The organism is Vagococcus sp. WN80Y, assembly GCF_059621045.1.
In genome coordinates this window covers 57,672-110,544 of sequence record NZ_JCAQHY010000169.1, presented here as the reverse complement: position 1 = coordinate 110,544, position 52,873 = coordinate 57,672, and the positions used below count along the sequence as shown (strand labels likewise).

At 35.1% G+C, this 52,873-nt stretch carries 48 protein-coding genes (1 of these 48 running past the window's edge); 40 read left to right on the top strand and 8 right to left on the bottom strand.

All coding sequences use genetic code 11. The annotated features are described in order from the left end of the window. Together AC5KOD_RS17725 and AC5KOD_RS17720 are read right to left on the bottom strand one after the other, a co-directional pair. On the bottom strand, positions 1-893 hold an 893-nt coding region (locus AC5KOD_RS17725; protein ID WP_496915916.1), incomplete at its 3' end, for a transposase. A 139-nt stretch (positions 894-1,032) separates the two neighbouring features. Then, on the bottom strand, positions 1,033-1,977 hold the full coding sequence (locus tag AC5KOD_RS17720; RefSeq protein WP_496915915.1) for an NAD-dependent epimerase/dehydratase family protein: 945 nt from the start codon (positions 1,975-1,977) through the stop codon (positions 1,033-1,035). 221 nt (positions 1,978-2,198) lie between these two features. Between AC5KOD_RS17720 and AC5KOD_RS17715 the strand changes: the two genes are divergently transcribed. The 22 genes from AC5KOD_RS17715 to AC5KOD_RS17610 all read left to right on the top strand — a co-directional run bounded on the left by AC5KOD_RS17715 (position 2,199) and on the right by AC5KOD_RS17610 (position 26,215). Beyond that, positions 2,199-2,915, top strand: a complete 717-nt coding sequence (locus AC5KOD_RS17715) for an IspD/TarI family cytidylyltransferase (RefSeq protein ID WP_496915914.1) — start codon at positions 2,199-2,201, stop codon at positions 2,913-2,915. 12 nt (positions 2,916-2,927) lie between these two features. Continuing rightward, complete coding sequence (locus tag AC5KOD_RS17710) at positions 2,928-4,001, top strand: NAD-dependent epimerase/dehydratase family protein (protein ID WP_496915913.1); 1,074 nt, start codon at positions 2,928-2,930, stop codon at positions 3,999-4,001. Between the two features lie 292 nt (positions 4,002-4,293). Further along, positions 4,294-5,163 (top strand): glucose-1-phosphate thymidylyltransferase RfbA, encoded by an 870-nt coding sequence (gene rfbA, locus AC5KOD_RS17705; protein WP_496915912.1) that lies wholly within the window; start codon positions 4,294-4,296, stop codon positions 5,161-5,163. 17 nt (positions 5,164-5,180) lie between these two features. Beyond that, positions 5,181-5,741, top strand: a complete 561-nt coding sequence (rfbC, locus tag AC5KOD_RS17700; protein ID WP_496915911.1) for a dTDP-4-dehydrorhamnose 3,5-epimerase — start codon at positions 5,181-5,183, stop codon at positions 5,739-5,741. After that, the gene (rfbB, locus tag AC5KOD_RS17695) at positions 5,742-6,728 is read left to right on the top strand and encodes a dTDP-glucose 4,6-dehydratase (RefSeq protein WP_496915910.1); all 987 of its coding nucleotides are present in this window, start codon (positions 5,742-5,744) and stop codon (positions 6,726-6,728) included. It abuts the gene before it with no gap. Between the two features lie 21 nt (positions 6,729-6,749). Continuing rightward, positions 6,750-8,030 (top strand): flippase, encoded by a 1,281-nt coding sequence (locus tag AC5KOD_RS17690; protein WP_496915909.1) that lies wholly within the window; start codon positions 6,750-6,752, stop codon positions 8,028-8,030. Further along, complete coding sequence (gene rfbD, locus AC5KOD_RS17685; RefSeq protein ID WP_496915908.1) at positions 8,027-8,869, top strand: dTDP-4-dehydrorhamnose reductase; 843 nt, start codon at positions 8,027-8,029, stop codon at positions 8,867-8,869. Before AC5KOD_RS17690 ends, rfbD begins: the two co-directional genes overlap by 4 nt. 402 nt (positions 8,870-9,271) lie before the next feature. Then, positions 9,272-10,708: an LTA synthase family protein gene (locus tag AC5KOD_RS17680; RefSeq protein WP_496915907.1), complete on the top strand. Its 1,437-nt coding sequence runs from the start codon at positions 9,272-9,274 to the stop codon at positions 10,706-10,708. 178 nt (positions 10,709-10,886) lie between these two features. Next, on the top strand, positions 10,887-12,002 hold the full coding sequence (gene wecB / locus AC5KOD_RS17675) for a non-hydrolyzing UDP-N-acetylglucosamine 2-epimerase (RefSeq protein WP_496915906.1): 1,116 nt from the start codon (positions 10,887-10,889) through the stop codon (positions 12,000-12,002). A 100-nt stretch (positions 12,003-12,102) separates the two neighbouring features. Further along, positions 12,103-12,915 (top strand): YveK family protein, encoded by an 813-nt coding sequence (locus AC5KOD_RS17670; protein ID WP_496915905.1) that lies wholly within the window; start codon positions 12,103-12,105, stop codon positions 12,913-12,915. A gap of 14 nt (positions 12,916-12,929) precedes the next feature. Beyond that, positions 12,930-13,628, top strand: coding sequence for a CpsD/CapB family tyrosine-protein kinase (locus AC5KOD_RS17665; RefSeq protein ID WP_496915904.1), 699 nt, complete (start codon positions 12,930-12,932; stop codon positions 13,626-13,628). A gap of 27 nt (positions 13,629-13,655) precedes the next feature. Next, positions 13,656-14,420 (top strand): tyrosine-protein phosphatase, encoded by a 765-nt coding sequence (locus tag AC5KOD_RS17660; RefSeq protein ID WP_496915920.1) that lies wholly within the window; start codon positions 13,656-13,658, stop codon positions 14,418-14,420. Between the two features lie 35 nt (positions 14,421-14,455). Beyond that, a complete protein-coding gene (locus AC5KOD_RS17655) occupies positions 14,456-16,273 on the top strand; it encodes a polysaccharide biosynthesis protein (RefSeq protein WP_496915903.1) in 1,818 nt (605 codons plus the stop codon). 17 nt (positions 16,274-16,290) lie between these two features. Further along, a complete protein-coding gene (locus AC5KOD_RS17650) occupies positions 16,291-17,409 on the top strand; it encodes a DegT/DnrJ/EryC1/StrS family aminotransferase (protein ID WP_496915902.1) in 1,119 nt (372 codons plus the stop codon). Next, positions 17,399-18,034, top strand: coding sequence for a sugar transferase (locus tag AC5KOD_RS17645; protein WP_496915901.1), 636 nt, complete (start codon positions 17,399-17,401; stop codon positions 18,032-18,034). The genes AC5KOD_RS17650 and AC5KOD_RS17645 overlap by 11 nt, the downstream gene beginning before the upstream one ends. A 68-nt stretch (positions 18,035-18,102) precedes the next feature. Then, positions 18,103-19,371 carry a glycosyltransferase family 4 protein gene (locus AC5KOD_RS17640; protein ID WP_496915900.1) on the top strand — a complete coding sequence of 423 codons (1,269 nt, stop codon included), beginning with the start codon at positions 18,103-18,105 and terminating at the stop codon, positions 19,369-19,371. Next, entirely contained in the window at positions 19,358-20,497 is a 1,140-nt protein-coding gene (locus AC5KOD_RS17635; protein ID WP_496915899.1) for an O-antigen polymerase, read from the top strand. The genes AC5KOD_RS17640 and AC5KOD_RS17635 overlap by 14 nt, the downstream gene beginning before the upstream one ends. Positions 20,498-20,500: 3 nt before the next feature. Beyond that, positions 20,501-21,592 (top strand): glycosyltransferase family protein, encoded by a 1,092-nt coding sequence (locus AC5KOD_RS17630; RefSeq protein WP_496915898.1) that lies wholly within the window; start codon positions 20,501-20,503, stop codon positions 21,590-21,592. Between the two features lie 3 nt (positions 21,593-21,595). After that, positions 21,596-22,711 (top strand): glycosyltransferase family protein, encoded by a 1,116-nt coding sequence (locus AC5KOD_RS17625; RefSeq protein WP_496915897.1) that lies wholly within the window; start codon positions 21,596-21,598, stop codon positions 22,709-22,711. 1 nt (position 22,712) lies between these two features. Further along, a complete protein-coding gene (locus AC5KOD_RS17620; protein WP_496915896.1) occupies positions 22,713-23,963 on the top strand; it encodes a lipopolysaccharide biosynthesis protein in 1,251 nt (416 codons plus the stop codon). After that, positions 23,956-25,170 (top strand): nucleotide sugar dehydrogenase, encoded by a 1,215-nt coding sequence (locus AC5KOD_RS17615; RefSeq protein WP_496915895.1) that lies wholly within the window; start codon positions 23,956-23,958, stop codon positions 25,168-25,170. The genes AC5KOD_RS17620 and AC5KOD_RS17615 overlap by 8 nt, the downstream gene beginning before the upstream one ends. Positions 25,171-25,579: 409 nt before the next feature. Further along, a complete protein-coding gene (locus AC5KOD_RS17610; RefSeq protein ID WP_496915894.1) occupies positions 25,580-26,215 on the top strand; it encodes an acetyltransferase in 636 nt (211 codons plus the stop codon). Positions 26,216-26,338: 123 nt separating this feature from the next. On the opposite strand, the gene AC5KOD_RS17605 is transcribed toward AC5KOD_RS17610, so the two are convergent. Then, positions 26,339-27,283, bottom strand: a complete 945-nt coding sequence (locus tag AC5KOD_RS17605; RefSeq protein WP_496915893.1) for a glycosyltransferase family 2 protein — start codon at positions 27,281-27,283, stop codon at positions 26,339-26,341. 480 nt (positions 27,284-27,763) lie between these two features. On the opposite strand from AC5KOD_RS17605, the gene AC5KOD_RS17600 reads away from it, so the two are divergent. Together AC5KOD_RS17600 and AC5KOD_RS17595 are read left to right on the top strand one after the other, a co-directional pair. Further along, on the top strand, positions 27,764-28,195 hold the full coding sequence (locus AC5KOD_RS17600; RefSeq protein ID WP_496915892.1) for a GtrA family protein: 432 nt from the start codon (positions 27,764-27,766) through the stop codon (positions 28,193-28,195). Positions 28,196-28,481: 286 nt separating this feature from the next. Further along, a complete protein-coding gene (locus AC5KOD_RS17595) occupies positions 28,482-30,425 on the top strand; it encodes a glycoside hydrolase family protein (RefSeq protein ID WP_496915891.1) in 1,944 nt (647 codons plus the stop codon). Positions 30,426-30,592: 167 nt separating this feature from the next. Here the strand turns inward: AC5KOD_RS17595 and AC5KOD_RS17590 are convergent, their stop codons facing one another. Beyond that, positions 30,593-31,549: an LPXTG cell wall anchor domain-containing protein gene (locus AC5KOD_RS17590; protein WP_496915890.1), complete on the bottom strand. Its 957-nt coding sequence runs from the start codon at positions 31,547-31,549 to the stop codon at positions 30,593-30,595. Positions 31,550-31,959: 410 nt separating this feature from the next. On the opposite strand from AC5KOD_RS17590, the gene AC5KOD_RS17585 reads away from it, so the two are divergent. The 4 genes from AC5KOD_RS17585 (at position 31,960) to AC5KOD_RS17570 (ending at position 36,630) form a co-directional block, all read left to right on the top strand. Next, positions 31,960-32,082 carry a hypothetical protein gene (locus AC5KOD_RS17585; protein WP_496915889.1) on the top strand — a complete coding sequence of 41 codons (123 nt, stop codon included), beginning with the start codon at positions 31,960-31,962 and terminating at the stop codon, positions 32,080-32,082. 1,578 nt (positions 32,083-33,660) lie between these two features. Continuing rightward, positions 33,661-35,145 (top strand): UDP-N-acetylmuramoyl-L-alanyl-D-glutamate--2,6-diaminopimelate ligase, encoded by a 1,485-nt coding sequence (locus AC5KOD_RS17580; protein WP_496915919.1) that lies wholly within the window; start codon positions 33,661-33,663, stop codon positions 35,143-35,145. A gap of 85 nt (positions 35,146-35,230) precedes the next feature. Continuing rightward, positions 35,231-35,836 (top strand): DUF5052 family protein, encoded by a 606-nt coding sequence (locus AC5KOD_RS17575; protein WP_496915888.1) that lies wholly within the window; start codon positions 35,231-35,233, stop codon positions 35,834-35,836. A gap of 11 nt (positions 35,837-35,847) precedes the next feature. Further along, on the top strand, positions 35,848-36,630 hold the full coding sequence (locus AC5KOD_RS17570) for a sulfite exporter TauE/SafE family protein (protein WP_496915887.1): 783 nt from the start codon (positions 35,848-35,850) through the stop codon (positions 36,628-36,630). Positions 36,631-36,677: 47 nt separating this feature from the next. Here AC5KOD_RS17570 and AC5KOD_RS17565 read toward each other — a convergent pair whose 3' ends face one another. Together AC5KOD_RS17565 and queG are read right to left on the bottom strand one after the other, a co-directional pair. Beyond that, positions 36,678-37,238, bottom strand: coding sequence for an NADPH-dependent FMN reductase (locus AC5KOD_RS17565; RefSeq protein ID WP_496915886.1), 561 nt, complete (start codon positions 37,236-37,238; stop codon positions 36,678-36,680). A 128-nt stretch (positions 37,239-37,366) separates the two neighbouring features. Continuing rightward, positions 37,367-38,509 carry a tRNA epoxyqueuosine(34) reductase QueG gene (gene queG / locus AC5KOD_RS17560; protein ID WP_496915885.1) on the bottom strand — a complete coding sequence of 381 codons (1,143 nt, stop codon included), beginning with the start codon at positions 38,507-38,509 and terminating at the stop codon, positions 37,367-37,369. Positions 38,510-38,635: 126 nt separating this feature from the next. On the opposite strand from queG, the gene pbp4 reads away from it, so the two are divergent. From pbp4 to AC5KOD_RS17520, 8 genes are all read left to right on the top strand, one after another. Next, positions 38,636-40,660, top strand: coding sequence for a penicillin-binding protein PBP4(5) (gene pbp4, locus AC5KOD_RS17555; protein ID WP_496915884.1), 2,025 nt, complete (start codon positions 38,636-38,638; stop codon positions 40,658-40,660). Positions 40,661-40,826: 166 nt separating this feature from the next. Beyond that, positions 40,827-41,303, top strand: a complete 477-nt coding sequence (locus AC5KOD_RS17550) for a hypothetical protein (protein WP_496915883.1) — start codon at positions 40,827-40,829, stop codon at positions 41,301-41,303. Positions 41,304-41,430: 127 nt separating this feature from the next. Then, entirely contained in the window at positions 41,431-42,090 is a 660-nt protein-coding gene (locus AC5KOD_RS17545) for a CatB-related O-acetyltransferase (protein ID WP_496915882.1), read from the top strand. Positions 42,091-43,289: 1,199 nt separating this feature from the next. Continuing rightward, complete coding sequence (locus tag AC5KOD_RS17540) at positions 43,290-45,500, top strand: HTH domain-containing protein (RefSeq protein ID WP_496915881.1); 2,211 nt, start codon at positions 43,290-43,292, stop codon at positions 45,498-45,500. A 26-nt stretch (positions 45,501-45,526) separates the two neighbouring features. After that, on the top strand, positions 45,527-45,883 hold the full coding sequence (locus AC5KOD_RS17535; RefSeq protein WP_496915880.1) for a glycine-rich SFCGS family protein: 357 nt from the start codon (positions 45,527-45,529) through the stop codon (positions 45,881-45,883). A gap of 19 nt (positions 45,884-45,902) precedes the next feature. Further along, complete coding sequence (locus AC5KOD_RS17530) at positions 45,903-46,274, top strand: DUF4312 family protein (protein WP_496915879.1); 372 nt, start codon at positions 45,903-45,905, stop codon at positions 46,272-46,274. Further along, entirely contained in the window at positions 46,271-47,053 is a 783-nt protein-coding gene (locus tag AC5KOD_RS17525) for a DUF4311 domain-containing protein (RefSeq protein WP_496915878.1), read from the top strand. The genes AC5KOD_RS17530 and AC5KOD_RS17525 overlap by 4 nt, the downstream gene beginning before the upstream one ends. 25 nt (positions 47,054-47,078) lie before the next feature. Beyond that, the gene (locus tag AC5KOD_RS17520; RefSeq protein ID WP_496915877.1) at positions 47,079-47,735 is read left to right on the top strand and encodes a DUF4310 family protein; all 657 of its coding nucleotides are present in this window, start codon (positions 47,079-47,081) and stop codon (positions 47,733-47,735) included. 81 nt (positions 47,736-47,816) lie between these two features. Here AC5KOD_RS17520 and AC5KOD_RS17515 read toward each other — a convergent pair whose 3' ends face one another. Together AC5KOD_RS17515 and AC5KOD_RS17510 are read right to left on the bottom strand one after the other, a co-directional pair. Next, entirely contained in the window at positions 47,817-49,286 is a 1,470-nt protein-coding gene (locus tag AC5KOD_RS17515; RefSeq protein WP_496915876.1) for a UDP-N-acetylmuramoyl-L-alanyl-D-glutamate--2,6-diaminopimelate ligase, read from the bottom strand. Between the two features lie 210 nt (positions 49,287-49,496). Beyond that, positions 49,497-50,141, bottom strand: coding sequence for a YczE/YyaS/YitT family protein (locus AC5KOD_RS17510; protein ID WP_496915875.1), 645 nt, complete (start codon positions 50,139-50,141; stop codon positions 49,497-49,499). A gap of 84 nt (positions 50,142-50,225) precedes the next feature. Here AC5KOD_RS17510 and yeiL point away from each other — a divergent pair, with 84 nt between their 5' ends. The 4 genes from yeiL to AC5KOD_RS17490 form a co-directional block, all read left to right on the top strand. After that, a complete protein-coding gene (gene yeiL / locus AC5KOD_RS17505) occupies positions 50,226-50,897 on the top strand; it encodes a transcriptional regulator YeiL (protein ID WP_496915874.1) in 672 nt (223 codons plus the stop codon). Between the two features lie 161 nt (positions 50,898-51,058). After that, the gene (locus AC5KOD_RS17500; protein WP_496915873.1) at positions 51,059-51,631 is read left to right on the top strand and encodes a TetR/AcrR family transcriptional regulator; all 573 of its coding nucleotides are present in this window, start codon (positions 51,059-51,061) and stop codon (positions 51,629-51,631) included. 121 nt (positions 51,632-51,752) lie between these two features. Continuing rightward, a complete protein-coding gene (locus AC5KOD_RS17495; protein ID WP_496915872.1) occupies positions 51,753-52,397 on the top strand; it encodes a TetR/AcrR family transcriptional regulator in 645 nt (214 codons plus the stop codon). 102 nt (positions 52,398-52,499) lie between these two features. Next, positions 52,500-52,873: the 5' portion of an ABC transporter ATP-binding protein gene (locus AC5KOD_RS17490; protein WP_496915871.1), read on the top strand. It continues 346 nt past the right edge of the window; the window shows 374 of its 720 coding nt (coding positions 1-374); its start codon is at positions 52,500-52,502; the stop codon falls past the right edge of the window.

Genomic DNA, 52,873 nt, shown 5'->3' with positions numbered 1-52,873 from the left:
GTAGCAATTTGTAAATTATAACCAGGTTTTAGCTGACCGTTTTTCATGTAGTCATCTTTCATTCGCATAAACGTCGCATCTGTATCTGTTTTTGAAAAACTATTACGAGCACCAAAGGTTGCCATATAATCATCATATGTTTTTCGTCGAGGTAGAAAATCTTCGTTAATTTTTCTTAAGTATTTTTTATCTGCTTGACGCTTTCTTTTTAGCTTTGAAGTTGTAACTTTGTCGGTTGACTGCTCAATCTTATCAGTCGCCTCAGTAATTTCATTAGCTAAATAATCACGTGCTTCTGATAATTGTTCAGTGCTTAACCCAATTTCATCGCTTTCCTCTTTCAAGCAGGGAAGAATTTCTTCTCGATACAACTCTTCATAAAACTGTTGAGATTTTTCTTTTAATGATTGATTATATTTTTCTGTTGATTTTTTCCAAACAAATGAAAATTTATTGGCATCAGCTTCTAGTTTAGTACCATCGATAAAAATAGCTTCGTTATCGATAAGCTGTGAATGGACTAGTTGTGACCGAAATCGAATAAAACATTCTTCAAGAAGAGCAGCCGTAGTTGGCTCAACACGAAAACGATTGATTGTACGATAGCTAACCACTTCGTGGTTAGTCAGCCACATCATTCGAATACTATCTGACATGAGCCTTTCAATTTTTCTACCAGAAAATACAGATTGAGTATAGGCATACAAGAGAACCTTCATCATCATTTTTGGATGATAGGCTGGTCGTCCTGTTTTCTTTTCAACTAAATAAAAAAGGTCTTCAGGTATGGATTCAACTAATCCATTGACCGCTTTTACAAGGTCAGTTTCTGGAATTTTAACCTCTAAGTCTAGTGGTAAAACAACTTGATCCATGTTATAATTTTGATACATAAATAGCGCTCCTTTCTGATTGGGTTTTGTCACTTTAATCATATCAAGGAACGCTATTTTTGTGTACCCTAAAACGCAAAAAAGGGGGGATAAAAGCAGATTAATTATCTACTTATGTCCCAACCTCTTTTATTTAATTTTAAAACTCTTTAGAAACATAGTCGCTTAATCCGTTAAGAATATCATATTGACTTTTGTAGCCTAGTTCCTTAAGTTTATTGATATCTGCGTAAGAATAAGGAATATCACCAGTACGAGAAGACTCATAACTGATAGGCAACTCTATATGAGTTAGAGTTTGCAACATGTTTAGTAATTCTTCAAGAGAGGTTTCTTTCCCATTACCGACATTAAAGACTTTTCCTCGGGATAAATCAGAAGTTGCAACTAGCAGAACCGCTTGTATGGCGTCTTTGACGTAAATGAAATCTCGGGACTGACTACCATCACCAAAGATTGTAAAAGAACCAGATTGATTATTGTGTTGCTTTTTTAGTTGGTTCATTATAATGGAGATTACGCCAGAATAGGGTGATTCAGGATTCTGGTTAGGTCCATAGACATTAAAAAAGCGAACCGCACTGGTAGGTATATCATATAAATTATTATAAGCAAGAACATATTTTTCAGCTGAAAATTTATCAATAGCATAGGGTGTCAATGGTCGAATGACTGACTCTTCATTTTTCGGTAATGTAGGCTCGTCACCATATACTGCGGCAGAAGAGATAAAGAGAAAACGTTTCAGAGAGCTTGCATGAATCCTTGCTAATTCTAGTAAGTTTAACAAACTTTCAAAATTAGTCTGATGGGTTTCAAGAGGTCGTTCGACAGAATCTGCAACACTTGCGATAGCTGCAAGGTGATAAATGTAGTGAAAATCAGTTTCAGTTAGTAATCGTTTCATTAGTAATTTATCGGTCACATCACCATTAATGAAGGTAATATTATTATTGAAAATGATATTTTCTTTTTTTCCCATTGATAAATTATCAACAATAGTAATGTTATTATTTTTAGATAGATGATTGGTTAAGGTCGAACCGATAAAACCAGCTCCACCTGTAATAAGGATGTTATCCATAAATTATTTCTCCTTTAATGTAAATACTTAATCTTACTCATTTTAACATAAATTAGTCAATAATGGCATTGCCTGATAGTCCTTTATAAATTTTTAATGAAGCTGATAATCTTAAAGAAGAATTAAAGATGGCTAAGGATTCCAGTAAAGCTAGACTTTTTTTCTACATTATGTAACAATCTAATTGAATGCAATTGAGAGCGCAAAAGGAGAAATGGAAAATGAATATAGGATTAATTATCGCAGGTGGCTCAGGAACTAGAATGGGGCAGGATATTCCAAAGCAATTTATTAATGTATATGATAAACCCGTGTTAATTTATACCTTGGAAGGATTTCAAAATCATCCAGAGATAGATGCCATTGAAGTAGTGTGCATAGACGGATGGCAAGATATTTTATGGGCGTATGCAAAACAGTTTAATATTGATAAATTGAAGTGGGTTATTTCAGGTGGTGAGACAGGCCAAGAATCAATTAGAAATGGTGTCTATCATTTAGCGGAAGAATGTAGCAAAGATGATATTATAATCATACATGACGGAATTCGTCCGTTGGTAGACGCATCTGTTTTATCTGATGTTATTGTAAAATGTAAGAAGTACGGCAATGCAGTGACCTCTTTGCCTTATAATGAACAAATATTTAAAATAAAAGATGATATTTCAACGGAGGAATATATTCCTCGCGAAAGTCTTCGACGAGTTTCCACCCCACAAGCATACACTTACGGTAAATTAGATTGGGCTTATCACGAGGCCTTTGAAAGAGAAATCGGTATTTATGGCTCATCTTACACAAATACCATGATGGTAGATTTAGGTGAAAGACTTTATTTTGCTGCGGGATCTGATAAAAATATTAAACTGACAACAAAAGATGATTTAGAAATGTTTAAGGCATACCTCAAGGCAGATAAAGATACATGGCTAAAATAAAGGAGAAAATCGATGAGTATATTAACCCATCATTTATATCGAGATGATATAAAAACAGTGGCAAATTTTCCATATAATTGGGAAAATTTGAAAAATAAAACAATCATTGTCTCTGGAGCTACGGGCATGATTGGTAGCTTTCTAATTGATGTGCTAATGTATAGAAATAAAACGTTCCAAGATAATTGCAAAATAATAGCCTTAGGGCGAAATCAAAAAAAAGCAGAGGAGCGTTTTCAACAGCATTGGAAAATCCCTGAATTTACATTTGTTGCTCAGGACATTAATCATCCATTGTCTGAAATCAATGTAAGTCAATTGGATTATATTTTTCATGCTGCAAGTAATACTCACCCAGTTGCCTACGCAACTGATCCAGTTGGAACAGTTTTGACTAATATTATAGGAACAAAAAATTTATTAGAATTTGCAGTTGAAAACCAGGCAACTCGCTTTATTTTTGCTTCATCTGTTGAAATTTATGGTGAGAATCGTGGAGACATTGAGCGATTCGATGAAAGGTATATGGGGTATATCGATTGTAACACGCTTAGAGCCGGCTATCCAGAAGGTAAGCGAGCTGGGGAAAGCTTGTGTCAGGCTTATCGAAAACAATATGGGATAGAAGTGGTCATACCTCGATTGGCCAGAACCTATGGTGCAACAATGCTTGATTCTGATACCAAGGCGATCTCTCAGTTTATTAAAAATGGAATAAGTAGTGAGAATATTATTTTGAAAAGTGAAGGTAATCAATTGTATTCTTATACGCATGTAACAGATGCTGTCTCAGGGGCCCTCTTTACCTTACTAAATGGTGAGGACGGAGAGGCGTATAATATTGGAGATGACACTTCTGATGTCACGTTGAAGGAACTTGCAGAGTTAGTTGCAAAAATTTCTGGTACGAAAGTAATCTTTGATTTACCCGATGAAACAGAAACTGCTGGTTTTTCTAAAGCGACAAAAGCACTATTAGATCCAACAAAGATTCGTCAGTTGGGATGGCGTCCTCTTTATTCGATAGAAGAGGGATTACAAAATACTCTAGCAATATTAAAAGATAAATCTACTGTAAATAATTAGATATCATTTCACGTTATAATGAAATTAGTTGAGTACTTAGTGAACGTACACGATGTTGTCTTTGAATTAAAGCAAGGAGAATTAATTGTTTCTTCTTGTTTTTTAGTCTTAATTTAAAAGTAGCAGTTAGTTAAAGTTGATTGAGAGCAACAAATGCACGAGAAAATCATAAGATGAGTAGGTTAATTCAATATACCGTATAGAAATCTCCCTTTGTGCTTACAATTTATAGTATAATGTTTAAACGGATAAGCCAAAGGAGAAAATTGTATTTAAAAAGGAGACGTTAGAAATGAAAGGAATTATTTTAGCTGGTGGCAGTGGTACACGCTTGTATCCACTAACAAAAGCGACCTCTAAGCAACTTATGCCTATTTATGATAAGCCGATGATCTATTATCCTTTATCGACATTAATGTTAGCGGGAATCAGGGAAGTGTTAATCATTTCTACGCCAGAAGATACGCACCGGTTTGAGCAATTATTTGGTGATGGTCATGAATTGGGAATGGATATTCAGTATAAAATTCAAGAAAAACCTGAAGGGTTGGCTCAAGCCTTTTTAATTGGGGAAGAGTTTATTGGCAAGGAGTCAGTCTGTCTAATTTTAGGAGATAACATTTATTATGGTGGTGGCTTATCAAAAATTTTACAACGAGCAGCCAGTCAACCAAAAGGAGCGACTGTATTTGGTTATCACGTCAATGATCCAGAACGTTTTGGTGTTGTTGAGTTTGATCAAGACAAAAAAGCAGTGTCAATTGAAGAAAAACCTGAAATGCCAAAAAGTAATTATGCTGTGACAGGCCTTTACTTTTATGATAATAGCGTTGTTGAGATAGCGAAAAAAGTGACGCCATCACATCGTGGTGAATTAGAAATTACCGATGTTAATAAAGCTTATTTGGAGCAAGGAGAGCTTAATGTTGAGTTGTTAGGGAGAGGATTTGCCTGGTTAGATACAGGAACTCATGAATCGCTTCTCGATGCTTCCGTATTTATTGAAACAATCGAAAAACGCCAAAACTTAAAAGTGGCTTGTTTGGAAGAAATTGCTTATCGAATGGGCTATATTAGCCGAGAACAGTTAGTACAGCTAGCACAGCCACTAAAGAAAAATCAGTACGGACAGTATCTGTTAAGGATTGCTGAAACTGACTAAATGAAAGAGGGAATAAGTTGAAACTGTTAGAAACAAATTTGCAAGATGTTAAAATAATTGAAACAGCTGTATTTGGAGATCATCGTGGTTTTTTTACAGAATCGTATACTAAGGATAAATTTATTGAGGCAGGAATTACCCAAGAGTTTATTCAAGATAATCACTCTCTTTCAGTCGAACCAGGTGTGATTAGAGGACTTCATTACCAATTAGCACCAAAAGCTCAAACAAAAATATTGCGAGTCACTACTGGGGTTATTTATGATGTTTTAGTTGATATGCGTAAAGGCTCGCCAACCTATGGCAAGTGGGAAGGGTATATTTTAAGTGAATTCAATCACCGTCAGCTATTAGTACCTAAAGGGTTTGCTCATGGTTTTTGTACACTAACTGGTAATGTAAATGTTCAATATAAAGTGGATGAATTATATTCACCAGAACATGATCGAGGAATTGCGTATGATGATCCAGCAATTGGTATCATGTGGCCCATGAATAATCCTATTATGTCTGATAAAGACTTAAAACATCCAACTTTAGTAGATGCTGAAAATAACTTTATTTGGGAGGCTAATTAAATGAATATTCTTGTAACAGGTGGGGCTGGATTTATTGGTAGCAATTTTGTTCATTATATGCTAAAACAACATCCTACATATAAGATAATTAATTTAGATTTATTAACATATGCGGGAAATATTGAGAATTTAGCGAGTATCTCAGATAACCCACAACATGTTTTTATACAAGGAAATATTACGAACCGTGAATTAGTCAGACATTTGATTCAAGAATACCAGGTAACTCACTTAATTAATTTTGCAGCTGAATCACATGTTGATCGCAGTATTTTAAATCCGTCAATATTTGTGGAAACCAATATTCAAGGGACATTAGCGTTACTCGATGTTGCCAAAGAATTGAAAATAGAGAAATACTTACAAGTATCCACAGATGAAGTATATGGATCATTAGGACCAGAAGGGTACTTTACCGAAGAAACCCCTCTTGCTCCAAATAGTCCGTATTCAGCAAGTAAAACAGGGGCTGACTTACTTGTGCGTTCTTATTTCGAAACATATGGTATGAATGTTAATATTACCCGTTGTTCAAATAATTACGGGCCGTATCATTTTCCAGAGAAGCTAATTCCTTTGATGATTAGCAATGCTCTAGATGGTAAATCATTACCAATATATGGTGATGGAGAAAATGTTCGTGACTGGTTACATGTGTATGACCATTGCCAAGCGATAGATTTAGTTTTACACAAAGGCCGTAAGGGTGAGATTTATAATGTTGGTGGGCACAATGAGCGGACTAATAATCAAATTGTTGATATCATAATCGAAAAATTGCAAGCTTCACCTAAGTTGAAAACATATGTGGAGGATCGGTTAGGTCATGATAAACGTTACGCGATTGACCCAACAAAATTAGAAAATGAATTAGGGTGGACACCGAAATATACATTTGAAACAGGAATTATTGATACGATTGATTGGTATTTAGCAAATGAAGCATGGTGGCGTCCACTACAAGAGACAGCTAAACTAGGCCAGTAATGGTAAAATAGGAGTCATAAGATGGTTAAATCAGTCAGAAAAAGAACGGCAACTAATTTTTTATCACTTGCAAGCGTGGAAATGTTAAACTTTATTTTTCCTCTTATTACGATGCCCTATTTGATCAGTGTATTAGGTATTCAAAATTATGGCTTGAACAGCTTTGTTCAAGCCGTCATGCAATATTTTATTATTGTTACAAACTATGGTTTTAATATTTCGGCTACCCAAGAAATTTCAGTTAATCGCCAAAATAAAGAGAAAATACGTTCAATTTATTCTAATGTGATTGTTTGTAAGCTGCTCTTAACAATGCTTTGCCTAATTATCTTATTAGTGATGATTTCATTTATACCAAAGATGAATGAGCAACCGATGTATTATTTGTTAATGTTTGGCATAGTTATTGGGAATGTTTTTTTGCCGGTCTGGTTTTTCCAAGGAATTGAGGAGATGCAAAGTATAGGCATCTTAAACTTTATTTCTAAAGCGATCTTTACGGCTGGTTTATTTGTTTTTGTCAAAACCGAAAGTGATTTGTATAATGTGGCCATCTTAAATTCGTTAGGTTATCTTGTGATTGGTATGATTGCATCATTAATTGTACGTTTTAAGTACAATGTTAAATTTAAATTGCCAAAAGTGAGTGAGCTAATTCAACAATATCGCAATTCGTGGCACTTATTCTTGTCAACTTTAGCGACAAGTGTGTACAACACAACAAATATTTTCGTTTTGGGATTAGTGGTAGGTGATACAGCTACTGGTTATTTTAATATCGCTAACACTTTGATAAGAGTTTGTTCAAGCATTGCAACACCCATTACACAAACCTTTTATCCAAAAGTGACTCAATTGGCTTTAGAATCTAAAGAATCTGCATTAAAACTAATTCAAAAAGTGTGGTTGATTGTTTCGGTGGTTTTCATTGCGGGATGCTTTATTCTATTAATTGGAACAGGACCAGTACTAACATTTTTATTTCAAAATAAATTTGATCATTCAGTGCGTTTGATTCAAATCATGTCCTTTTTACCCTTAATGGTAGCTTGGAGTAATATTTTAGGAATGATGACGATGACGACTTTCAATTTTAAAAAACAATTATCACGAATTTATCTGGTATCTGGATTGGTTAGTATTGTCAGTATTGTTGTCCTGACTCTTCTGTTTCAAGAAACTGGAACTGCAATTAACGCATTATTAATCGAAAGTTTAGTAACTATTTCAATGTATGCTTATTTGAAAAAACAACAGATTGATGTACCAAGAGGGAAATTAGAGGAGGAATCACTAAAATGAGTATACTAGTCACAGGTGCTAAGGGGCAGCTTGGAACAGAATTATGTCAGTTGTTAGATGAACAAGGAAAAAAATATTTGGCTGTAGGACAGGAAGAGCTAGACATAACGGACAAAAAGGAAGTAGAGACTTATTTTCAGACGCATCGGCCAACAATTGTGTACCATTGTGCGGCTTATACAGCAGTTGATAAAGCTGAAGATGAAGGAAAAAAGCTTAACGAAGAAGTTAATGTTGAAGGAACACGCAATATAGCAAAATCTTCTGAAGAAGTTGGGGCAATACTTATTTATATTAGTACAGATTATGTCTTTGATGGAAGTAAAAAAGATTATCAGTATCAAGTTGATGATAGACCTCATCCATTAAACGAATATGGTAGAGCAAAATTAGCAGGAGAACAGGCTGTTGAGAAGATCATGACTCGCTACTACATTATTAGAACATCATGGGTATTTGGTCAATTTGGTCCTAACTTTGTTTTTACGATGCAACGCTTGGCAAGGAATAATAAGGTTTTGACAATAGTCGATGATCAGTTTGGGCGTCCAACTTGGACACGAGATTTAGCAGATTTTATGGTTTATGCTGTTGATCAACAGATTGAGTATGGTATTTATCATTTTTCAAATGATAATAGCTGCAGTTGGTATGAGTTTGCTAAAGAAATATTGAAGAATGATTCAGTTGAAATTCAAGCAGTGAGATCAGCTGACTTTATTCAAAAAGCCGATAGGCCGAAGTATTCTGTTATGGACCTAAGTAAAGTTAAGGGAACGGGATTCATTATTAGAACATGGCAAGAGGCTTTAGAAAGTTTAATGAAATCGTTAGACTAGTGGGACTTTGGGGGAATTCATGTGTTTAATGCCTTGTATTTGTTTCTACCAAGCTTTTTTTGTTTGGTAGTTTTTTATTTATTTAAATCTTATAAGAAAGATATTGACTTTATTTATCTATATGGGACTCTTTTTTTTATTGGAAACATCTTGACTATCATAATACTAGTATCATTCAATTACGGTGCGGCTCTTCAACTTTTTATGAAGTATTTTGAGACTTATTACCTATCTATCGGATTCATAGTTAGTGCTTTTCTAATTTTTATTTATGAGTTTTTTGATCTGAAGTTTTTTAGAGGAGAACATTGGAAAAGGCTCAGTGTAAGTCGTGTTGCTTTATTAGTATTAAGTTTTAGTCTGTTGGTTATTGCTAGTTTTAGTCTATTAGGAAGCTTGTGGGTGATTTTTAATTTTGGACTGGTCACGCCAGAACAAATTTTATATCATATCTTAGCACCATTAGAAGGAACAAATGAAGAATTTGTCCATTCATTTATGAGAGAGGTATGTTTATATGCCATAGTCATTCCGTTTCCGATACTAGTTTTTCTTGATAATCCATCCAATTGCTTTATTGAAAAAAGTGATTATCTATTAGATGTTGTAAAGTCCAAAAAACACGTTGTATTAAACTCTATTAAAATGATGTCAATCTTGTTTATATCATTTATTTCAATAGTTTTAAGCGCTAGAATTGTTGATGCACAGGGGCTTTACAAATATCTAACCTCCTCTTCTTTTTTTATTGCAGACAATTATGTAGATCCTAAAAAAGTGGCGTTTCATTTTCCAGATAAAAAAAGAAATTTGGTATATATTTTCGTGGAATCGTTGGAGACGACGTTTACTAATAAAGAGATTGGCGGACAAATGACACAAGACGTTATTGAACCTCTAACTAAACTTTCAAGAGAAGGTATCTATTTTTCTGACAGTGACAAAGAATTTGGTGGGGCAGTTCAGCTACCTGGAACTGGTTGGACTATTGCCGGAATGGTCGCCCAAACAGCAGGTATCCCGTTAAAAATAGATACTGACGGAAGTGATTATAGCCAAGAATCATCAAAATCATTTTTGCCAGGGGCAACTACTCTAGGTGATCTCTTGATGCAGGAAGGCTATAACCAAATGATTATGGTTGGATCGGATTTAACTTTTGGTGGACGTGAAGCCTACTTGTCTCAGCATGGTAATTATAAAATATTTGATTATCATACAGCAAAGGAACGAAAATTAATTCCCGAAGAGTATAAAGAATGGTGGGGCTTTGAAGATAGTAAATTATTTGAATATGCAAAAGTAGAGCTAGAAAAGTTGTCCAATGAGAAAGCGCCATTCAATTTTACAATGTTAACTGCTAATACTCACCATGTCAGTGGGTATTTAGAAAAAGAGGCCTCTGAAAAGTTTAATGAACAATATGAAAATGTGTATTCTTACACAGCCGATCAGCTAGTAGAGTTCGTTTCTTGGATTAAGCAGCAAGATTTTTATGAGAACACAACGGTAGTAATTTCAGGCGATCATTTGAGTATGGATGGAAAATACTTTGAAAGAAAAGAAATCCAATTAGAGAAAAGACGAGTATTTAATTTATTTTTGAATAGTCAAGTAGAGCCCAAATTGACTAACAATAGACTTTTTAGCACAATGGACATGTTCCCTAGTACGCTGGCAGCATTAGGTGTATCTTTTGAGGAGGAACGCATTGGATTGGGAACAAATTTATTCTCAGAAAGTCCGACAATTTTGGAAGAGTATGGGTTAAATGAAACAAAGGAATATTTATCTCAGGGCTCAGATTTTTATACTATTAATTTGTTAAAAGAAAAATAGGGTAAAATGCTATTTCTTCGTTTAAATCTATCTAGTCTATTGTTGATAAAGTTTCATCCTGAGAATAGTTTATTCGCAAAAAACAGTGAAAATTTCCGATAACTCTTGAAATTGACTGTAGACACTATATAATGGAAGAAGTGAAGAATTGAAAAAATAAGTTGAGCAGGTGAAGATATTGAATAAAATCAAGATAATGACAGTCTTTGGTACCCGACCAGAGGCAATAAAGATGGCACCACTTATTAAAGAAATACAAGCTCAAGCTGACAAATTTGAGAGCATTGTAGTTGTGACAGCTCAACATCGAGAAATGTTAGATCAAGTCCTAAAAACATTTGAGATTGAACCTGACTATGATTTAAATATTATGAAAGATAATCAAAGTCTGGCAGATATTACGACTAATATCTTACTTCAATTGGAGAAGGTATTGGCTGAAACAACGCCAGATATTATTTTGGTGCACGGAGATACGACAACAACATTCGCTACTAGTCTCTCTGCATTCTATCATCAAGTTAAGATTGGACACGTAGAGGCAGGATTACGTACATGGCAAAAGTATTCTCCTTTTCCAGAAGAGATGAATCGACAGTTAACTGATGTTTTAAGTGATTTGTACTTCGCGCCGACTGAAGAAAGTCGTGATAATTTATTAAAAGAAAATATTAATCCTACAAAAATTACTGTAACTGGGAATACTGTAATTGATGCTCTACATTATACAATAAAGGATAGTTACTCTCATAAGGCACTTGAGAAAGTGGAGACAGATCGTAAGATGATTTTGCTGACCATGCACCGTCGTGAGAATCAAGGGGAACCAATGCGAGAGGTTTTTCAGGCGGTGAAACAAGTAGTAGATGAAAACGGGGACATAGAGGTTGTTTATCCTGTTCACTTAAGTCCAGTTGTTCAAAATTTGGCTAATACTTATCTAGGAGGGCATAAGCGTATTCATTTAATTTCTCCCTTAGAGGTAGAGGATTTTCACAATGTGGCTAATCAGAGTTACTTCATTATGACCGATTCTGGTGGTGTTCAGGAAGAGGCTCCCTCATTAGGGAAACCAGTATTAGTTTTGAGGGATACTACAGAGCGTCCAGAAGGAGTTAGAGCAGGAACTCTTAAGTTGATTGGAACAAAGTATGAGGACGTCTATAAAGGAATGAGAGAGCTTTTAGAAAATCAAAAAGAGTATCAACGGATGGCTGAAGCAAAAAATCCTTATGGAGATGGTCAGGCTAGTAAGTATATACTCGATGCTATTAGTAAGTCGTTTTCTGAATGATTTTGTTAATAATCTCAAATAATCAAACTACAGTAGTGGCTAATATGATATAATGGTTCTTATGTAAAAATTTAATTAGAGGAATTTTTGGAGGATATAAATGGAAGAAACAATAAGTTTGCAAGATATATTTGATATTATAAAAAAACGTTTTGCTTTAATATTAACGATGATGTTCTTAGGATTAGGTTTTTCGGCAGTCATAACCTATGTGCTTATGACACCAAAGTATAGTTCATCTACTCAGTTAATGGTTAAGTTACCACGACCAGCAGAAGGCGTTAATAGCAACGTCAATGATGTCAATTTTAATTTATATATGATTACGACTTATAAAGATTTTATAACTACTTCTAATATTGTTTCTGACATGGCTGCAGAAACAGTGGCAAAAGAATCAAACTTCAAGGGTAATGCGCGTGAAATTCAAGGCATGTTAGAAGTGGTTCAAGAACAAAATTCACAGATGTTTTCCATTAAAGCAACTTCATCTGATCCCAAAATTGCTCAAGTTGTTGCTAATACGGTTGCTAAGGTTTTTCAAGAGCAAGCAAAGGAAGTTATTGAGGTTGATAAAATATCGATTATTGCGCCTGCTAATTTGAATACAAGCCCTATTTCTCCAAATAATAAATTGAATTTGTTGATAGGGGTAGTATTAGGTTTGATGATAGGGATCGGCTTTGCTTTCTTAATGGAGTTGTTAGATAAAACTGTTAAGGATGATAAATATATAAAGGAAGTATTGGAATTTCCAATACTTGGCACTGTTCCAGAAATGACTGCCAAAGAATTGAGTGGAAAGGTAGTTCAACAGCCCATTGAAACGACTAATACTCGAAAACCCACAGCGACAGCGACTTCCAGTGATAGTGTCACCCCTCAAACGCGCCGTCAGCGAAATAGAGTTTAGAAAGAGGTAAAAGAATGTTTAAAAAGAAAGCGATAAAAGAAGCAACTCAAGCAGTTAGTTTAATTACACTGGCGGATCGAACCTCTCCTGTTTCAGAACAGTATCGGACAATTAGAACTAATATTCAATTTGCAATGATAGATAGAGAATTAAAAACTTTAATAGTTACGTCATCAGGTCCAGGAGAAGGTAAATCAACTACTTCGGCTAATTTAGCTGTAGTTTTTGCTAACTCAGGTGTTAGGACTCTTCTTGTAGATGCTGATTTACGGAAACCAACAGTTGCCAAAAGTTTTGGGTTACGTAATCATCATGGATTGAGCAATTTATTAAGTGAACGTGATTCTCAAATTCAAAACGTCGTCCAAAATTCTGGTATTGAAAATTTAACTATTTTGTCAAGCGGCCCAAAACCACCGAATCCTTCAGAAATGTTAGGTTCAATACGTATGCATACAGTAATTAAAGAAATGCGTGCCGCGTACGACTTAGTAATTTTTGATATGCCACCGGTTGTAGCGGTTACAGATGCCCAAGTTGTAGCATCACAAGTCGATGGAGCAATTATGGTTGTTCGTGAGGGAGTATCAAATAAAAATGCTTTATTAAAAGCAAAGAGCTTATTAGAGATGGTAAATGCTAATATGCTAGGTGTAGTATATAATGGATCTACGCGTAATGTTGACCAAGGTTACTATTATTATGGTGCATAAATAAAAAGAGGATGAGGAGTGAAAAGAATGATTGATTTGCATTGTCATATATTACCAGGAATAGATGATGGAGCAGGAAAATTGGAGGATTCCATCAATATGGCCAAAGTTGCTGTTAATAGTGGCATTACTCATATTCTCTGCACGCCTCATCATAATAATGGTACTTATCGTAATCAAAAGTATGATATAATTCAACAGGTTGCTGCTTTACAAAAAGAGTTGGATGTTCGTGAAATACCTCTAACTTTATTTGAAGGACAGGAAGTAAGAATTACAGGCGAATTACTTGGAGAGATTGATAATGATCAAATTTTATTTGCTGATATTGATGATCGTTACTTGTTAATTGAATTTCCAAGCAGTGATGTTCCAGCATTTACGGAACAACTTTTTTTTGATTTATTAAGTCGTGAAATTATTCCTATTATTGTCCATCCAGAAAGGAATGCGGTCTTTATTGATAATCCAAATAAAATTATCCCGTTTTTAGAGATGGGGGTCTTATCTCAAATGACAGCTCCAAGCTATGTTGGGGTTTTTGGGAAAAAAATTCAAAAAACAGCCCAAGTTATGTTAGAGCACAATTTAGTCCATATGTTGGCCTCGGACGCTCATAATATAGAGAAACGCTCCTTTTATGTTAAAGAAGCATATACTTTAATGGAAAAAGAATTTGGACATGAAAGAGTAATAGAGTTTAAAAAAATAGCAAAAGATATTATTAATGGTGATGATATTATGGTTCCAGGATTCATTAAAGTGAAAAAGAGTCGTTTTAGTTTTTTTTAGTAAGCATGGAAGAGTGGAAGAGGGGCTTTTTATTAATGAGTAGAAAAGTAAAAATTATGATTATACTAAGTATAGATTTGATATTAGTTATATTAGCAAATCTATTTTCTTATATATATATGAAACCATTCGTTATAGTGACTGGTCAAGTTTTGATAAAAGCTCTAATTATTCAATTGGTTTTGTATTTGATTTTAGGGCAATTTTTTAAAGTTTTTACACGAATTAATCGATATACGAGTTTAAAAGAACTAATAGCAATATTTTTCGCGTTATCAATTTCATATATGATTGAGATGATTTATTTTATATTTAGCGGTGATATTTATAGTCAGCGTTATATTTTTTTTACATACTTATTAAGCATGTTTGGAATATGTGCAAGTCGGATTGTTTGGCGTATTTTAATTGAATATCAAACTAGTAAGATTAAAGATAAAAGAAATCAAAAGAATACTATAATAGTTGGCGCTGGTGCTGGTGGTGGGATTTTATTAAATACTCTTAGGTCATCAATTACGAATAATCACATGAAAATTGTTGGTGTTGTTGATGATGCTCAAGATAAAGTAGGTACAATGTTCTACGGTAGCAAAGTTATTGGAAGGACTGATGACTTACCAATATTAATTGAAGAATATAATATTGAGAATGTTATAATTGCTATACCTTCTCTTAAACCAAAAGGATTTGAAAGGATTTTAGATATATTAAGAGATACATGTGTTTCAATAAAATCGATGCCGTCTATTGAACAAATAGTAAATGGTGATGTTAATGTGACTAAATTGAGAGAAGTTGATGTGATCGATTTACTAGGAAGAGAAGAAGTGAAATTGGATATGGAAGCAATCTCTGATCAACTTATGGGTAAGTCTATCTTAGTGACGGGAGCAGGAGGTTCCATTGGTTCAGAAATTTGTCGACAAGTAATTCGTTTTAGTCCCCAAAAAATTGTTTTAGTTGGTCATGGAGAAAATTCGATTTACTTAATTGAAAAAGATTTAAGAGGAAATGAGCGAAATAGTAATGTAGAAATAATCCCCATAATCGCAGATATTCAAGATAAGGAGAGGATATTTGCGATTATTAAAGAGTATCAACCGGATATAATTTACCATGCAGCTGCTCATAAACATGTTCCTTTAATGGAGGGAAATCCGACTGAAGCCGTTAAGAATAATATTTACGGAACAAAAAATGTTGCTGAAGCAGCTAAAGAAAATGATGTGAAGTCTTTTGTCATGATTTCGACGGATAAGGCTAATAATCCTCCAAATGTTATGGGAGCTACGAAACGTATCGCGGAAATGATTATTACTGGACTAAATGAACAAGGGAAAACAAAATTTTCAGCGGTTCGTTTTGGTAACGTACTAGGTAGTAGAGGGAGTGTTGTTCCTTTATTTAAAGAACAAATTGAATATGGAGGGCCAATAACTGTTACGGATTTACGTATGACAAGATACTTTATGACTATTCCAGAAGCAAGTAGATTGGTTTTGCAATCAGGAGCATTGGCTGAAGGTGGGGAAATTTTTATTTTAGACATGGGAGAACCAGTTAAAATAAGTGATTTGGCTAAGAAGATGATCAAATTGAGTGGCTGTACTGAAGATGAAATCGAAATTGTTGAGACTGGAATTAGACCGGGGGAAAAATTATACGAGGAATTATTAGTCGATAAAGAAAAATCTCCAAATCAGATTCATGACAAGATATTTGTGGGTAATATTACTGGTTATGAATCAAGTTATGTATTAGAATTTGTGCGTCATTTACCTCAAGAGAAGCAAAAATTAGCGGAAAAACTGATTGAATTTGCTAACAGCTCAAGTAAGAAGAAAAAGTAAAAATTGGAGAGTGGATAATGGATAGTAGAATCTTTTTATCATCCCCTCACATGAGTGAGGAAGGCTTTGAACAATATTATGTTAAACAAGCATTTGAAACGAATTGGATTGCTCCTCTTGGAGAAAATGTAAATAAGTTCGAGACTGAATTGTGTGAATATGTTGGATGTTCTCATGCTGCAGCTTTGTCATCTGGGACGGCGGGACTTCATTTAGCGTTAAAAGCTGTTGGAGTTGGCAGAGATGATATAGTACTTTGTCAGACACTTACCTTTTCAGCAACTGTAAATCCAATAATCTATCAAGGTGCAAGACCTGTTTTTATTGATAGTGATTATGATACATGGAATATGGATCCTATCGCTTTGAGAAAAGGATTAGAAAAATATCCTAACACTAAAGCAGTAATTGTTGTTCATCTTTATGGTTTAGTGGCTAATCTTGATGAGATTCTTTTAATTTGTAATGAGTTTAATGTTCCGTTAATTGAGGATGCTGCAGAGTCATTGGGTTCCACTTACAAAGGAAAACAAACAGGTGTTTTTGGAAAAATCGGAATCTTTTCTTTTAATGGTAATAAAATTATTACTACTTCTGGAGGTGGAATGTTAGTCTCTGATGATGAGAAGTTAGTAGAAAAAACTCGCTTTTGGGCTACACAGTCAAGAGACGAGGCACGACACTATCAACATAGTGAGATTGGCTATAATTACCGACTGAGTAATGTTTGCGCTGGCATTGGTAGAGGGCAGTTGAAAATTTTGAATAAAAGAATAAAAAAGAAAATTGAAATATATGATTATTATAAAAAAGAACTAGCTTATATCAATGATATTACGTTTATGCCCAATAATGATTGGTGCGAGCCAAATTTTTGGTTAAGTGTGATCCAGTTAGAAAATAAGCCGCCAGAAGAGCTGATTCTAGCTTTAGAAAAAGAAAATATTGAATCTAGACCACTTTGGAAGCCAATGCATTTACAGCCGATTTTTGAAAAGTATGATTATATTGGCGGGAATGTTTCGGAAACATTATTTAGTAAATGTATTTGTTTGCCTTCAGACACAAAAATGGATATTTATGAGATTAGAAGAGTGGTCAACGTAATTAAGAGAGTGTTTAAGGATGATAAATAATAGTGTTTATTTCAAATATTTTAAGAGACTAATAGATATTATTTTATCTTTGCTTGGGTTATTACTCTTATCTCCAGTAATGATTATAACTAGTTTAGCAATTAAAAAAAAATTAGGAACGCCAGTGATTTTTAGACAGGAGCGTCCAGGGAAAGATCATAAAATATTCTCAATGTACAAATTTAGAACAATGTCTGATGAGACAGATATAGATGGGGTTATGTTACCTGACAAGGAAAGGTTAACAAATTTTGGGAAATTTTTGAGATCAACGAGTTTGGATGAATTGCCAGAGCTATTTAATATTTTAAAAGGAGATATGTCGATAATTGGTCCGAGACCGCTACTAGTCGATTATTTGTCATTGTATAATAGGGAGCAAAAAAAACGTCATTTAGTTCGCCCTGGATTGACAGGTTTGGCTCAGGTAAATGGCCGAAATGAAATAAGTTGGGAAGATAAATTTAAATTAGACGTAGATTATGTTAACAACATAACTTTTGCGAATGATTGTAAAATACTTATTTTAACAGTAAAAAAAGTATTCCAACGAGAAGGGATAACATCTATTAGCAGCAGTACAGTGGAAAAATTTGAAGGAAATAGTAATAAAATTAATAAGTAAAGAAAGCCAGTTGAAGTAGAGGGAAATTTTAACAAATTGAAAGTATTAAATGAGTAGGAGATTAGCTAGTGAAAAAAATATGGATTTTGAATCATTATGCTATTGATATGTATTTTAATAGAGGTGGAAGACACTATGAGTTTGCTCGTAAACTTATAGAAAAGGGATATGAAATAACTATATTTTGTTCAAACGTTAGCCATACTAATAATGAAAGTATGCCAGTTTATGGAAAATATATGCAAGATAATATAGATGAGATAAAGTTTATTTTTGTTCCGACCAAAAAATATAGTAAAAATAGTTTTAGCAGAATAATAAATATGATGCAGTTTTATTTTAGAATGAAGGGGATAGGTGAACATGTTGCAAAAAAGGAAGGAAAGCCAGATATCATTATCGGTTCTAGTGTTCATCCGCTGACAATGCTACGAGGAATATTTCTATCTAGAAAATTTAAAATTCCAAATGTTTGTGAAATTCGAGATCTGTGGCCAGAAGCAATTTTCAAATTTAGTAAGCTATCGCGAAATCATCTTCTTGGAAGAATGCTCATGCGAGGTGAGCATTGGATTTATAGGAGTACAGATGCGATAATTTTTACTAAAGAAGGGGATATTGACTACTTGAGGGAGAATTATTGGACTTTGGATACAGGCGGAGATATTGATCAAAATAAAATTTTTTATATAAATAATGGAGTGAATTTAAATAAATATTATGATTTGGAAAAAAATTATTTCTTTGATATTGATTTAGAAAATGAGAAAAAGAAGATTGTTTATACTGGATCTCTGAGACCAGTTAATGATGTTAATAAGTTGATTGAAGTAGCTGAATTGTTAAAAGACAACACTGAAATTATTTTTTTAATATATGGAGAGGGTTCAGAAAAAAATAGATTGATAGAATCAATAAAGAAAAAGAATTTAACTAATATAATTATAAAAGGTAGTGTTGAAAAAGAAAAGATACCATATATTCTTAGTAGATCAAGTTTGAATTTGCTACACTATTCTGAAAATTTATATGATTGGTCAAGAGGAAACAGTTCTAATAAGTTGTTTGAATACTTAGCTTCAGGAAAAACAGTAGTGTCTACTGTAAAAATGGGGTATTCAGTTTTAGAAAAGTATAAGTGCGGAATTGAATCGGTTAGTAACGATGCTAATGATATAGCTGATGCTATATTAAGTATAATTAATAATCCTCATTTTGCTAAGACGTTAGGCGAAAATGCTAAAGAAGTTGCTAAACAGTTTGATTTTGGAACTTTAACTGATGAATTAGAAATGGTTTTGTGTAAGACGGAAGGATATTATTATGATAAGAAATAGCCAAACTCTGAATAGTATTCTATGTTCCGTATTAATCTTTATTGGAACATTATTAATACCAATGAAAAATTTTTTTAATTCAGGAAGTATTGTCTATGTAGTAACAATTTTTCTCATTGTTTTATTTTTATGGAATAATGGATTAAATTTACGAATTTTTTTTACACTCTTAATTATAAGTATATTTTTTTTGTTTAGTGCTGTTTTTTTCGGAAATACTGCTAGTGTACTGGAAATCTATTTGAATTTTTTCAAATTTGGCTTTATATACTACTGGTTTTTTTCTGGAATATCAGATGTTAATATTTTTTCAAAAGTTTTTCTAGTAGTGTCTTTATTTGCTTCTCTAATTATTTTTCTCGAAATATATTTTTTTAAGAGAGAAATAAATTATATGTCTATTGGGGTAGATCTTACATTTATTTTGGTCGCATCATTGTTATATTTGATAGTAAACAGTGATGTTAGGTTTAAACCAGTATTCATTTTGTGGTCTTTTTTTCTAATGATTTTTTGTCTAGTATATGGAAATAGAATGTCAGCCGTTAGTATGATGCTGATATTTGTTTATTATTTTATGTCTAAAGATGTTACAAAACGAGTAAAGAATCAAATGTTAAAAACAGGAGCTTTATTGGGTTTATTTACTATTATATTATACACATATAAAGCCCTCGTCAATTGGGTCTGGAGTTTTCTTGTTTCCAAAGGAATTACTTCTTATTCTCTATTTAAAATTAAAGCTATGATAGAAAATAATGATTTTGACGTGATTTCTTCTGGTAGAGATAGTTTATATTTGTTTGCTTTAGAAACAATAAAAAATAATAATTTAATGCCAGTAGGGGTTGGTTATTTTAGTGTTAATACGAATTTTCTTTATCCACATAATATATTTCTTGAATTATTCTTAGACTTTGGTTTTTTTGCATTTCCACTTATTATTTTAACTGTAAATTGGATGATATCTAGTATTAAAAGATGCTCTAAGAATACTAAATTCTTGATAAATGTATTTCTTATTTTTGCTTTTAGTAGATTATTGGTAAGTTCTTCATATTGGCTAGAGCCTTCTTTATGGAGTGCCTTTGGTTTGATTTTTACTAATGGTAGGAGGCGTTCATAGTTTATGAAAAAAATATATGTCTTGGTTGAGGCGTATCCCAATTTGGATGGCGAAAGAAAAATGAATTATGTCCATACTAGACATATTAGGTACATTTCTGAAGGTTTTCAAATACAAGTGATTTGTTTTACTGCAGGTAAAGATTATGTGATTGATGGTGTTCATGTGACTAACTCAGATAACTTAGATCAAAAATTTTCTTGTGATATTGAGCTTAACTCAATCCTAATATGCCACGCTCCAAATCTTAGACATCATTATAAAGTTTTAAAGAAATATGAAAGCTTATTTTGTAAAATAATTCTATTTTTTCATGGTCATGAGATACTATATATTAATAAATACTATCCTAAGCCATATAACTATATGAGAAATGAAATTAAACGATTATTTCAAAATGTATATGACTTTATTAAGTTGCATGTATGGAAAAAATATTTACTTAGTAATTCCAATATTCATTCTATATTTGTTAGTAAGTGGTTTGCGAATGAAGTAATGAATAGTTTTAAATTAGATAAAAATCAAAGAATAAATTTTGAAGTCATTAATAATTCTGTAGGAAACTTTTTTGAAGTGAATAGTTACAAACCTAGCTACCCATTAAAATATGATTTTATTACAATACGTAATAATTTTGATCAGTCAACTTATTGTATAGACTTAATAAGTGATTTAGCATTAAATAATTCGAACCTAACTTTTTTAGTTATAGGAAAAGGACAGTTTTTCAATTATAATAGCAAACCAGATAATATGATGATTATTGATACAGAATTAACACACGATGAGCTTTCTAGGTATATAAACCAAAGTAAAGCAGCATTAATGCCCACTAGACAAGATACACAAGGGGTTATGGCGTGTGAATTGGCAACGTTTGGTATACCGACAATAACGTCTAGAATAGCTGTCACAGAAGAGATTTTTTTATCTTTTGAAAATGTTTATTTAATTGATAATAGTTTTAAGGACTATAATAGCTTTATCAGAAAAAATATTCCGTTACAAGTAGCAACTCGAAAAAATAAATCTTATTTTTCAACGCGTACTATAGAAAAAGAATGTGAATTTATTAGGAAAGGGGAAAAGTAGTAGTTGAAGAAGATATTAATTGTGACGCATTGGTTTTATCCCGATCAAGTTCCTAGAGCATTTAGAAGTTTTGAGCTTTACAAAGGTCTTTTAAGAAAAGAATATGAAGTAGATGTAATTGCCTCTAAAGAAAAAAAATTCTATAAATCGAATTTTGAATTAGAAACCGCCAGTGCACCAAATAAATTAACTAGACCTACTAAAGTAACAATTAAAAATCGAATTAAAAAACATTATTTTTTCAGTTTTATTTTGAAATTTCTATTGTATTTTATTGGGGAATTACCGTTTCTTACAAGAAGAAAATATTTGCTTGAAACGTTAAAAAGAATAGATATTAATGACTATGATAGAATCATTGTAATTTCATTACCATTTTATACTGCATACTATACTTCTAAATACTTAAATAGAATAAAATGGAGCGGAAGAAAAATCTTAGATTTGGGTGACCCTTTTTATGGTTATCAAGTAAAGCGAGCGTTCTATTTTAAAGACATTCAAAAGGCTGTGTTGAATGTCTTTGATTATATAACTGTGCCTATTATCGAATCATTATCTTATTACTATCCCTATGTTCCTTCGGAAAAGTTACAAATAATACCACAGGCTTTTGATTTAAATGAAGCTAATATTGGAAAATATAGGAGAAATGATGTTCCTACATTTGGATATGCTGGAACATTTTATGCAGATATAAGAAATCCTAGAAAGTTATTAGACCATCTAGAACAATTGGAAGAAGATTTTATTTTTGAAATATATACAAAAAAGGATTCCAATATATACTATAATTTATTGCGTCCATATGAAGAAAGAATGAAAGGGAAAATTGTTATACATGAGCCTATTGAACGTCTAGAATTGATATATAACTTTAGTAAAATGGATTTCTTAATAAATTTGGAAAATTTATCAGGCGTACAAATACCATCTAAACTTATAGATTATGCTTTGACCAAACGCCCTATATTATCTATTATGCCTTCGGATGATAATCTTGAAAATTTAAAATTATTTATTCAAGGAGATTATAGTAAACAGACTTTAGTGGATTTAAATGATTATGACATTAACATTGTAACAGAAAAGTTTCTTACTCTTCTGGAGGAGCACTAATATGATTGATAAATTGAAAAGTTCAAGTTTTTTTAAATCTATTTTTCAGTTAGCTTTAGGTTCAATTATCGCTCAACTAGTAGTTGTTGCAATTTCACCTTTTATAACGAGAATATATTCGGTCGAAGAGATGGGGCAATATGCGTTGGTTCTTACAGTTACATCTATTTTTGGTTCAGTTATTAATTGGAAATATGATGTTGCAATAGTGACATGCGATGAAGTTGATGTTACTGAATTAATTAGTACATCTATTGTATCGTCTATAATAAGTGTAGTGATAATAAGTTTTAGTTTATCAATTTATACATTTCATTCTAGTGTAAATTATACTTTACCAATGATTTTGATGATTAGTCTACTACTATTTTTTATGGGAGTAACCAATATTTTAATAGGGTATAATAATAGAATGAAAGAGTATAAGCTTATTTCACAAATAAATGTTGTCAGGACGTCTAGTCAGAATATTTTCCTGTTAGCTTTTGGTTTTTTTAAGCTAGGCGTACTGGGGATGATTAGTTCTCAGATAATTGGAATTTTATTTGGAACAAAAAAACAACTACAGAGCCTTAGGAGAGATAAACTTAAACTCAAATTTTCTTGGGCTAGTACATTTAGAACATTTAAAAAGTATAAAAAATTTCCTATATATTCTTTGCCAGCTAATATTACCAATAATTTGTCTTACTCAATTCTAAATTTTTTTATTTCTATATTGTATGGATTGGAAGCTCTTGGATTTTATTCCATCACATTTAGAATTCTAGGACTTCCTTTATCACTTGTTAGTGCCAATGTTTCAAAAGTTTTTTTTAGAGACGCACTTGAAGAAAAAAAAAATACAAGTAATTTTAAAAATACATTTTTTAAGTCAACAATTTTCTTAGCAAGTATGGCAATACCTATGATAATAGTATTAATGTGTTTCGGTCCTATACTATTTCAAACTTTTTTTGGTTCAGAGTGGTATGTAGCTGGAGAGTATGCAAGAATTTTAGCCCCCATGTTTGGAGTTAGGTTGGTTGTTAGTGCGTTAACGCAAGGTTTTATTATTGCTGGTAGGCAAAACTTGGAGTTATTTTTTCAAATATTGTTTTTAACAAGCTCAGTTTTAAGTTATATAATTTCTTTGGGCCTATCACTTGATATTAAAATATTTTTGATAATATATTCGGTAATAAATACATGTGCATATTTAGCTTTGTATTTTTGCTTATTCTTACTTAGTAGAGGAGAAAAAAATGATTAATATAATTGGTTTAGGTTATATTGGATTACCAACAGCCTTAATTTTGGCTGCTGCGGGTAACAAAGTTGTTGGTACTGACTATAATGAAGAGGTAGTTTCAAAATTGAGTAGGAGAGAGCTAACTTTTGAAGAAGAAGGTTTAGAAGAACTATTTAAAAAGGCCTTGTCAAAAGAAATTGTTTTTTCTAATAATTATGTATCAACTGATTTCTATATTGTGACAGTTCCAACCCCTTATGATAAACAAAATAAGAAAATTGATCCTTCATATGTTATATCTGCAACAAAACAAATTTTAGATATTTGTGAAAAAGGAACTATTTTAGTGATTGAATCAACTGTGTCACCTGGAACAATTGATAAATTCATTAGGCCTTTAATTGAAGAGTCAGATTTAACACTGAATGAAGATATATTTTTAGTGCATGCTCCTGAACGAATTTTACCAGGGAAAATGATTGTTGAATTAGAGAACAATTCTAGAACTATTGGGGCAGACTTACCTGAGATTGCTGAAAAAGTAAAGGCTGTTTATTCTACGTTTTGTAAAGCTGAAATTGTTTGTACGGATATACGAACAGCTGAAATGAGTAAGGTTGTGGAAAACACATTTAGAGCTGTTAATATAGCATTTGCTAATGAACTTACTAAGATTGCTCGTTACGACAATCTTAATGTTCATGAAATAATTAGAATTGCAAATATGCATCCACGAGTAAATATTCTAAACCCAGGTCCAGGAGTGGGGGGCCATTGTATTCCTGTAGATCCATGGTTCTTAGTTGGTGACTATCCTAGGCTAACAAAGATAATATCTACGGCGTTGGAAATAAATGAGTCAATGCCTGAACTTGTTTTGAAAAGAATTCATGATATTATGAAAGAACATAGTATACTAGATAAAAACAAAGTAGGTATTTATGGACTTTCTTATAAACAAGATGTTGATGATTTTAGAGAGAGTCCAACACTGCAAATGTTTGAAAAAATGGAAGAAAACTTTGCCACTCCATTTAGAGTTTATGATCCTATGATTAATAAAAAAATAGTGGATACACAGGAATTTGATTTTACAACTTTTGTACAAAAAAGTGAGCTTCTTGTTTTGATGGTACCACATTCACAAATTAAGGACAGTGCTGAAGTATTAGCTAATAAAGTAGTTTTGGATATACACAATCTATTTGATTTTACATATAAATTATAGAAACACTATGGAGAGTTAGAATGAGAAATAATGTAAATATTAGGTATATGATCAGAAGTAATTGATACGGTTTAGCGTTATTAAAAGACGTTATATATAATGCCCCGATAAAAAGACCAGCGAACTGAAATGGACGCTATGGGCAAGGTTTAATGAAAGAATGTGGATGGAGAAGTTAATATTTTATAAATAGAAAATTTTGGTTTAATTTATTAGATGTTTGAAAATCAGCTAATAATTAATTTGATCTAAATATTGTTGATAAAACTTTCTTCCAGATATTACTTTAATCGAGTAAGACTGAAGCTATGTATGTTTTTGTCGAATTGTTAGTTTCTCTACTTCTTATAGAGGTATAAAGAGAAAACTTTTTGAATCATATCCTATAAAAAGGTTAGGTGGAAAATTGATGATCCCTATTTTATTGATGGGTGGTGGCGGTCATTGTAAAAGTGTGATAGATACCATTGAGAGAGCAGGAGTTTACAATGTAGTGGGAATTACTGATTTAGTTGAAAAAAAAGGAAGAAAAGTGAGTGTTTATCCAATTGTTGGTACAGAAGAAGATCTGGGCTACTGGTATAAAGAGGGCGTGAAAAATTGTTTTATTACATTAGGAAGTATTGGCAACTCGGAGGTTAGAGAAAGATTATTTCTAAAAGCTAAGAAAATTGGTTTTTCTTTTCCAGTTATCAAAGATATTAGTGCTATAATTTCTAAAGGAGTTAATATTGGTGAAGGGAGTTTTATTGGTAAAGGAGCAATTTTAAATACTGATGTAAGAATTGGAATAAATACTATTATTAACACAGGAGCGATCATTGAGCATGACTGCGAAATTGGTGATTTTTCACATATTTCTCCTGGGGCCACTCTTAGCGGAAGTATTAGGGTGGGATATCATAGTCATATCGGAACTAACTCTACCGTGATTCAAGGATTAGAAATTGGTAATAAAACTATTATTGGTGCTGGAAGTGTTGTGATAAAAAATATAGAAGATAATACGATTGCTTATGGTAACCCTTGTAAAGCAAGGCATTAATTGATATCAAAGATAGCTTCTGTATATTAAATGTAGCCATTGAGTTCATCAAATTTTCTTTTAGATACTTCTTCATTCACAGAGATGGTGAATGAAGAAGTAATCATTATTATGTATTCGGTTCTATAATTCTGTCCTATCTTTCTCAGTTTCCTTTATGATATAGATAGGTCTTTTTTTTGTTTCCATAAATATCTTGCCAAGATATTTTCCAATAATACCCAAACTTAAGAGCTGCATCCCACCAACAAATAAAAATATAGATACCATAGAAGGCCAACCAGAAGTGGGATCGCCATAAATCATCGCTCTAATAATAATAAAAATTAACGCAATACCTGAAAAGACACAAGAAAGTGCGCCAACAAATGAGGCAATATTTAGGGGGGTATCAGAAAAATTTACAATACCATTAATGGAATAGTCAAGTAACTTCCAGAAGGACCAAGAAGTTTCACCAACTTGTCGTTCACGATTTTCAAAAGAGATATATTCTGTCTCGAAACCAACCCAGCTAAAAATCCCTTTAGAAAAGCGATTATATTCTGATAATTCTAAAATGGCATCAACCATTTGACGTGTCATTAATCTAAAATCTCTAGCACCGTCCACCATCTCTGTGTCGCTGATTTTATTTATTAATTTGTAAAACTGTTTAGCAAAAAAACTTCTGATCGGAGGTTCTCCTTTTCTATCTGAGCGACGTGTTCCGACGCAATCAATAGATTTACTGGTTAATAATTCAATCATTTCTGGAAGTAATTCGGGTGGATCTTGTAAATCAACATCCATTAACGTAATAAGTTCACCAGTCGAATTCTGTAATCCAGCATAAATTGCTGATTCTTTTCCAAAGTTTCTTGAGAAGGAGATATAGCGAATATTTTTATCAGCTTTGTGTAGAGACTTGATAACTTCTAAAGATTTGTCTATAGAACCATCGTTAACAAAAATATACTCAAAACGATATTGCAAAGTTTCTCTTACTTTTTCCATTTCTTTATAAAAAAGTGGGATAGCTTCTTCTTCATTGAAACAGGGGATGATTATTGATAATGTTTTATACATCAGTGTTTAAATTCCTTTCTGGTTTATTTATAAATGTAGTTTTAGATAAACTATACTAGTAAATAAACCCTACCTTGTTAGTATACTTTAAGACGTCAGTTCATTCAACTCTATGAAGAAAGATTACTTCTTTGTTTTGATCACTAATTGAGTCATGTATGTTTGATTAACTGAATTTAAGACCATCGTTTCCTTGGTTTAAGGAAATAAATAGTGTAAAATTAAGTTTATTGTTGATAGTCAATGACTAATGATATAGGTCAGGGTCTTAATTATTTTTGAACATGTGTTGTAATGGCTTAGTAAAGAAAAGACTGATTGAAGAACTGTCTAAATTATGAAACAAGTGACTCGCGTTGATTTCGTGAGACGTTGAAATCGTAAAAGGCTAAAACTAAATACGGATTCAGAACTTTAATTTACTTTAAAGTATGACGATGTTTGAAAAAATACAGGAATTTATTTAAAAGGAGTTTTCAAATGGAAAAGTTGAAGCAATACTTAATGTCGTTTAATTTTATGAATGAAGAGAGATATGCCATTTTTATGTACTTAGTGATGGGTGGCATTACGACTGCGATAAATATTATTGTTTTTTGGTTATGTAATAGTATTCTAGGAGTCACATATTCTGTTGCAACTGTTATTGCCTGGGCTTTTTCAGTTTTATTTGCTTACATTTCTAACAAATTATATGTGTTTGAAAGTAAAAATATCTCCATTAGAACATTGATTACAGAGCTACTGTCTTTTATTGGTTTTAGACTTCTTTCATTGTTAATCGATTTATTGGTAATGTATGTCTGTGTTAGTTTGTTAAGTATAAATGCTACGATTGCTAAAGTGTTAGCAAATATTGTAGTACTAATAATCAATTATGCTTTTAGTAAGTGGTTTATTTTTAAAAAATAATAAAATAGATTGAAAAATGACAAATAATTAGTTGTGCGTATGTATTATTGTGCAAAGCAATTATTTGTCATTTTTATTTGGATAATTTTATACAAAATTTTTTCGAAAATCTCTCCACTTTTTAGTGAATTGAAAGACCCACACAGACAAATTACCATAACCCTTCATTTTCTTTACCGTTTTGACTTGTGAATCCACCTTATGATAAGAGTGTATAAATTATATTCGTTAAATATACCAGACGTGGTATGAAAAAATAACATACACGAAAGAGAGTGGTTTAATAATGGCAAATGAAAAGATGGTATTATCCCGAAATGGCATTAATTTAATTAAAAAATGGGAAGGCGTACGATTAACTTCGTACAAAGATTCGGTTGGTGTTTGGACAATTGGATATGGTCATACAAAAGGTGTGACAAGTGGAATGACAATAACTCAGGCACAAGCAGAGGCCTATCTTAAAGAAGACATTATCAGTCATGTTGCTCATATGAAAAAAGTAATTAGTGTTAACCTTAATCAGAATCAGTTTGATGCTTTAGCGAGTTTTCATTTCAATTTAGGTGCATATATCTTACAAAATGATGCGACTCTATTAAATTTTATTAACAGTAATCAGTGGCAAAATGTAGGGACTCAGATGAAAAAAAATGTTTATGCGGGAGGTTCTGTCTTACAAGGATTAGTAAATCGAAGAAATGATGAAGTGAAGTTACTATTGACCACAGTAACTAATCCTAGCCCGACCTATCCAGCGATTGAGTTATTTTCTTCAATCATTCTAATCACTAATGCGACTAATTATTATGATGGGTCAGTTATTCCTGCAGCAGCAAGAGGAGGAGCTTACACCGTAATTGAAACAAAAAATATTACTCAACAATCAAACAGCCTTCGAATATACAAACTAAAGGAATTGAATCAATGGGTGTTAGAGCAAGACGTGACGAAACAAGTAACGACCTTTTCTTATATGGCCAAGTATTCATCAGTTTTGTTGAACAGCAATGCTAGCCGGTATTTTGATGAAACGGTAATCCCAGTGGCTGCTAGGAACCAAGCCTACACAATTATCGATCAAAAAAGTATTACGAAACGATCAAATAGCGCTCGAATTTACAAACCGAAGGAGTTAAATCAGTGGGTAGTAGAACAAGATTTAACAAAACAAGCGACGACGTTTGCTTATGTGGCTAACCATTCTTCTGTTATGCTGAATAGTAATGCTAGTAGGTATTTTGATGAAACGGTAATCCCAGTAGCTGCTAGGAATCAAGCCTATACAATTGTCGATCAAAAAAGTATTGTGAAGCGCTCGAATAGTGTTAGAATTTACAAATTAAAGGAGTTAAATCAGTGGGTAGTAGAACAAGATATGACGAAGCAAGAGACGACATTTGCTTATGTGGCTAACCATTCTTCCGTTATATTGAGTAGCAATGCCAGCAAATATTTTGATAACTCCACGATTCCATTAAATGCTAGAAACCAAGCCTATACAATTGTGGATCAAAAAAGTATAGTGAAACGGTCAAATAGTGTCCGGATATACAAATTAAAAGAGTTGAATCAGTGGGTAGTGGAGCAAGATATTAATGCGCAAAGCACAACATTCCCGTACTTAGCTGTTAATAGTTATGGAATGTTACAATCTAATGCAAGTCAGTATTATGATCTTTCTGCCATTTCGCCATCAGCAAGAGGTAAGAGCTATACAATTGTCGATATGCAAAGTATTGTAAAACGATCAAATAGTGTTAGAATTTATAAATTGAAGGAGCTGAATCAGTGGGTAGTGGAACAGGACGTAAGAGGAACTACTGTTAAGCCAAGCACGATTAATTATGCCTTGCCTGTTCGCAAAGGAACGCCGATTACCTCTTATTTTGGACCACGTTGGGGTCAAAATCATAATGGGATTGATTTTGGTGCAGCAATGGGAGAGCCGATCTTTGCTTCTAAGGATGGGGTAGTAGTGGAATCTATGACTACAGCTCAATCTGGTGGATTTGGAGAGTATATTATTGTAAAGCATAATGATGGCAATATGACAGGCTATGCTCATATGTCTCAACGAATGAAAAAAGTTGGCGATAAGGTCGTTCAAGGGGAACAAATTGGTAAGATTGGAAACACAGGTGATAGCACAGGCCCTCATTTACATTTTAGTGTGCAAACTGGAACTTGGGGACCGTATAAGAATCCGGCTCCAATTTTAGGGATATAAAACGAGATTGTAAATATGAACTATAGTGTTTATGTTCCCAGCAATACGTCAATTATTAGTTTTGGATTCTGAGAGGAAGGCTCTGTTACATAGTTAGCATTTAACTATGTAACAGAGTTTTTTGGGAGATTTAAAAAATAGCAGGCTGAAAGTTAATATGTTATCAGTTATATTTGTTGCCTTTTTCTCCACCATCCCCCCAAACTCAAAAGAAGCAATACACCAACAAGAGAAATTAATATCTCAGTCTTTACACCAGTCTGAGGTAATTTAATAAAGCCCCCCGTCGTCTCATCTCTAATGACTACTTTCCTATCAGATTGATTGCTACTTGCCAAACGTTTCAGGATCACTGTCCCTACTTCTAAAGTATCATCAGATTCATTGTAGTGACAAGTAAAAGGAAAGGGATTCCAAATAGTTGGAGTTCCATATTTTTTTATATATGATTTCTCATCCCATGTAAGTGTATAAGTGCTTTTTTCTTTATTATAGCCAGTAAAATCATAAATATGATTGTTTACGATCAATGATCGACTCGAAAAAGTCCACAGTTGTTGTTCACCGTCAATGTTAGCTTCCCATTTACCTTGTAATACAGCGGGGAGATCTTGGCCATAAGTATAGTTTGAGAAAACATTTTGATAGTTTTTTACATCTGTTGTCGCTCTATCTTGAATAATAGTGCCTGCTCTTTGATAACTAACTGCTCCGACTTCGATTGTGTCTAATTTGGTATTGTAGCTAAACTGATAGGAAGAAGGAGTCCATGGTGCTGGATTTCCATAATTGAAAATATAGGAGTCTCTGTCCCAGAAAAGAGTATAAGTGCTCCCAGTAACGCCGTAAGCGATGATAGAGTATGTCGTAGTATTAAAGGTTAAGTTTTGACCAGATAGGGAAAGATGCCGATAGCTTCCATCAATACTGGCCGTCCAGTCGCCCGCTATTTTACTGGGAAGATTCTTATTTTCTACATAGTTGTCATAAGTAATATTGTCACTCTTTTTCGCAAATAGGGATATTGTCTTAGTTTGATTAGGCGAAGCTTCGTTCGCATAAGTAACCATGGGTTGAAGTTGTAATAGTACCAAAGACAAAAGACTAATGATCATTGATCTCATAATAAGGTCTCCATAAATTTAGTTGTATTTCTTACAATTGACTTTTAAGAAATGTATACGTAACTTAAAGTAATTAAAGAAATCTTTTTGTAATACAAATGTAACATTTAAAAAGCGATAAGTCTAGCTTATTTTTCAAATTGTGTATAAATTGATGAAAGATAGAGGGGATGGGAGATTGAAATGAGGAGCTAAGCTAATAGAAAATTTTCAAAAATGAACAAAACTAATTCTTTTTTCAATTATTTTATTTCCTTTTCTTCGTAATTGGCACAATTCTTGCGATATAAAAAAGCCTCTCAAATTGGCGTATAACAAACAATTTGAGAGGCTCCTATCCATATTTTTTAATTAAACAATCACTTGACTTAACTTACCACTTCACATACATGAGTTTTTAGGACGAATCGTTGAAGATACGGATTGTATTTGGGACGATCCCGTATGTAAAGATGATGGTGTCAGTGACCACAGTGACGTTTGAGACAGAGTTTTTTGAGGTGATGGAGAAATTGTTAGTGGAAGGGATCTAGAAGTTACTAACTCAAGTGATGGATTCATAAAACAGTTATTTAATTAAGAAAGAAATTTTTGCCCATGTCAGCAATTAGTTGACATGTAAGAGGCTGTTACGTTGACGAGTGATCAGACATTAAAGATTGATATTACAGTGTTTTGGGCTTATTTAGAACAACTCAAGCAGTTAGACAATCATGTCGCCTGAAACCCTTTTCTGCTAGTGGATTTATGGAACGATTGTTATTAAAATACGTATTTCAATGAGTGACTTATCCTTTATCTAATAATCTTGAAACTTGTTATTTAAATGAATGAAGAAATATCGCTCATGTCAGCAATTAGTTGACATGTAAGAGGCTGTTACGTTGACGAGTGATCAGAGATTAAAGATTGATATTACAGTGTTTTGGGGTGGTTTAGAACAACTCAAGCAGTTAGACGATCATGTCGCCTGAAACACTTTTATGCCAGTGTGTTTCTGGAACACTTGTTATTAAAATACGCATTTCAATGAGTGACTCATCCTTCATCTACTAATCTTGAAACTTGTTATTTAAATGAACGAAAAAATATCGCTCATGTCAATGATTAGTTGACAAATCAGAGGCTGTCAATTTGATGGATGACTAGGTTTTATAGACTGATATAACAGCCTTTTTAGCCGATTTTGTTCACTTGAATCAGTCCATGGATCATGTCAACTGACTGCGCATTAAACGATAATATAAATGAGCGTGTGTTATTTTAAATGAACTCTTGATGAAGATAGAAAACTGTTTAAAGATACTTATTACTATCTTTACACAGTTTTCACTATTTGTAAAAGGGCCTAACTCGTGCCTTTTTGCTATAGTCGTGACTCGTTTTTGTTTTAAAAGGTTGTTAGATCGGTAATTACAGAGAATTTGCCAATGAATGAATACAAATTCTACTCAAAAAGGCATGAGTTAGATGGAAAATTTTTTTTTCAATTAAAAACAATCTATATTAATTTGGAAGTTACACCATTCTATACGTACTGCTATAATTAGTTCCAACTATTGAGTCATTTATTTGTGGTATCAAAAAGATAAAAAGGGTTAGCAGTGTTTTAAGAATGTCCGTGAAATCTGGATAAAGGGATTATCTCGAATGAAATTACTGATATTAATGACTAAGTAGATGTAATCCTAATTAACGGGAGACTACTCATTAGTTAGATCGCTCTTATCTGAGGCTGTCGATTTGCTATCAGGGTATTCGGAGATCAACTGGCTCATTATCAGTACATTACTCGCTCTAATCACTGGCGTTCCTACATTTTGGGAGTTTGCTAGAAATTAGAGTATTTTTGTGGTAATTTAACTATTGAGAAATAGCTAGATTTGGATGATCTGTTTATTAAGCTCTTATTTGATAGAATTATGTCAAATTCTGGTGCTTTAAATTGAATAGTAAAACTCAAATAATATGAGGATCACTCGCAAAAAATAGGAATATATCTGTTATTAATTGATTTTTGTGCTAAAATCGTAGTTAAACTGACTAGAGAAAGTTATTGAAGTGCAATTTAACTCAAGTAATCTGATAATCAAGTAGGAGTGAATTAAGTGATGAAACTAGAAAACTTATTGAAAGGTATTAGTTATCACAGCAATCAAGCTGATTTAACAATAGATGTATCAGGGATTTTTTATGATTCTAGAATGGTAGAGACAGACTCTCTTTTTTTAGCATTAAAAGGGAAAAATAGCAACGGTCATGATTTCCTTAATCAGGCAATTGCGCAAGGTGCAAGAGCTGTTATTGTGGATGAACTAGTTAAATTGCCTCGAGCCAATAAGCTAATTGTCATTACAGTTAAAAATGTTAGGGAGGTCGCCCCAGCAATTGCTGCTAATTTTTTTATTCAGCCCTCAAAGGCATTTAAACTAATTGGTGTTACTGGCACTAATGGTAAAACGTCTGTGACGGCTATGATCGAGCATGTTTGTTTGACTTTAGGGGTTAATGTTGGCACAGTTGGGACGCTAGGAAATCGTATTAATGGTGAGGACGGTTTTGGTAAATCAACGACTCCAACTACACCAGAGGCCGTAGATTTGCAAGCCGCTTTTAATCAAATGAGACAAGCTGAGGTAGAAGTCGCAGCAATTGAAGTGTCGTCTATGGCTTTAGAGCAACAGAGAGTTGCAACTTGTGAATTTGCTTGTGCTATTTTTACTAATCTGACACAGGATCACTTAGATGATCATGGGACAATGGCAAATTATAAACAGGCCAAGCTAATGCTATTTAGTCAGACCCAAACAGGCCTTGTTAACTCTGATGATCCCATTGCGAATGATGTAACGGAGCTATTAGGTCAACAAAATTGTCCTTATTTAACCTATGGAATTGAAGCCAAGGCTGATCTTAGAGCAACAGAGATAAAGATGTCTTCGCAAGGTGTAAGCTACGTACTCATGAACGAGGGGCATTCCTATCAAGTTACGGTTCCTATCCCGGGAAAATTTAGCGTGTACAATTCGCTAGCAACAATCGGAGCGTGTCTCTCTCTAGGCTATGATGGCCAAGCTGTAATTGAGGCTCTGGCTAGTATGGGAACTGTTGCAGGACGGTTTCAGAGAATGCCATTGTCGAAACATTCTACGGCAATTATTGATTATGCGCATTCACCAGATGCTTTGAAAAGTGTAGTAGAAAGTGTCAAAGAATTTTCTAATGGCAAGACCTATTTAGTCTTTGGCTGCGGTGGAAATAGAGACAGTTCAAAAAGAAAAATCATGGGTGAAATTGCAGGAACAAGCGCAGATTACACTGTTATTACATCTGATAATCCTCGATTTGAAGACCCTTTAAAAATATGTCAAGAGATCGAAGCAGGGATAAAACCGATTTCGACTAATTTTGAGATTATTGTGGATCGAAAAGAGGCCATAAAAAAAGCAATCACACTGATGTCAGATGGTGATACGTTAATTATTGCTGGCAAAGGAAATGAAACCTATCAAATTATTGGCGATCAAAAGCATCATTTTTCCGATAGTGAGGTTGTAGCAGAGATCGTGAACTATAAGGGAATATGTGAAAAGTAAACAGATAAGAGAGGCGCATTTAAACAGACACTAGGAAATTTCTAAAAATAAGGGTAAAATTAATAGTAAGAAATGAGGGAGAGCGATGAGAAAAAAAGATAAGAAATGGCTAGGGTTCCTATTATTACTAGCAGTCGCTGTTGGATTAAGTGGCTGTCAAAATGCCCGAATGTGGTTCAAGGATTTTGAGCAATCATTTAAAGGCTTAAATATGACCATTCGAACTTATGATGATGAGAGTCAGATTATTGATGAAATTAAGGGGAAGTCAGTTTCGATTGAGCGAGACACTGATTTTGATACAGATGAAGAGAGTGCCGACTCATCTGTTTTACGTGTGAGTGTTGGTGGCAAAGAACTGCACCATGTTGGCTCTTCGATGGTAGTGGCGGAAAATGGTTTAGAAAATGTCTTTGATGAGTATGCACAAAAACATGATTTAAGCGACCAAGACCGTTCTTTACCGATGGTCAATAAGATGGTCGATGAGTTTAAAAACTCCTTTACTGGGAAAAAGAAGGTCATTTTAGTCCGCAGTCAAAGAGGGTACCCATTAGCAACTTATGCTGGAGATAAAGTCTCTTTGTATAAGACGGATGTACCAAAAAGTACGGGGATATTAATTGACGGTCAATATCTGTTCATCTATCGCTGTGACTATACGATTTATGATCTAGAATTACTAGAATAGGGGAGCAGACAGTGGCAGTTTATCTGATTTATTTCGTTATTATTATTATTTCTAACACAGTAGGTGCGGTTTCTGGAATGGGTGGTGGCGTGATTATTAAGCCTGTTCTCGATACCTTTGGCTTTCACTCTTTAGCTGCAATTAGTTTTTATTCCAGCGTCGCTGTTTTTACGATGTCAATCTCGTCTACCTACAAACAGCTTAGAAATGGAGTGAAAATCAAGTGGCTTCAGTCCCTTTTTATTTCAATTGGTTCAGTGATTGGTGGGATAGTCGGCAATAAACTTTTTACCTATTTACTTGATTTTTACGGCAGTCAGCGAGAGGTTCAATTGATTCAAATTGGTTTAACAATTGGCTCATTAGTGTTGGTCCTCATCTATACGTTAGGACGTGCTAAGACTCTTCACTTTAAAAGTCCAATAGCATACTTAGCAGTAGGGCTCTTTCTAGGAGGTTTTTCGACCTTACTAGGAATAGGGGGTGGGCCGATTAATGTTTCACTTTTAGTTTTTTGTTTCGGCTTAACGATGAAAGATGCGACAGTCTATTCGATTATCACGATTTTCTTCTCTCAACTAGCCAAATTGACGGAGGTTGGTTTATCGACGGGCTTTAATGTCTACGATCTGTCGATGCTTTTGGCGATCATACCTGCGGCTTTGCTTGGCGGTTATTTGGGTGGGGTTGTAAGTGGTAAAGTATCTGATAAAGTCGTATCGAAAATATTTATTTTAGTCGTAATTCTCGTGATTGGGATTAATCTTATGAATGGACTAAAATTATTTAGTTAATCAAAAAAGGAGCTGTGACTCATTAAGGTCACGGCTCCTTTTACTAATTATTTAGCTAGTTGTTCTATTAATGCAACAAAGGCATCAATGATTGATTGCATAAAGTCTTTTGTCCCTTGATTGTTGATGTTGCCATCATCGTCTAATAGGGTATGGACATTTGCAATATACGCTTCTGGTTGTTGTAATGGTTGGACATCTAGGAAAACTAAGCTTTGACGAAGATGATGATTAGCTCCGAAGGCACTTAAATTACCTGGGGACACACTGACAATTGCACCAGCTTTTTTCCCCCATAAATTGTGACCATAAGGGCGAGAACCAACATCTAATGCATTTTTGATAACAGCAGGAACTGAACGGTTATACTCTGGTGTGACAAATAGAAAGGCATCTTTATCACTCAGGTCTTGACGGAACTTAGTATAAGAGGCAGGAACACGATCATGGTCGTCAAAATCTTGGTTATAGATCTCTAATTGACTAATATCAATCAATTCAACCTCATAGCCTGCGGGAAATTGTCCTGCTAAGGCTTTAGCAATTTTCTTTGAAAATGATTCTTCTCTTAAACTTCCGACTAAGACACCAATTTTTTTATTTGACATATGTAAACATCCTTTCGTACCTTTATTTACTTACCATTAATTAGTAAGTGTTAACTTTAGTGTATAACTGATCTCAAAATAACGCAAGTAATTCGAATTAATGGCAATAAAACAAGCTTAAGCAGTCTTTACTTAAGCTTGTTTAGTGCATAATTAATTTCTTCCTGAACCTCTGGATCTGTTTCCTTAGTTTGGAGGTCTGCTAGAAAGTCAATGATGGCTAAATTGTCAGGTGTCGCCAGCTCACCTAGTGCCCAAGCAGCTGTTCCGCGAATAACGGGGCGAGGATCGTTGTCAATAAGGGCTAGTAAATTGGGGATTGCGGTTTTTACCTTAGCGTTGGCTAAGGCAATAATGGCATTCCGTTGAAGCGGTTTTTTTCCGCGCCACGAGCCTGCGAGAGAGCCAAAGGTTTCTTTAAATTCACGATTAGAAAGAGTCAACATAGGCGTCAAAAGTGGCGTAACAACTTCGGGATCAGGCTCCATTTCCTCGTGAAAATGAAAATCCTTCCCCTTATTAAATGGACAAACCTGTTGGCAAATATCACAGCCGTAAATAATCGTGCGAATTTTTGGACGATATTCTAATGGCATAAAGCCTTTAGTTTGAGTCTGATAGGACAAACATTTTTGGCCATTCATTCGCCCATCACCAAGAAGCGCTTCTGTCGGACAGAGGTCGATGCACTTGGTACAATCGCCACACTGAGAGTCAATGGGTGTATCAGGCTCGAAGGGAATATTGGTAATAATTTCCCCTAAATAAACATACGATCCAAACTCCTCAGTAATTAATAAGCCGTTTTTGCCAATAAAGCCTAGGCCTGCTCGTTGAGCAACAACAACATCAATCAACTCTCCTGTATCAACCATCGGCTTAAAGTGAAGTTCCTCGCTATCAGCAGTGTCTTTAATGAAGCTGATAAGAGCTTGTAGTCGTTCTCTCAGGATGTCATGATAATCAATCCCCCAAGAAGCGCGAGCGAAGCTTCCTCGTCGATCCCCTTTGACCGAAGGGGCTTTGGCTTTGATTTTAGTGGGATAGGCTAAGGCGATCGAGATGATTGATTGAGGGCGATCGAAAATTTTATCTGGATAGAGTCGTTCATCGATTTCAGGATGTTCGAAGCCTGTCGTGTGACCCGCAGCTTTTTGTTCTTCTAAGCTGTCTTTTAAATGGTCGAAAGGGGCAGCACTAGTAAAACCAATTTTATCAATTCCTAATTCTTGGCTAGCTTCGATAATTTTCTTTTTTAAGTCTTGATACATAGGAAAACCTCCATCTACTTGTAAAAAAAGGAGAGTTTTAAAATAATCTTAAATTAGCTTTCCCTTTGTCTGTAGTTATTATATGATAACAGTAGAGAAAAATAAACTATTTGAGGTGAGGATAATATGGCAATGACGAGAGATCGTAAGAAAAAGACCAACTGGCTAGGGATTAGCCTAGGAGTAGTAGCGTTTGTAGCAATTGCTGGTGGTGCAGCTTACTTTATTTTAAGTCAGCGAGAGCCGTACAAGGAGGCTCAAGAAGCCTATATAAAAGCACTTGAAAAGCAAGACTACAAAAAGTTGAGCCAACAGTTATCAACGTCTTCAATTAAACAGAGTGGTTATAAAAAGCAAGAAATTAATGATAAGTACGAGACCATTTTTAATGGATTGGGATTTAAAGAAATTGAAGCGAAAAATGTTAAAGTTGTTAAGGGAGAAGCAAAAGGAACCTTCCTGTTAACCTATAACCTTGAGATGCAGACGCCTTTAGGTGAGCTGAAACAAAGCTATGAGACAACACTTGTTAAAGAAGATGATACATACAAAATAGATTGGGCGCCGAATTTGATTTTTGAAGGGATGAGTGGCAAAGATGTCGTCTTACTTGATAAGGATACTCCTGCTCGTGGTGCAATAAAAGATCGCAATAGTGTCGAGCTGGCTAAAAATCAAGACGCTTCTCAAGTTGGGATTATACCTGGACAGCTAGGTGATGGTGAAGCCAAAACGGCAGCAATAAAAAAAATTAGTGAGACTTTAGGCGTGACAGAAGACTTTATTAATCAACAATTAAGTGCCAGCTGGGTTCAGGCAGATCATTTTGTCCCGATTAAAACACTGATTGATGAAACACCGAATCTGGATGGGCTGACAGGGGTTACCATCGGGCAAACGCCAATTCGTTATTATCCGCTTAAGGAAGCGGCGGCTCAGCTTATTGGGTATACAGGACAAGTAACGGCAGAAGATATTCAAAAAAATCCATCATTGACAGCTAATTCTTTGATAGGGAAAACGGGCTTAGAGGCTGCTTTTGACAAGGAACTACGTGGGGTAGAAGGTGGGAGCTTGAAAATTGCTGATGAAAATAGGCAGGAGAAAAAGGTCTTGATTCAGCAAGAAACGAAGGCCGGTGAAGATATTATCACCACGCTAGATGCCAATGTTCAAGCAAAAGCCTATGAGCAAATCGCAGCAGTTAAGGGTGCTACAGTTGTGATGAATCCTCTTGAAGGTGATTTGACAGCAATTGTCAGTAGTCCATCATTTAATCCTAATAAAATGGCTAATGGGATTTCTGAGAAAGAATATAATGACTATGCAACTAGTGATAACCAACCCTTTTTAGCTCGATATGCAACGGGCTATGCTCCGGGGTCGACGTTTAAAACCATTACGGCGGCTATCGGCATGGGGGCCGGCATTACTAAGCCGGATAAAACCAAGGCAATTCAAGGGTTAAAATGGCAGAAGGATGATTCTTGGGGAGGGTATTGGGTGACTCGGGTTTCTAATGTGCCAGAAGTTAATATGGTTGACGCGCTTGTGTACTCAGATAACATCTACTTTGCTCAAGAAGGTTTGGAGATGGGGGAGCAAGTTTTCCGAGCGGGCTTATCCAAATTCCAGGTTGATCAAAAATATGACTTACCATTAGAGATTGCTACAGGACAAATTTCTAATGAAAAGGAGTTTGGTAGTGAGATACTACTGGCTGATACGGCTTACGGCCAAGGCGAATTATTGTTAAGTCCAATTCAGCAAGCAAGTATGTACAGTGTTTTTGCGACTCAAGGAACAATGACCTTACCGAAGTTAATTAAAGATCAAGAGAAGAAACAGGTGCCTGATGTTATAACCCCTGATGCGGCCAATACTGTTAAAGAAGCAATGCTTAAAGTCGTTTCCGATTCAAATGGAACAGCTCATTCGTTGAATAGCGATAGTTATCAGTTAGCAGCTAAAACTGGTACGGCTGAGATTAAAGAAAAGCAGGATACTAAAGGGCTAGAAAATAGCTTCCTTCTGGCTTTCGATGCTGAAACGAATCAAAACTTAGTCGTTTCTTTAGTTGAAGGAGCAGAAGTGGGGCAATCAGCAACGGTCTTAAATAAAGGGTTAATTGAGTCCTTAATGGCGAAATAAGAGAGGAGAGTAGGAATGACTGTAAAGTCGCCTACTCTTTTTTGTGATGAAGGGATATACCTAGGTATATTTGCTAACTAGGTGTATGATTTGATTATTAGTTTTTAGAGGCACTACTGCAGCATGCTAGCTTGTTCGAAAAATTTGATCCTAGAAGGGGACCGTTATGTCAGATATATTATCAAAAGATAACCTGTTAAGCCCGTTTTTGTCTGAAACGCATTTAGAAGAATTAGCACATAAACAAATGAAACGTTACAATTTTTTCGATACAAGCAATGATCCTGTCTCACAGTTAGTGCCAACTAAAAAAATAGTGGGAATTGGTAAATTTGATCAAGGGACAAATTGGTTAGCGGTTTATAGAGAGTACTTAGGTCTTGAGGAGAAAACGATCAATTTTTCAACTGAAAAATTTGACCCTTTAATTGAGTTAATTAGCGAGCAGGGGATAGCTTATTTTTTGAGAAAGGCTAATATCGAAAATACGTCTGAGCCGATATTGGCGATTTATAATGAACGATTAGATGAGTATTTTGTTTACGGTAATGGCAGTCACCGAACGTATCTGGCGAAGTTATTGAATCTGGATTATATTCGCTGTGATGTTGATAGATTTCAAAAACCTCGTTATACTAGTTAAAGAAATTAGGGATTAAAGAGAAAGAGGATGAGAGTAATGGTTCGTCGTTTAATGAGGTTTAAGTCTGTTTCAGTGGTAGCTGGCTTCTAAGATAAGCAATGATTAACTTAGAAGCGAGGAAAAGACAATGGAAAAACATCATTTTAATCACTGGTCTGAGACAAAATATCTCAAGGAGCTAGTGACCAATCCACTAATTACAGTGGGAGATTATTCGTACTACTCAGGCTATTACGGGCATCATGAGTTTGAAAATGGCTGTGTCCGTTATTTATGGGGCGATCAAGAGTCGCGCCAACTGTTTAATCCAATTGAATCCCATGGTTGGCAAGTCGATCGGTTGCTGATTGGCAATTATGTCTGTATTGCTAGTGGGGTCGTTATTTTAATGGGAGGGAATCATAATCATCATCCCGAATGGGTGACGGTTTATCCTTTTTTAGAAACGATTGCCGACTCGTATAATTCAAAAGGAGATACTGTGATTGAGAGCGATGCGTGGCTCGGGATGAACGCAATGATTATGCCTGGTGTGACGATCGGTGAAGGTGCAATTGTTGCAGCGGGTTCTGTGGTAGTCAAGGATGTACCTGCCTATACGATTGTTGGTGGCAACCCCGCAAAAGTTATCAAACCGCGCTTTAATTTGTCTGAAATTAAGTTACTTAAAGAGATGCGTTGGTATGATTGGCCTCGCGATAAAGTCGAAGAGGCAGTGCCGCTTTTGATGAGTCGCAGAATTGATCAATTGTACGAGTTTTACCATGAGCATGTTTTTTGTGAGTAGGATAATACCGAAACGGCTAGTGTCACTATTTTCTTTCTATTAAATTACCACTTTTCCGTTAATATTACCTTTTAGGGGAGCAGAGGGATGATAAGAAGAGTGAATCTACGGCCTTTTTCTTAACTAATAGGATGAATCAGTTAGTTTTTGGAGAAGCTTAGCGTCTTTTTAGGTACGAGGTCCATTAGACCTTAGCATAGTTGCTGTGGTATAACTAGACTAATAGCGATTTTCTGGAGCTATTAGTAGAATTAATTTCTAAGAAAATCGGTTTAATAACAAAATCATCCTCATTTTGAAAAGCCATGTCCGTAAAACCGTAACAAGTTTGAAACAACCGGATAATTGTCTGTTTTAAGTTGTTAAAGGGATACTAACGACCTTAATTAAGGGTGTTGGGCCTCTTAGGATAACAAATTGTCTGAGGTCGATGTACGCTTTTGGCGATTTGAACAGGTTGAGATTTTTTTTATAGAATAACAGCGAGTGAACTTAAGCGTGATAGTAGTGTAAATACTATATAACAACAAAATCAGCTTAATTTTGAAAAGCCATGTCCGTGAAACCCTGCCAAGTTTGAAACAACTGAATAATTGTCTATTTTAAGTTGTTAAAGGGGATACTAACAGCCTTAATTAAGGTGATTGAGCTTCTTAGAATAACGAATTATCTGAGGGTGATGTGCGATTTTGAGGATTTGAACAGGGTGAGTTTTTTTATTAAATAACGTATTTATCAATGGTCCTATAATAGTTAAGTTTGTAAAATCGTGATTGTAACGCAAAGAATCAGCTAACGAAATGACTAGTTTGAACTTCCAAAAACTAGTCTAACGTCGTTGGCTGTTTTTTGTCGCTAATTATTATTGAGTTATATAATCGAGAGTGCCCGTTTCATTTCCAGCTAACCCAAGCTGAAAGTACCACAAGCGTTCTCAATTATTCCGATCTTTAGAGAGGACATATATTTCCGAATTATTTTACGGGACGTATATATTTGAAAGAATTGCACCAAGCTTGCACTAAGATAGGGTTATCTTGCACTTATCAAAGTGCAAGTATTTTGTGTTGTGGAACCCTCCTAAGTGTTATAAAGTATGGGTGTTGAAAGAAAACGTTATCCTGAAACAAAAGAAGCTGATAGTGATAAACTAGTAAATGGAAGCTGAAATATGTTTTGGAAGATAAGGAGACATCGCGATGACCATTCAACTTAGTAAAAGAGAAAACAGTATCCTGCTCCATCTATTGACGAATAGTGGTGTGGTGCAAATTAAGGAGTTGGCCGAGCAATTCAATTTGAGCGTTCGAACAATTAAGTATGATTTAGATTCTATTCGACTCTGGTTGTCTGCTAGAGAGTACGAGCTACACTCGAAACGGGGCAAGGGAATTTGGCTAGATTTGGCTGATTTTCAAAAACTCTCCTTAAAAAACGAAGTGTTACGGTTAGAAAAGTTAGAGGATAATTACGATCAAGATGTAAGGATTTATAAACTGGTTTTTGAATTACTCAATCAGACAGACTACATTAGCAGTGATTGCTTGAGTGAAAAATTACTGGTGAGTAAAAATACGGTCACTAATGATTTAGAAAAAGTGGAAGAATTTATGCTTGCTAATGATTTGATTTTACTTAAACAACCACGTAAGGGCATTAAGGTTGAGGGAAGTGAAGCGACGATTCGATTGGCTCTAGAGAGGATTATTCAGATAGAGCTATCCGAATATGATATTTACAATATCATGAGTAAGCTAGTTAAGTCTGATCGGAAAAATCGGACGTTCAAAATTTATATAGGGTCTAATCGAGACTTTCAAGAAATTTATGAAAAAACGTTAAACTGTATGACTGAGTTGATCGACGGCGAGTTATTCGAACAGCTGAATTACAGTGAGGTTTTATCTATTACGATTAGAACGGCGATTTCAGTTACACGTTTGTTACGCCAACAAACTGTCGGCAGTTATAAAATTTTAGCGGATCAGCAGAGTTTATTACGAAAAAAGGAATTGCCTTTTTTGTTGGTTCAGGCAATTTATGACACCTTCGAGTTGCCGATTTTAGAAGACGAGTATCATTACATTTATAGCGATGTGTTGGAAAATAAAGAGAATCAAGATGTCGCAGTGATTGCAGAGTCAATTATTGGGTTTGTGGCGGAGCAGTTAAATTATCCTTTTAATAGGGATGAGCTCTTATTTACCAATATTTTTGCTCATCTTTCTTTGAGACTGTCTCGTAAGCATCTCTTTATTAATGAATACAACCCTTTCGTAGTTGATATTAAAGCGAAGTACCCCTCGCTTTATACGGCAATTAAAGAAGGCAGTAAGCAAGCAATTAATGGCTCGGCCCTGATTGTGACAGATTCTTTTGTGGCGTATCTGGCGTTACACTTTTTAGTTACTTTCGAGAAATACCGAGCGAAGGAAAGCGTCCAGGTCGTTTACGTTTGTTCTACTGGCTTAGGAGTGACAAGCTTGATTCAGCAAAAAATTACGGAGGAAATAAGTGGTCTTGAAATAGTGTCCTTTGCGTCAATTTTGAATCTGAGAGAAGTGGTTAAATCGTGTCTACCAGATTTGATTGTCACTATTTTTCCGATTGAAGAAATGGATGTGCCGTGGATCAAAGTAAATCCCATTCCGACGGCAGATGATTTGAGAAAGATTCAACATCTAGTTGACAATTTACTACTGACAGAGAGGTCAACCAGCTCCAAAGTCACGCTAAAAGTACGAAATAAAAGTCAATCAACTCTGACGACAGAAGAGGAAAGTCGCGAGTTAATCGTCAAGGGCTTCATTGTATTTGAAAGCTTAAAAGAGCTTCTCATGACACGACTGCAACCTGAATTACTTAATTCTTTTTTACTTCATGTTTTTTTGATGGTTCACCGAATCGTGTATGATGCACAGTATCAACAGGTTGGACTTGAAAAGGAACAGATCATTGCTAAAAACAGCGAGCTAGTGGCGGAAATTGAAGCGATTTTCGCAGTAAATCAATTACCAGTCAATGAATCGGAGATTATTGCTCTATTACATTATTTAAAAAAGGATGTGTCGCTTAAGATGAATCTATCACAGGATGCGGAAACAATCATCAATCACAGTCATCACCAAGATAAATTGATTCTAGTAATAGAAAAGGTTGAAGGGTTGCTTAAACAAGCTGAATTACGTCCGTCTGAGATTCAGTGGACAGTGTTAATTAACCATTTAAACGAAATGATTCGTCGGTCAGAAGAAAGTAACTTGATTCCAGAGGTTGATCCAGCTCTTTTTGTGGATGTCTCACAGGAATCACTTGATATGGCTGAGCTGGTGGTTAATGATATCAGCAATTTACCAGTAGCAGAAAAATACGTTTTATCGATTCATTTTGAAGCTATTAGAAATCAATAAAAAGACTAAATAAAGGAGTGTTTATCATGGTAAAAGTAGTTATTGCAGATCGTTTAGGAAAAGGTCAAAATGTAGCAAAAGGAGTTGAAGCAGCGGGTGGTGTAGCAGTTGTCGTTCCAGGTATGGGGGCGGATATGCGTCTCGGCGATGTCATGCAACAAGAGCAAGCGGACTTAGGGATTTCATTTTGTGGCAGTGGGGGTGCGGGGGCGTTAACTGCGGCAACCAAATATGGTTATCCAGAGCGTCATGGTATGCGTTCGATTGAAGAAGGTGTGACCGCTATTCAAGATGGCAAGACTGTCCTTGGCTTTGGCTTTATGGATCAAGAAGAGTTAGGTAAACGATTAGTAGAAGCATATAACAAAAAACAAGCTAACTAAAGAAAGGGAGGAGATCGCTATGGAGACTGTTACAACTAAAGAACGTCAGACCATTCGTGTAGAGGGAACAGGTGATGAAAAGCAGAAGGCTTTTGCCCATGCTCTTAATCAAATTCACAATCGGGTGTTAAAACAGGCCGATGTGATTGCTCGAATTGAACCCATCGGGATTAAGGTCGTAAAAGCTGAAGAAGAGACGTATACTGAGCGTTTTTTATTTTTCTTCATGCCACGAAAACGAAGGTCTTATCGTGTCCTTTTAGATGTTGAAGTCGATGTTACCGCTGTTGTGATGGATCAGGTGACGTTTATTGAAAAAAAGATAACGGGCCCAACTAGCGTTTCTCTTCCAAGCTGGCCTAAGAAAATTCGCAAGGAGGTAACGAAGTGAGTGTTATTATTATTTTATTAAAATCATTAGTTATAGGTGGGTTAGTTGGCTTTGCAGTAGGAACTGGAGCGGCTAGAATGTTTCATGCGCCAAGTACCCAAGGGCTCGGAGCTTTTCGGACATTAGGTGAAATGAATGCCTGTGAGGGAGATGCCGCGAGTCACTTTTCATTTGGTCTAGGATTCTTCTTTAATGCTTGGGCATCAACGGTTGGTGCAGGTGCTTTTACTCAGGATGTGGATCATCGAGTGATTCCCAACTGGGCAGCTGCGGCCTTGTTATTAAAAAATAAAAATGTGGCCGAAACAGTTCACAATCCTAAAAAAATGGGAATTGCTAGTGCGTTGATTGGCATGGTAGTTGTTGCATTTTTAAACACGACGGCCTCTGCTATCCCTGAATCTTTACAGGTTACGGCTGTAGCGGTCTTGGTACCGGCTGCTAATTTACTGATTAATACGGTGATGCCAGTATTATTTTGGTTGGCAGCCATAGATGCAGGTAAACGATCTGGGTTATGGGCTACTATTTTTGGTGGATTGGCGACGATGGTCATGGGAAATGCGGTTCCTGGGGTTGTGTTAGGCATTTTGATTGGTAAAGGTGTGGACGAAATTGGGTGGAATCGTGTGACTAAAAGTATGATGGTTGCGATTGTGCTACTGTTTATTTTCAGCGGCTTTTTCCGTGGCTTTGACTTACAAATGATTGAAAGTTTCCGTATGAAGATACCGGGTTGGTTACAAGATGTCCATAATATTTTTAATCTAGGGAACTAATGGGAGCAAAGGAGAGGTAACTGAGATGAACGAAACATTAGAAAAAAAGAATTTTTGGTACGCAGATTGGTCATTTCCAATTTTAGTTGGGTTACTTTCAGCAGGAGTTTTTGCAGGAACCCATATGTATGTTGTCTATGGTGTAGGCGCCTTTAACGAAGTCGCGATTGTTGCGATGCTGAAGGCGGGGCTAGATGGTGGCTCTTACGGGGCGGCTGCGGCTTTTGGTGCTAGCTTCTTGTTTGCCCGTATTTTAGAGGGCTCATTAGTCGGGATTTTGGATATTGGTGGGGCAATTTTAACAGGTGTTGGAATTGGTGTACCTGCTATTTTACTAAGCATGGGCATTACTCAGCCAATTGACAACTATGCCCTAGCCTTAACGACAGGACTAGTGATTGGCGCAATCGTCGGGGGCTTGATTATCATGATTCGTAAATTTACGATCAATCAATCTAATTCTACTTTTGGGGCAGATGTGATGATGGGAGCTGGAAATGCTTCTGGTCGTTTCTTGGGGCCGTTGATTATCATTAGTGCTTGTGGAGCCTCTATTCCTGTTGGGATTGGTTCAGTGATTGGTGCATTGGTTTTCTATCTTTGGAAAAAACCAATTGCCGGTGGCGCAATTTTAGGCGCGATGATTTTTGGGGCTATTTTCCCAGTGGTTCTTGAAGGTTAGTGTTAGTTTTTCAACTATAAAAGAGGGTGAGCTAAGAGTGATAAGCACTTTTAGTTCACCTTTTTTTATGGGGTTAGTAGCTTATAAGACCTTGGGTAAGCCTTTTAAATAAGTGGTGATAACGTGGACGTCATCTACATTAGTTCCAGTAAGGGGGTCTGGATAATGTTCGTGTCCCATGCCTGCAACCAAAACGGTATCTCCTGCTTCTGCTTTAGCTAAGGCTAGCTTAATCGCTTCGGGACGGTTTAATTGAATGGAGAAATTGTTTTTTGAGAGAGTTGCGGTCATCTCTGTAATAATTTGTAAAGGGGCTTCCGATCGAGGATTATCAGTAGTAAAGAGGCTGAAATCAGCGTTATCACTTGCAATCTGAGCCATCATTGGGCGTTTTGTTTTGTCTCGATCTCCACCACAGCCTACGACACAATAAAGCTTGCCTTTAGTTAATTTTCTGGCAACAGTCAGGACATTTAATAAGCCATCTGGTGTGTGGGCATAATCGGCAATGGCGGTGATGTCATGTGTATTTGGCACAGCTTGAAAGCGCCCTTTAACTCCAGTGATTCCTTCGATAGCAGTGATAATTGTTTCAGGGACGATGCCAATTGCATAACAAGCGCCGAAAGCAGCTAGGATATTGTAAACATTAAATTCACCAACTAAATGAGTACTGACAGGATAGTCTTTCCCAAGCAGGCTTAGAAGAAAGTCAGTGCCAGTCGCAGTGCTTTGAATAGCTGATGCTTGAATATCCCCTTGGCCTAAACAGCCATAAGTATAGACATTTGTTGGGGTTAACTCTATGAATAAGTCGGCATAAGGATCATCACAATTAATTACCGCTGCTTTGGGGATTTCAGTTAGGCGATTACCAAGTCGTGTAAATAGAGTTGTTTTGGATTGTAAATAATCTTCCATTGATTCATGAAAATCTAAGTGATCTTGAGTGAAATTTGTAAATACAGCTACGTTAAAATCGATCCCCAACGCTCGTTCTTGTTTTAATCCGTGAGACGATACTTCCATCACACAGTCTGTTACTTGAGCGTCGTCCATTTCTGCTAATAATTGTTGAAGCTGGACTGTGTGTGGCGTTGTGTTGGGCGTCGCATAATAAGTCTGCCCAATTTTGTTGTAAAGAGTGCCAATCAATCCGCTATTTAGGTTAGCTTGTTTGAGTACAGCATCAATCAAAAAAGTAGTGGTAGTTTTTCCATTGGTACCAGTGACGCCAATCATTCTCATGTCACGACTTGGATAGCCGTAGAATTGATTGGCAACTCTGGCTAGAGCTTGATTTGTGTTTGCGACAAGAATAAATGGACCTGGTTCAGGTGGAAGCTGATCCAAAATAATCGCAGCCGCTCCTTGATCGAGGGCCTTTTGGATAAAGTGATGACCGTCATAATAAGAATTATTAATGCAAATAAAAAGGGATCCTAGTGTGACTTCTTCGATATATTGTGTCAGATGAGCGATCTCTAAATCTGGTGTGGCTACTCCATTATGTTTAACAAAGCAGGTCGAAATAAGCCTAGATAATTTCATAGATGTGACTCCTTTTCTATTGACGAAAGAGACGGGCAGTTGCTAGGAGCAAGGAAGGGAATTGGCGTTAGTGAAGGGCAAGGTGTTAATGTAACATGATGCGTCCAAAGACACCTAATCATAACACACCTGAACTTATTAGGATATGGAAGCTAGAAACAACCAACAATTTGTCAGACTTGTAGGTTGTTTCATTAGAGGATAAAGAGCCTAAAACGTGTCGAGGCCCTCTTTTTTCATCGACCGTTCAAATTGTTTTTTTGTTAAGCCAATCACGAAGGACAGTAGCAGAAGACTGATAATCGTCCCTTCTCGGACAAAAAGCGGACCACCAATCCATAAGGTAATGAGAAGGGAGAGGCCGACAGAAATGACGTCGATGCCATAGCGAAGTTGTGCGAAAGGTTTTTGCCATTTACGAGCTAAAACCTGACAAACACTCTCAATCGGAAAGGCTAATATCCCTAGATTAAGAACCATTCCTGTTCCAAAACCTCCTAGAATTGTGCCAAGTGTAAAGAGTCCTAAGCGTCCCAAATAATCGGCTAATGTCACCTGTGAAAAGACGGAATAGACAAAAAAATTAATGACTTTGCCGAGTGATAAAACCGATATTGCTTGAATTAAATAGATTGAGAGCAGCTTGCCACGAGTAAGATAGCAGTAGAGGAGTAAAAATAGGCCATTAACAATCGTGGTCATTGTGCCAATTTTTATAGAGGTTAGCTCTGCTAAGCTTAGGTTAAGGGAATTAAAACTGCTGACACCGACATTGGCGATGATACTTAGGCTGATTCCGAAGCCAGTTAGCGCATAAAATAGTAAAGAAATAATAAGTAAACTTGTTTTTTTCATTGATAAACACCTTGCCTTTCAGTTGTAATTTATCAGGTTATTACTCATAATAATAGGAGATATCTCATATTTTGGAGGAAACAGATGAAAAAGATTAGCTTAGTAGATGGCAACGTTTATCGTGAGTTATGGGAACCTGTCAAGGTATTGATGGATTTACCACTTGAAGAGATTGCTCATCTTGAAGAGTTTCAGCGAGGAGACGTGATTATCCATGACGACCAAGGAACGGACAAACTGTATGTTTTATTGACTGGTAAAGCCAAAATTTATATGATTCACGAAGATGGCAAGCGTTCGATTATTCATTTTATGAGTCCGGGGGAATTGATTGGCGAATTAACACTTTTAGGGGTGGAGGAACGAACAAAAGATGTTGTTGCACAACAAACAAGTCTTTGTTTGGTAATTCCTTTGAAGAAAGTACAAGAGGTTCTTTTAACTGATTCCAAATTTTTACGTCAATTATCAGTTTATCTAGCGAAAAAACTATTAGACCGAACGGACCGATTTAGTGAGGGATTAAATTATCCATTGATTAACCGATTAGCGGCTTTTATTTTATATATTGAAAGTGACGGGCATTATCAGGAAAAACATACAGAGGTTGCTGAGTATCTGAGTGTTAGCTATCGTCATTTACTATATACCTTTCAACAGCTACGAGATCAACAGGTTATTCAGAAAGAAAAGCGTGGTTATCGGATTGTTGCGCGACAAAAGCTAGAGTTGTGGGCTAAGGACATTCATGCCTAGTTGAAATTGCTTACAATCGTGGTACACTATAGTTAAACATGTTTGTTAATGAGAAGCGGGTGAAAAATTAAGAGTGTGATAAGGAGCATCACACCCTTATTTTCCTATCGTTTTGTCGAGGCCACGAATTAAAAAAACTTTATATTTAGGAGGAGTGTTAGATGGGAGAGCGGGATACGCAAGAGCGGTTGTTAGAGGCGACGATTAGTTTGTTATCGGAGTCTGCTAGGCCGGAAAAAATTACTGCGAGGCAAATTGCTAAGGAGGCTGAGGCTAATTTAGCGATGATTAATTATTTTTTTAAGAGTAAGGATGAACTAATTAATATGGCAATTCAACGGATTATGCGGCAAGAATTGGCTGATTTTACTCGTGTGATTGTTGATGGTAGTGAACCGAAAGAACAGTTATTTCAGATTTTAAATTATTTTTGTGATATTGCGATCAAGTATCAATCCTATCTGACATTGACCGTTCCTTACGAGCTTTTATCAGCTGAGTTTCTTGTTGAATCAGAGTTGTTGGAAATTATTGAAGAGTTTTATGAAAATCGTATTCCAACGTCTTATTCGCGAATGATTGCTTTGCAACTTATGAGCTTCACTAGGCTGGTATTATTGCGAAGTAAAGCTTTTAAAGCCTATAGTGGTATTGATATTATGAATGTTCGTCAAAGGCAACAATATCTAAGATTTCAGATTGAATTATTTTTACAAGCAAAAAGAGAAGAGTAAATAAGAAGTTGTAAACATGTTTAAAGACTGTTTACAACTTTTTCTATTTGAAGGGTTGACACCCTTTTAAAAAGAATGTATGATACATACTAAAGGTATGTAATGGTCAGGAGGGAACTAAATGGCTCGTAATAAGTATCCTGAAGAAACAGTTAAGAAGATTTTAGATGTCTCAGAGGAGCTTTTCTTAGGAAGAGGCTACGATAATACCACCATTCAAGATATTATCGATCAGCTTGGAGGATTGACCAAAGGGGTAATTTATCATCATTTTAAGTCGAAACGCGAGATTTTTGATAAAGTTTTGGAGCGGAAGTATGGCAATGATGTCGTCATTCAGTTTGATAACTTGCAAGGTCGAACAGGGTTTCAAAAAATTAAAGAATTGATTCTGATGACGATGCGTGCGACAGATCATCAAGTTTTAGCCTATTCAGCTCGGACATTAATTACTAATCCTCAGATGGTCGGCACTCAGTACAAAGAAGCTTTTGAATCAGCCATTCCTGTAATGAAGGATTTAATTGATGAAGGAATAGCCGATGGTTCGATTGTGTCAGAGTATCCGCAAGAAATTGCTGAGTTGGTTGTTCTTTCGACTAATATTTGGCTGGCACCTTTAATTTATGAATTAAGTAGAGAGGAATTGATTCATAAATTACATTTTTTTAAGACACTTTATGAAGGGGTAAATTTTCCCCTGATTGACGATGAATATATGGAGGCATGCTTAGGCATGTATGAAATTATTCGAGAAAAATTTTGAATAAATGCGGTAACGCATTTTATTTTTATCAACATACATACTCGAGGTATGTATGTTGGATTTTAGATTGATACATACCGAGAGTATGTTAGGAGGAATAGTATGACGAAAATTTTAGAGGCAAAAAATATTTACAAGAGTTATGAAGGAAAAGAGGTGTTAGTTGATTGTAATTTGACTATCTCTAAGGGACAGATTGTAGGGTTATTAGGGAAAAATGGAGCAGGTAAATCAACGTTGTTTAAAGTTTTAACAGGCTTAGCAGAACCTGATCAAGGACAGTTAACCTTCTTAGGTGACAGCTGTTTAGGTCATAACGAATGGCTGGTAAAGGTTGGTTTCTTTGTTAATGAGCCGGTTTTTTATTGGCATCAAACAGCTAGAGAGAACCTTGAAATTCACTTAGATTATATGAATAAACCGATGGATAAAATTGATTTCTATTTATCGCAAGTTGGGCTAGATCCAAGTAATTC

Excerpts from the sequence above, each read along its gene's own strand:
- AC5KOD_RS17645 (WP_496915901.1), top strand. The coding sequence starts at position 17,399 with ATGATAAATAATAGTGTTTATTTCAAATATTTTAAGAGACTAATAGAT.
- AC5KOD_RS17635 (WP_496915899.1), top strand. The coding sequence starts at position 19,358 with ATGATAAGAAATAGCCAAACTCTGAATAGTATTCTATGTTCCGTATTA.
- AC5KOD_RS17715 (WP_496915914.1), top strand. The coding sequence starts at position 2,199 with ATGAATATAGGATTAATTATCGCAGGTGGCTCAGGAACTAGAATGGGG.
- AC5KOD_RS17600 (WP_496915892.1), top strand. The coding sequence starts at position 27,764 with ATGGAAAAGTTGAAGCAATACTTAATGTCGTTTAATTTTATGAATGAA.
- AC5KOD_RS17495 (WP_496915872.1), top strand. The coding sequence starts at position 51,753 with ATGGCTCGTAATAAGTATCCTGAAGAAACAGTTAAGAAGATTTTAGAT.
- AC5KOD_RS17665 (WP_496915904.1), top strand. The coding sequence starts at position 12,930 with ATGTTTAAAAAGAAAGCGATAAAAGAAGCAACTCAAGCAGTTAGTTTA.
- AC5KOD_RS17610 (WP_496915894.1), top strand. The coding sequence starts at position 25,580 with ATGATCCCTATTTTATTGATGGGTGGTGGCGGTCATTGTAAAAGTGTG.
- AC5KOD_RS17520 (WP_496915877.1), top strand. The coding sequence starts at position 47,079 with ATGAACGAAACATTAGAAAAAAAGAATTTTTGGTACGCAGATTGGTCA.
- AC5KOD_RS17710 (WP_496915913.1), top strand. The coding sequence starts at position 2,928 with ATGAGTATATTAACCCATCATTTATATCGAGATGATATAAAAACAGTG.
- AC5KOD_RS17575 (WP_496915888.1), top strand. The coding sequence starts at position 35,231 with ATGAGAAAAAAAGATAAGAAATGGCTAGGGTTCCTATTATTACTAGCA.
- AC5KOD_RS17535 (WP_496915880.1), top strand. The coding sequence starts at position 45,527 with ATGGTAAAAGTAGTTATTGCAGATCGTTTAGGAAAAGGTCAAAATGTA.
- AC5KOD_RS17620 (WP_496915896.1), top strand. The coding sequence starts at position 22,713 with ATGATTGATAAATTGAAAAGTTCAAGTTTTTTTAAATCTATTTTTCAG.
- AC5KOD_RS17690 (WP_496915909.1), top strand. The coding sequence starts at position 6,750 with ATGGTTAAATCAGTCAGAAAAAGAACGGCAACTAATTTTTTATCACTT.
- AC5KOD_RS17595 (WP_496915891.1), top strand. The coding sequence starts at position 28,482 with ATGGCAAATGAAAAGATGGTATTATCCCGAAATGGCATTAATTTAATT.
- AC5KOD_RS17540 (WP_496915881.1), top strand. The coding sequence starts at position 43,290 with ATGACCATTCAACTTAGTAAAAGAGAAAACAGTATCCTGCTCCATCTA.
- AC5KOD_RS17530 (WP_496915879.1), top strand. The coding sequence starts at position 45,903 with ATGGAGACTGTTACAACTAAAGAACGTCAGACCATTCGTGTAGAGGGA.
- AC5KOD_RS17670 (WP_496915905.1), top strand. The coding sequence starts at position 12,103 with ATGGAAGAAACAATAAGTTTGCAAGATATATTTGATATTATAAAAAAA.
- yeiL (WP_496915874.1), top strand. The coding sequence starts at position 50,226 with ATGAAAAAGATTAGCTTAGTAGATGGCAACGTTTATCGTGAGTTATGG.
- rfbB (WP_496915910.1), top strand. The coding sequence starts at position 5,742 with ATGAATATTCTTGTAACAGGTGGGGCTGGATTTATTGGTAGCAATTTT.
- AC5KOD_RS17510 (WP_496915875.1), bottom strand. The coding sequence starts at position 50,141 with ATGAAAAAAACAAGTTTACTTATTATTTCTTTACTATTTTATGCGCTA.
- AC5KOD_RS17590 (WP_496915890.1), bottom strand. The coding sequence starts at position 31,549 with ATGAGATCAATGATCATTAGTCTTTTGTCTTTGGTACTATTACAACTT.
- AC5KOD_RS17565 (WP_496915886.1), bottom strand. The coding sequence starts at position 37,238 with ATGTCAAATAAAAAAATTGGTGTCTTAGTCGGAAGTTTAAGAGAAGAA.
- AC5KOD_RS17615 (WP_496915895.1), top strand. The coding sequence starts at position 23,956 with ATGATTAATATAATTGGTTTAGGTTATATTGGATTACCAACAGCCTTA.
- rfbA (WP_496915912.1), top strand. The coding sequence starts at position 4,294 with ATGAAAGGAATTATTTTAGCTGGTGGCAGTGGTACACGCTTGTATCCA.
- AC5KOD_RS17630 (WP_496915898.1), top strand. The coding sequence starts at position 20,501 with ATGAAAAAAATATATGTCTTGGTTGAGGCGTATCCCAATTTGGATGGC.
- AC5KOD_RS17500 (WP_496915873.1), top strand. The coding sequence starts at position 51,059 with ATGGGAGAGCGGGATACGCAAGAGCGGTTGTTAGAGGCGACGATTAGT.
- rfbD (WP_496915908.1), top strand. The coding sequence starts at position 8,027 with ATGAGTATACTAGTCACAGGTGCTAAGGGGCAGCTTGGAACAGAATTA.
- AC5KOD_RS17660 (WP_496915920.1), top strand. The coding sequence starts at position 13,656 with ATGATTGATTTGCATTGTCATATATTACCAGGAATAGATGATGGAGCA.
- pbp4 (WP_496915884.1), top strand. The coding sequence starts at position 38,636 with ATGGCAATGACGAGAGATCGTAAGAAAAAGACCAACTGGCTAGGGATT.
- AC5KOD_RS17655 (WP_496915903.1), top strand. The coding sequence starts at position 14,456 with ATGAGTAGAAAAGTAAAAATTATGATTATACTAAGTATAGATTTGATA.
- AC5KOD_RS17650 (WP_496915902.1), top strand. The coding sequence starts at position 16,291 with ATGGATAGTAGAATCTTTTTATCATCCCCTCACATGAGTGAGGAAGGC.
- AC5KOD_RS17515 (WP_496915876.1), bottom strand. The coding sequence starts at position 49,286 with ATGAAATTATCTAGGCTTATTTCGACCTGCTTTGTTAAACATAATGGA.
- AC5KOD_RS17605 (WP_496915893.1), bottom strand. The coding sequence starts at position 27,283 with ATGTATAAAACATTATCAATAATCATCCCCTGTTTCAATGAAGAAGAA.
- queG (WP_496915885.1), bottom strand. The coding sequence starts at position 38,509 with ATGTATCAAGACTTAAAAAAGAAAATTATCGAAGCTAGCCAAGAATTA.
- AC5KOD_RS17550 (WP_496915883.1), top strand. The coding sequence starts at position 40,827 with ATGTCAGATATATTATCAAAAGATAACCTGTTAAGCCCGTTTTTGTCT.
- AC5KOD_RS17545 (WP_496915882.1), top strand. The coding sequence starts at position 41,431 with ATGGAAAAACATCATTTTAATCACTGGTCTGAGACAAAATATCTCAAG.
- AC5KOD_RS17720 (WP_496915915.1), bottom strand. The coding sequence starts at position 1,977 with ATGGATAACATCCTTATTACAGGTGGAGCTGGTTTTATCGGTTCGACC.
- AC5KOD_RS17580 (WP_496915919.1), top strand. The coding sequence starts at position 33,661 with ATGAAACTAGAAAACTTATTGAAAGGTATTAGTTATCACAGCAATCAA.